The organism is Halomonas daqiaonensis, from assembly GCF_900109725.1.
In the GTDB taxonomy this organism is placed as follows: domain Bacteria; phylum Pseudomonadota; class Gammaproteobacteria; order Pseudomonadales; family Halomonadaceae; genus Halomonas; species Halomonas daqiaonensis.
This window is the reverse complement of sequence record NZ_FOBC01000019.1, coordinates 1-55,975: the sequence shown is the minus strand read 5'-3', so window position 1 is coordinate 55,975 and position 55,975 is coordinate 1. Positions and strand designations below refer to the sequence as shown.

The following is a 55,975-nucleotide window of genomic DNA, read 5'->3' as shown; positions in this document are numbered from 1 at the left end:
AAGCACTGATCACGGAACACCGTGAAGCCCTCCTTCAGGGAGAGCTGGAACCAGTCACGACAGGTGACCCGGTTGCCCGACCAGTTGTGGAAGTACTCGTGGGCGACAATGCCCTCGACGCTCTGGAAGGCCGCATCGGTGGCGGTGTGGGGATGCGTCAGCACTGCCGCCGAGTTGAAGATGTTGAGGCCCTTGTTCTCCATGGCGCCCATGTTGAAGTCGTTGACCGCCACGATCATGAACAGGTCGAGGTCGTATTCCCGGCCGTAGGCCTCCTCGTCCCACTGCATGGCACGCTTCAGGGACGCCATGGCATGGTCGGTCTTGTCGAGGTTCTCCTCCTCGACCCAGATCTGCAGGATGACATCACGCCCGCTGGCGGTAGTGAAGTGATCCTCGACCTTGCTGAGGTCACCGGCCACGAGGGCGAACAGGTAGCTGGGTTTGGGGTACGGGTCTTCCCAAGTGACGAAGTGGCGACCGCCGGGCAACTCGCCACGTTCCACCGGGTTGCCATTGGAGAGCAGCACTGGCTCCTGCTCCGCGCGGCCAATCACAGTGGTGGAGAAGGTGGCCATGACATCGGGACGATCCGGATAGAAGGTAATGCGGCGGAAGCCCTCGGCCTCGCACTGGGTGCAGAACATGCCGCTCGAGCGGTAGAGCCCCGACAGGGCCGTGTTAGCGTCGGGCGAGATCTCGACCTCGGTGTCGAGCAGGAAAGCTTCCGGCACCCGATGCACGACCAGTCTGGCCTCGTCGACCTCGTACTCGTCCGGCTGCAGCGGCTGACCGTCGATGGCGATGGCCTTGAGTGCCAGCTGCTCGCCGTCGAGTTCCAAGGGAACACCGGGCTGATGCTCCGGGTGGCGCTCGACGTGCAGACGCGCCTTGACCCGGGTGGCATTCGGGTCGAGGTCGAAGGTCAGTTCGGTACGGGTCACACGGTAGGCGGGCGGACGGTAGTCACTCAGATAGGTCGGCTGCGGTTCTGACATCGAGGATGGCTCCTGTCGGTGATAGCCAACCATTGTACGGGGCCCCGCGCCCGGAGCTCAAAGCAATGCGAAGAACGCCCTCGATTACTGGGTGACAACGGGTTCGGGACGCGACAGGATCCAGACCCCCACCAGGAAGAGACCAGCGATGAGCGACAGCTTGAGCCACCAAAGGCTCACGGTGAATGCCAATATCAGCATCGAGGCAATCAGCATGGCGGAGGCGAGCCACTTGGCATGACGGGGAATCGCCCGCTCACACTCCCAAGCCACCACGGCGGGGCCAAAGCGTGGATGCTCACGGATCCACAGGGCGAAGCGCGGTGACCCCTTCGAGGCCGCCCACACCGCCAGCAGCATGAAGCAGGTGGTCGGCAGCAGCGGCAGAAAGGCACCCACCACGCCCAGCCCGAAACTGACCCAGGCCAGGGCGAGGAAGGCGATACGACGAACGACGGGCATCAATCGCTCACTCCCGAAAGACCGATATTCCCTTCATTGAAGAGCATTTTGCCACCCCGTGCCAATCGCCAACGCCTATGAATCCCATCGTGCTGTCCTGGATCAAGGCCTCGACGGCGGCCCTCAGTCACGGAAGTTATCGAACTGCAGCGGCAGGTCGGGGCCGCTCTCCCCGCGCAGCAGGGCCATGACGGCCTGGAGGTCATCGCGCTTCTTGCCGGTAACCCGAACCTTCTCCCCCTGAATCTGGGCCTGCACCTTCAGCTTGCTCTCCTTGATGCGCTTGACGACGTCCTTGGCCTCCTTCTGATCGAGTCCCTGCTTGAGGGTCACCTCCTGGCGCGCCCGGACCCCCGAGAGCTCCGGTTCCTGGACATCCATGCAGCGGGCGTCGATGCCGCGTGCAATCAGCTTGTTGCGTAGCACGTCGAGCATCTGCTTGAGCTGGAAGTCGACCTCGGCTTCGAGGGAGACAGTCTCGCCATTGAGCTCGAAACTCGCCGTGACGCCCTTGAAATCGAAACGGGTCTGGATCTCCCGGTTGGCCTGATCCACGGCATTGCTGGCTTCGTGCTTGTCGAACTCGGAAACAATATCGAAGGAGGGCATAGGCAGTCCCAGTAGATGGATGATAGAGGATTGGTCGATGGTGCAGGGAGACGAATAACGTGATTCTATCAGCCCTCATCCGCCTGCGCGGCCTCCTTCTCGGGCAGCAACGCCTTGGCCATCTGCCAGCCAGCACAGCCGTCCTCGTAGTAGTCGCTCAGCCAGCGCTCCGGACGAAAGCCCATCCGGCGGTAGAGTTCCAGCGCCACGCTATTGTCGACGCGCACCTCGAGGCCCAGCACCTCGGCGTCATGCTCTCGTGCCTCGGCCTCAAGGGCTTCCAGCAGCCGCCGGCCCAAGCCAGTACCCCGAGCCTCGGGATGCACGCAGAAGGAATAGAGTCGGGCACGACGGGTGCCGCGTCGAAACAGCAGGGTGCCATAGCCCAGCAGCCGCATTGGCGAGAGATCCTCGGCATCGCGCTCCGCGACCAGGGTCAGGGCATTTGCGCGGTTGAGCAGATGCCAGAGCTGGCGACGACTGAAACGGTCGCCACTGAAGGCTACCTGCTCCAGGCGATACAGTGCATCCAGGTCATGACCGAGGGCTTGGCGCAGGGTAACGGTCATCTCGAATCTCCCGACATCTCGGCACGATTGTGATCATGGTCATTATCGCTGTCAGCGGCGTTGACCATGAAATCTTTTCACACGAATCCTGACTTGTCCGAGAGCGAGCTCAGGAGCATGCTGGCCGCATTCCGGCGGCACCCCGCCGCCCAGCACGGAAGCCCAACCATGTGTCCGCTGCGCATCGTCGTCGACCGACTGGAAGACTGGCGGCCCTACTATCCTTCCGAGGACCTGATCACCGCCGATGACTTCCTTGCCCAGGACCGACAACACCGCATCACCGACGACCAGGATCGCACCACCCATGTGATCAACCTGTGCAGCGAATTCGACTACCTGGGCACGGGCTACTATGTCTCGCTGCTGGCCCAGGCGCGAGGGCAACGTGTCCTGCCTGCAGTCGAGACCCTCAATGCGCTGGGCCGCAAGGCCCTGGTCGACCTTCAGCTCGACGACATGGCGCCGCTGCTCGGCGACCTGGCCCGCCAGGGTTCGCTGCCCGGCGATCAGTTGACCCTGCGTGTGCTGTTCGGAGAGTGTCGAGAGCCGGGGCTCGCGAGGCTGGCACGCCGGCTCTTCGAGCGACTGCCCTGCCCATTGCTCGAGGCCCGCCTGGTGCGTCGCCACGGTATCTGGCAACTATCGCGACTGAGGCCATTGCACCTGCGCGACCTGGCGCCGGGAGAGCAGGACCTGTTCGCCACTGCCCTCAACCGTCACTCCCGCAAGGTATGGCGCTCACCCAAGGCGCGGCGCCGCTACCGCTTCGACCTGGCAATCCTGGTCGATCCGCAGGAGGCCCTGCCTCCCAGCAATCGCGGTGCACTGAAGGCCTTCATCCGCGCCGGACGCAAGCTCGGCATCGATGTTTCGCTCATCACCCGCAAGGATGCCGGCCGGCTCGCCGAGTTCGACGGCCTCTTCATCCGCGAGACCACCGCCCTCGATCATCATACCTACCGCATGGCCCGGCTGGCAGAACATGAAGGACTGGTGGTGATCGACGCTCCCCGGGACATCCTGCGCTGTACCAACAAGGTCTTCCTGCACGCCCTGCTGCGGGCCCGCGGCGTTCCGGCGCCGTCGGGGATCCTGCTCAAGCGCGGCGACCGCCGCCCACTGGCCGAGCGGATCGCGGGCCTCGGCTTCCCGCTGGTGCTGAAGATTCCCGACGGCGCCTTCTCGCGGGGCATCGTCAAGGTCGAATCGACGGAGCAGCTCGAACGGGAGGCCAGCCGGCTGTTCGCCACCTCGGCCCTGCTGCTGCTCCAGGAATGGCTACCCACGGAGTATGACTGGCGTATCGGCGTGCTCGACGGCCAGGTGCTGTTCGCCAGCCGCTACTACATGGCCCGCGGCCACTGGCAGATCTACGACCACTCAGGCGGCCGGGTGAAGAGCGGCGGCTTCACCACCCACAACCCCGCCGAGGTCCCTGCGGCCGTCATCAAGGCGGCGCTCAAGGCCACACGGCTGATCGGCGACGGTCTCTACGGCGTGGATCTCAAGCAGTCCGGTGACCGGGTGGTGGTGATCGAGGTCAACGACAACCCCAACGTGGATGCCGGCGTCGAGGACGCCGTGCTCGGTCGTGCGCTCTATGAGCGCATCATGGCGGTCTTCCTCACCCGCATGGAGGAACGGGTTAGACAGGCTAGCTGACGCGACAGGCCTGCTCGCGTATGCTGTCGCCTTTCTAGACAAGCCTTGTACAAGAGTTGGAGCCCCGATGAGCGATCGCGATACCCGCCACCAGCAGGCCATGCAGAAACTCAAGTCCCGCGTCGACCAGAAGGTCGCCGAGGCCACCGAGCAGCGAGGGTTGCTGCTGGTCTTCACCGGCAACGGCAAGGGCAAGACCACCGCCGCCTGGGGCACCGTGACGCGCGCCCTGGGCTATGGCTACAAGGCTGGCGTGGTGCAGTTCATCAAGGGGCTGTGGGAGTGCGGCGAGCGCGAGCGGCTGGGCGAGGACCCCAACCTCGAGGTCGCCATCATGGCCACCGGCTTCACCTGGGATACCCAGAACCGCGAAGCGGATACCGCCGCCTGCCGCGAGGTATGGGCCGACGCCGAGAGAATGCTCGCCGACCCTGACGTCTACCTGGTGGTGCTCGACGAGATCACCTACATGCTCAAGTTCGGCTATCTGGACATCGAGACGGTGAAGCACGCCATCGACACCCGTCCGCCGGAGCAGACGGTGATCGTCACCGGGCGCAACGCCCACCGCGACCTGCTGGCCATGGCGGACACCGTCACCGAGATGCAGGAGGTACGCCACGCCTTCAACTCAGGCCTCCAGGCCCGCCGCGGCATCGATTATTGATCCGCCGCCGCCCAGTACCCGAAAGGCCCCTCTTAGGAGGGGCCTTTCATCTCACACTTCCATCCTCGACTATCCGCGCTGCCCGTCAGCCATCGAAGGGATTGCGCAGCACGATGGTCTCGTTACGGTCCGGCCCGGTGGAGATGATGTCGATGGAGGTACCGACCTTCTCCTCCAGGAAGCTGATATAGGAACGCGCATTGGCGGGCAGGTCCTCGACGCGACGAACACCTAGGGTGGACTCGCTCCAGCCCGGCAGGTCCTGATAGAGCGGCTCGATGGCTTCATAGCCCTCGGAGTCCACCGGGGTGTCGAGCACCTCGCCATCCTTGCTGCGGTAGCCCACGCAGACGCGGATGTTCTCCAGACCGTCGAGCACGTCGAGCTTGGTCAGGCAGATGCCCGACACGGAGTTGATCTGAACGGCGTGACGTAGCGCCACGGCATCGAACCAGCCACAGCGGCGCGGGCGGCCGGTGGTGGCACCGAATTCATGCCCCTTCTCGGCCAGGTGACGACCATGATCGTCGAACAGCTCGGTCGGGAAGGGACCGGAGCCAACCCGCGTGGTGTAGGCCTTGGTGATGCCCAGCACATAGTCCAGATAGAGCGGCCCCACCCCCGAGCCGGTGGCGGTGCCACCGGCGGTGGTGTTGGAGCTGGTCACGAAAGGATAGGTGCCATGATCGATATCCAGCAGCGAGCCCTGGGCCCCCTCGAAGAGGATGTTCTCGCCGGCCCGGCGCATCTCGTGAACCAGGCTCACGGTATCGCAGACCATGGGGCGAAGCTCCAAGGCCATGGCCATCGCCTGGTCCAGTACCTGCTGGAAATCCACCGGCTTCTCGCCGTGGTACTGGGTCAGCACGAAGTTGTGGTAATCCAGCACCTCGCCGAGCTTGGAGGCAAAACGTTCGCGGTGGAGGATATCGCCGAGACGCAGGCCGCGCCGCGCCACCTTGTCCTCGTAGGCCGGGCCGATGCCGCGGCCGGTGGTACCGATCTTGGCGATACCCCGGGCCTTCTCGCGGGCCTGGTCCAGGCGCACATGGTAGGGCAGGATCAGCGGGCAGGCCGGCGACAGGCGCAGGCGCTCGCGCACCGGCACGCCCTTGCTCTCCAGTTCACGGATCTCTTCCATCAGCGCCTCGGGCGACAGCACAACGCCGTTGCCGATCACGCAGATCTTGTCATTGCGCAGGATGCCGGACGGAATCAGGTGCAGGACGGTCTTCTCGCCGTCGATGACCAGGGTATGCCCGGCGTTGTGCCCCCCCTGGAAGCGCACCACCGCAGACGCGGATTCGGTGAGCAGGTCGACCACCTTGCCCTTGCCTTCGTCACCCCACTGGGTGCCCAGTACGACTACATTCTTGCCCATTGTGCTCTCGTCTCTCGTTGCGGCGCCGCGCCCGTGTCCAGGCCCAGGGCCGAAGTCATTGACCGCAAGCCCTCAGGCCCGGTCCTGTAGCGTCCCCAGGAGGCGCGGCTCCCAGCGACCGTCGATACGTTCCAGCCGGCGATCGCAGTGATGTTCCACCGGACCGGTGCGCTGCCCGGGCAGCGCCTGGACGACCCGTTCGCCCTGCTGGCGGAGCGCCTGGAGGACCTCCGTCAGACCCTCTCCTTCGGCCGGGGCCCAGATACCGTCCGGCTCGGGCTCCTCGGGGGCCAGGGTGGCCAGCAGCTTGAGGTCCATGGAGAAGCCGGTCGCCGGACGGGCGCGGCCGAAGGCGCGGCCGGTGTCGTCGTAGCGCCCGCCCTTGGCCAGTGCCTGCCCGTAATGCGGCACGTAGGCGGCGAACATCATGCCGGTGTGGTACTGGTAGCCCCTCAGCTCGGCCAGGTCGAAGTAAGGTGCGATCCCGGGATACTCGGCGAGCACGCCGTCAACCAGGGCATGCAGCTGATCCAGCGCTGCGCCCACGGGCTGGGGAGCCTCCTCGAAGGCCTCGCGAGCCGCCTCCAGCACCTCGAGCCCCCCGTGCAGGTCACCCAGTGCACGGAACATCGCCGCCAGTCCCGGATCGCGTACGCTCTCCTCCACGCGCGCCGCCAGTTCGCCCGGTGACTTGAGTGCCAGGGCGTCGAACAGCGCGCGCTCCTGATCGGCGTCGAGCCCTGCAGTCTGCACCAGGCTGCGGTAGATGCCGATATGGCCCAACGCCAGGTGGATCTCCTGGGCACCGGCGGTTTCCAGACTGGCCAGTGCCAGGCGCAGGATCTCCAGGTCGGCCTCCAGGCCGGCATGGCCGAAGAGCTCCACGCCGACCTGCACCGGGCTGCGACCACCCTGATGCTGGTCGGCCTTGGCACGTAGCACATTAGTGCAGTAGCAGAGCCGCACCGGCCCCTGACGGCGCAGGGAATGGGCATCCATGCGCGCCACCTGAGGGGTGACGTCGGCACTCACGCCCATCATGCGGCCGGTCATCTGATCGGTCAGCTTGAAGGTCTGCAGATCGAGGTCGGTACCGGTCCCGGTGAGCAGGGAGTCCAGGAACTCCACCGGTGGTGGCATCACCTGATCGTAGCCCCAGCGGTGATAGAGGTCGAGCAGCGCACGGCGCAACTCCTCCATTCGGCTGGCCTGGGGCGGCAGCACCTCGTCCATGCCGTCGGGGAGCAGCCAGCGGTCAGCGATGGTCATGTCGTTCATCCTGCAAGACGATGATTGGCCTGGGCAATGCCCGAGTCGCGCGAGGGTGCTGGCGAACGGGGGCGCCGGGGTGGAGTGGCCACAAAAAAACCGGGCCACGCCCGGTTTCAGGATTCTACCATGTTTACGGGCCGGTTGAACCCCGGCCAGTGGGCGGTGCGCCGCCCATCGACGTCACTCCTCGCTAGTGCCCTGTGGACTCTTGAGGTACTGGAAGAAGTCACTGGAGGGATCCAGCACCAGCATGTTGCCGTCACCCGCGAAGCTTTCGCGATAGGCGTTGAGGCTGCGCCAGAAGCTGAAGAACTCCTCATCCTTGCCGTAGGCATCGGAGAAGATCGCGGCGGCCTCGGCATCGCCCTCACCGCGCAGGGTCTCCGAACGGGCGCGGGCCTGGGCCAGCAGCACCTGGCGGCGGCGATCGGCGTTGGCGCGGATCCGCTCGGCCTCCTCCTGGCCCTGGGCACGCCATTCGCGCGCCTGGCGCTCACGCTCGGAACGCATGCGCTCATACACGGCGGATGACACGTCCTCCGGCAGGTCGATGCGTTTGACACGAATGTCGCGCACCGCCACACCCAGTTCGTCGCGCAGCAGCTTGTCGAGTTCCTCGGTGGGGCCGGTCATCAGGTCGTCGCGACGCTCGGCGATGATCTGCTGCAGGTTCAGGCGGCCGAACTCGTTACGCAGGCTCTCGTCGACCCGCGGCTGGATCAATCGGCTGGCCATCAGCTCGTCGCCGGCCGTGGCCTCGTAGTACTGGGTCGGATTGACCACCTGCCACTGGACGTAGGAGTCTACGATTACCGCCTTCTGCTCCAGGGTCAGGTAACGACTGGGATCGGTATCCAGCGTCAGCAGCCGGGTATCGAAGGTGCGTACCGTCTGGGTGATCGGCACCTTGAAGTGCAGCCCCGGCTGAATATTCTCCTCGATGATCTCGCCGAAGCGCAGCTTGACCGCGCGTTCTGTCTCGTCGACCACATAGAGGCTGTTGCTGGCCAGCCAGGCCACGGCGGCCAGGCCACCGACGATGAGCAGGGAACGATTATTGATCATTTAGCGGCCCTCCCTGCGGATTCCACTGTTGCTGCTGTTATTGCTGTTGCTGCTCGACGACTGGCTTGAACGCATGCGCTCGAGCACGCGCGGATCCAGCCCCTCGTCGTTACCCGACTGGGCACTCGCTCCCGAGGTTCCGGCACCACTCAGGCGCTCGAGCGGCAGGACCATCAGCGGGCTGTTCTCGGATACATCGACCATCACCTTGGCGGTCTCGCCGTACACTTCACTGAGGGCATCGAGGTAGAGGCGCTCACGCATGATCGACGGGTTATCCTCATACTGGCCGAGCAGCGCATTGAAGCGGCTGGCCTGGCCCTCAGCCTCGGCGACCACGGATTCACGATAGCCCTGGCCCTGCTCGACGAGGCGCTGGGCCTGGCCCTGTGCCTCGGGGATGATGGCGTTGGCGTACGCGATACCCTGGTTGATGGTGCGCTGGCGATCCTCGCGGGCCCGGATGACGTCATCGAAGGCATCCTGAACGGCGTCGGGCGGTGCCGTGGACTCGACGTTGAGCGTCTGCAGCAGGATGCCGGTGCCGTAGTTGTCCAGGTAGGACTGAAGGCGACTGGCCACCGAGCTGCCGAGGATTTCACGCCCGGAGGTGAGGATGTCGATCATGTCGGTACCGCCGACCACGTGGCGCAAGGCACTGTCCAGCGCGTTCTCGAGGCTGAGCTCGGGGTTGCGCACGTTGAGCACGTAGTCGCGCGGGTCGGAGACCTGATACTGAGCCGAGATCTCGACCGAGACGATGTTCTCATCCTGGGTCAGCATCGACTGGGTCTGGGTGACCGAGCGCACGCGGGTCACGTTGACCATGCGCACGTCGTCGATCAGCGGGGGGTTCCACTGCAGGCCCGGTGTGACCACCTCCTGGAACTCGCCGAAGCGCAGCACCACCCCGCGCTCGGACTGGTCGACCAGGTAGAAGCCCAAGGCTGCCCAGATGGCCAGGGCGACCACGATCAGCAGGCCCGGCAGGGTGAAGGCATTGCGAGGCTTGCCACCGCCGCCCTTGCCGCCGGAGCCACCTTTCTTGCCCCCGCGTCCACCCAGCATGTTGTTGAGCTTGTCCTGAAACTTCTTCAGGGCCTCGTCGAGGTCGGGCGGTCCCTGATTGCCACCGCCCTTGCCCCCGCCGCCACTACCACCGCGGCCACCCCCACTCCAGGGGTCGTGCTGGTTGCCACCACCAGGCTCATTCCAGGCCATACGTCGTCTCCACTATGCATTGCATCCCGCCGCCAGGCGTGCCGGCGACGGACATCGGTTGCGATCCTGCGGGTTCACCCGGCACAGCCCGGCGTCCCTGTTGTCTCGTGGTTGCTGGCCTGTCCGTCAATGGACTGGCTCCTCTAGCGTCATGCTTCCCACACCGGCGGCGCCTGCAGCGCCGCCGGCAGATAGTCATCGGCACGCTCACCCAGCCGCGCCATCAGCTGCAGGAAGTCGCGCCGAGGCAGGCGCACCTCCAGCAGGGTATGCCCCTGGTCATCGAAACGCTCTCCACGCACGGCGCCGAGGTCGTGCAGCCCGGCCCGCAGCCTGCCTTGCTCCGGGGCCAGGCAGAGTTCGAAGTCGATGATGTCATTGGCCAGGCACTCCGAGAGCGCTTGTTCCAGCAGCTCGAGCCCCTTGCCCTCGCGAGACGAGAGCCAGACCACCTCGGGCCGGCCCTCCCCGTCACGCTCGATGCGCGGTGCGCTGTCGAGCAGGTCAATCTTGTTCATCACCTTGAGGGTCGGCACCTCGAGGGCACCGATCTCGTCGAGCACTGCCTCGACCTGAGCGACGTTGAGCTCGCGGTCAGGATCGGCGGCATCGATCACGTGCACCAGCAGTGAGGCCTCGGCGGCCTCCTGCAGAGTGGCGCGGAAGGCTTCCACCAGCTTGTGGGGCAGGTGACGGATAAAGCCCACGGTGTCGGCCAGCACCACCGGTCCCACGTCCTCGATCTCGAGGCGACGCAGCGTCGGGTCGAGGGTAGCGAAGAGCTGGTCGGCCGCATAGACCCTGGCGGACGTCAGGGCGTTGAAGAGCGTGGACTTGCCGGCGTTGGTGTAGCCCACCAGGGAGACACTGGGAATCTCTGCCCGGGAACGGGCCCGGCGATTCTGGCTGCGCTGGCTGCGCACCTTGTCGAGCCGCTTGTGGATCGCCTTGATGCGCGCCCGCAGCAGACGGCGGTCGGTCTCGAGCTGGGTCTCGCCCGGCCCCCGCAGGCCGATGCCGCCCTTCTGACGCTCCAGGTGGGTCCAACCGCGCACCAGGCGAGTCGACATGTACTCGAGCTGGGCGAGTTCCACCTGTAGCTTGCCCTCGTGGGTTCGGGCGCGCTGGGCGAAGATGTCGAGAATCAGGCCGGTACGATCGATCACCCGACACTTGAGCTCGCGCTCCAGATTGCGCTCCTGGGAGGGGCTCAGGCCATGGTTGAAGATCACCAGCTCGGCTTCATGCGCGTTCTTCGCCTCGCGCAGCTCCTCGAGCTTGCCCGACCCCACGAAGGTACGGGAATCGGGACGCTTGCGACTGCCGGTGATCAGGGTAGCCGGCTGCGCACCGGCCGAACGCACGAGTTCCAGGAATTCCCCTGCATCCTCGCGCTCCTGCTCGTCCTGAAAATCCACATGGACGAGGATCGCCGTCTCGCCGGCGTCGGGACGTTCAAAAAACAATCAGTACCTCACGCATCATTTTCCGGCTGCGCATCCGGGGCCGGGAGACGCACATTGCGCGACGGCACCACGGTGGAGATGGCGTGCTTGTAGACCATCTGACTCACGGTATTGCGCAGCAGGATGACGAACTGGTCGAAGGACTCGATCTGGCCCTGCAGCTTGATGCCGTTGACCAAAAAAATCGATACCGGAATGCGCTCCTTGCGCAGGATATTCAGGTACGGGTCTTGAAGGGACTGCCCTTTGGACATGTTGCTCTCCCTGGAGTGTCTCTGGGGGTTGATATTATGTCGATCTAGGTTGCTCCTGTCAGGGAGCAACGCTGAATACTGAGAGGACCTGTTTGCCCGGCCGTCGAAAGGTCCATCTTACGCTAAGTGCCGAATTCTCGCACGAGTTTCAAAACGTCGCTCAGAGGATCGAGGCCCAGGCTGTCGACCCAGTGCAACCCCGGCCAGCGGCGCATCCAGGTCAGCTGGCGCTTGGCTAGCTGGCGGGTCGCGATGATGCCGCGTCGCTCGAGTTCGTCGCGCCCGAATTCGCCATCGAGATAGGCCCATGCCTGACGATAGCCCACACTCTTCATGGACGGCAGTGAGGCATCGAGATCGCCGCGCGCCTTGAGGGTCGCCACTTCGTCGATGAAGCCGGCATCGAGCATCGCCGTAAAACGCTGTGCGATGCGCGCATGGAGCACGCTGCGGTCGGCGTCTGCCGGCGCGAGGCCTATCGACAGCGTGCGCCAGGGAAAGGTTTCACGGTGCTGCTCGCCCCATAGCTCGCTGAGGGGGCGACCCGCCAGCCAATAGACCTCCAGCGCCCGCATGATCCGTTGGGGATCATTGGGATGTATCCGCGCCGCCGAAACCGGGTCGACCCGACTCAGTTCTTCGTGCAGCGCCACAAGGCCATGATGCACCACCTTGTGCTCCAGCTCGGCGCGAACCTCCGGATCCGCCGCCGGCAGGTTAGCCACCCCCTCGAGCAGGTGCTTGAAGTACATCATCGTACCGCCAACCAGCAACGGCAGCTTGCCAGCGTCGCTGATGCGGCGCATCTCGCGCAGGGCGTCCTCGCGAAAGTCAGCGGCGGAATAGGGCTCGGCCGGGTCACGGATGTCGATCAGCCGATGCGGCGCCCGGGCCAGCTCCTTGGGGGAGGGCTTGGCGCTGCCGATGTCCATGCCGCGGTAGACCATGGCCGAGTCGACACTGACCAGTTCGCTGCCAAGCCGCTCGTGGAGCGCGATGGCCAGGTCGGTCTTACCGGCCGCGGTAGGCCCCATCAACAGGATGGCGGGAGGGCGCTTATCGATCATGGGGCTACTGCCCGCGCATAAAGAGCCGGTCCAGCTCCTTCATGCTCATCTCGGTCCAGGTGGGACGACCGTGATTGCACTGGCCGCTGCGCTCGGTGCGCTCCATATCGCGCAGCAGGGCATTCATCTCCTCGAGCCCCAGCTGACGATTGGCCCTCACGCTGCCATGACAGGCCATGGTCGAAAGCAGCTCGTTGATGCGCGCCTCGAGACGGTCGGAGCGGCCATAGCGCTCCAAGTCAGCGAGCATGTCGCGTATCAGTGGCTCCACGTCGGCATCGGCGAGCAGCACCGGCACCTGGCGCACCAGCAGGGTCTCGGGGCCAGCCACGTCGAGCTCCACCCCGAGGCGCGAGAAGGCATCATGTTCAGCCTCGGCCGTGGCCACCTCGGCGGAGCTCGCCGCCAGCGACACCGGCACCAGCAGCGGCTGGGCCTGGAGCGCCCCGCCATGGACCTGGGTCTTCATGCGCTCATAGACAATGCGCTCGTGGGCGGCATGCATGTCCACCACCACCAGGCCACGCTCGGTCTGGGAGAGGATGTAGACCCCGTGCAGCTGGGCCACGGCATAACCCAGCGGCGGCGCACGGGTCGCGTCCTTCTCGGGCATCGCCGGGCGCGGGGCCCGGGTCGCCGGCGAGACGCGACGTTCCTCAAGGGCCACCCCCGCGGCACTGCCGCCGGGAGCAAGGGCAGCTGGCTGCGGGGTCAGCAGGCTCTCCTCGTGCTCGGGATGCAAGGCCCGATAGCCCTCCATAAAGGCCCGCACTCGATCGGGCGTCACTCTATCGCGGTCTCCATCACCGGCCCTCTCGCCCTGCCCCGGCAGTGCCATCGGTTGCTGCTGCCAGGTGGGCGCCGCCTCGCGCACGCTTTCCGCCACCTCGGGCGTTTCGGGCACGTCCTCGTGTTCCCCCCGCTCGCCGGCCCGTGCCTCGCCCAGCGCACGGTGCAGGCTCGAAAACAGGAAGTCGTGGACCATGCGCCCGTCGCGGAATCGCACCTCATGCTTGGTGGGGTGGACGTTGACATCCACCACCCTGGGGTCGACCTCGAGGTAGAGCACGAACACCGGGTGGCGGCCATGGAAGAGCACGTCGCGATAGGCCTGGCGGATGGCGTGCGCGACCAGGCGGTCGCGTACCACGCGGCCGTTGACGAAGAAGTACTGCTGGTCGGCCTGGGCCCGGGAGTGGGTCGGCAACCCGACCCAACCCGACAGCCGCAGGCCACCCGCCTCCACGTCCAGGTGCAGGGCATTCTCCAGGAAGGCCTTGCCGAGCAGGGACTGGAGGCGGCGTTCCTGGGCCACCGGATCATCGCCGGGGGGCAGCTGATGGAGGGTCCTGTGGTTGTGGCGCAGCACCCAGCCGATATCGAAGCGCGACAGCGCCTGGCGCCGAAAGGCCTCCTCGACGTGGCCGAACTCGGTCTTCTCGGTGCGCAGGAACTTGCGCCGTGCCGGGGTATTGAAGAAGAGGTCGCGGACCGTCACCGAGGTGCCGCGCGGATGCGGCGCCGGGGTCACGCGGGGTTCCATGCGCCGACCCTCGGCCACCACGCGCCAGCCGCTGCGTGGGTCCTCGTCGGTATTGGAGACCAGCTCGAGGCGCGCCACCGAACTGATCGAGGCGAGGGCCTCGCCACGAAAGCCCAAGCTGGCGACACCTTCGAGCTCCTCCAGGGAGACGATCTTGCTGGTGGCATGACGCGACAGCGCCAGCGGCAGGTCGGCCTCGCCGATGCCGCTGCCGTCGTCCCTTACGCGGATCGTCCGTGCACCGCCATTCTCCAGCTCGACCTCGATGCGCCGGCTGCCGGCATCGATGGCGTTCTCCACCAACTCCTTGACCACCGAGGCAGGACGTTCGACCACCTCGCCGGCCGAAATCTGGTTGGCCAGGCGAGGATCGAGGATCTGGATGTGTCGCTTCTCTGACATGTCACTCCATCAAAGCTGGAAGCTCAAGAGCGGGGGATACGCAGCACCTGCCCGACCCGAATCACGTCGCCGCTGATCTCGTTGGCCTGCTTGATCTGGGCCACCGGCACACCGTGCCGGGCGGCGATCTCCGAGAGGGTATCGCCGGGCTGGATGCGATACTCGTTGCCCCCGGGGCTCCGGTTGCCGTCGCGCTGCCAGGCCAGCAGGCTGGCCGGCGGCGGGTTGCGCTGGAAGTGGCCGCGAATGCCGCCGAAGAGAGCCTGAACCACCCTCTGCTGATAGGCACCGTCGCGCAGCCGGCGCTCCTCATCGGGATTGGAGATGAAGCCTGTCTCGACCAGCAGCGAGGGGATGTCCGGTGACTTGAGCACCATGAAGCCGGCCTGCTCGACCCGTGACTTGTGCAGGCGATTGACTCGCCCGAGCTGGTCGAGCACCTGACCGCCGATGGTCAGGGAGTCGTTGAGGGTCGCCGTCATGGTCAGGTCGAGCAGCACGCCACGCAGTACCTCATCCTTGTCGTCCAGCGACAGGCTGCCATCGACACCGCCGATCAGGTCGGCCTCATTCTCGCTGGCGGCAAGCCACTGGGCCGTCTCAGAGGTGGCCCCCCGCTGGGACAGGGCATAGACCGAGCTACCGTTGGGCCGCGGGCTATTGAAGGCATCGGCATGGATCGACACGAAGAAGTCGGCCTTCTGCTCCCGGGCGATGCGGGTCCGCTGGCGCAGACCGATGTAGTAGTCGCCGTCGCGGATCATCACCGCCCGGAAACCCTCCGCGGCGTTGACCAGACGCGCCATACGCCGCGCCATTTCCAGCACGACATCCTTCTCGCGAGTGCCCGAGGGGCCGATCGCCCCCGGGTCCTCGCCGCCATGACCGGCATCGATGGCGATGATGATGTCGCGCTTGGGATGGGGCTTGGCCGGCTCGCGCACCCGGGTGGCGTCGACATCGGCCGGGCTGCGGCCCTGTGCCACCGCCTCGCTGCGAGCGCGATCGGCGGCGATCTCCTGTTCGCGGATCATCGCCTCGATAGGATCGATGGGGTCCTGCACGGCGCTCTCGCCGGGATACTCCAGGTCCACCACCAGGCGATGGCCATACTGGGCGTTGGGCGCCAGCGAGAAGTGCCGCGGCTCAACCTCGCGCTCGAGCTCCAGCACCACCCGCAGACCATTGCCGTCGCGCACGCCGGTGCGCAAGGTGCTGATGGCGCTACCCTCGAGGTCCAGCCGGTCGACGTCGGCATTGAGCTGGCTGTCGTCCAGGTCGATCACCAGGCGTCGCGGGTTGTCGAGGCTGAAGACATTGGCCTGCGCCGGGGAGGAGAGGTCGAAGACCAGGCGTGCATGGTCGGGTGCCGCCCAGAGACGGAGATTATCGACGCTAGCGGCACCGGCCAGGCCGCTGGCCAACCACAGCAGCAGCCCTCCCAGCCCGACCAGCAGGCGCCTTGGCGGCATCATGCGTCTCATCGCGCCACTTCACCTTGCGTTTCCAGGCTCCACCCAGCCAGCGCCGGCATCGCCGCCAGGCGCTCGAGCACCGCCTGGCCATGTTCGCTGCGGGCCTCGAGCAATGCCTCGCGTCCGTTACCGGCCAGCCGCAGGACCACTTCAAGATCCGGAGCGGGAAGCCAGCCCTCGCCCCGCTCCGGCCACTCGATCACGCAGAGCGCATCCTCGGCCAGCAGGTCGCGGCCGCCGATGAACTCGAGCTCCTCGGGGTCGCCCAGGCGGTAGAGGTCGAAATGATGCACACGGACGCCATCCAACTCGTAGGGCTCCACCAGGGTGTAGGTGGGACTCTTGACCGCGCCCTGGTGACCACAGGCACGCAGGATGCCACGGGTCAGGGTGGTCTTGCCGGCCCCCAGCTCGCCGGTCAGGTGTACGCGACCCTGACCTTCCAGGGCTCGCCCCAGGCACTCGCCGAAGGCGACCTGGCGATCTTCATCATCGAGTCGCAGCTGCATCGTCCACACCCATCGTCGGGTTGACCAGAGTTCGTGCACAGAATGCCAGATCGCCGGCCAGCAGGCCACGCTCGCCCCCTTGCTCGGCCGCAATATCGGCCGCCAGGGCATGCACCAGCACCCCCAGCCGGACCGCTGTCTCGAGGAGTAGTCCCTGCGCCAGCAACGCTCCCAGGATGCCGGAGAGCGCATCGCCCATGCCGCCGCTGGCCATACCGGGGTTGCCGTAAGGGCAGACGGCGAGACCCTCGGGGCCGGCCACCAGGCTACCGGCGCCCTTGAGCACCACCACGCCACCGTAGCGCTGCTGCAGGGCCAGGGCCGCCGCGGGCCGGTCGGACTCGATCTCGCCGGCGGAAAGGTCCAGCAAGCGAGCGGCCTCGCCGGGGTGAGGCGTCAGCACCCAGTTCTCACGTCGCTGGCCGGTGAAGCGTGTCGCCAGCAGGTTGAGGGCGTCGGCATCCACCACCAATGGCTTGTCGGTCGCCAGGGCCGCCTGCAGCATGCCCTGCCCCCAACTGCCCTGGCCGAGCCCTGGCCCCACCACTAGCACATCGGCTTGCTCCGGCAGTTCGCCGAGGTCTCCGGCACCGCGCATGCCGTGGACCATCACCTCGGGACGACGCACCAAGCTTGCCGTCACATGCTCAGGGGCCGTGGCCAGGCTCACCTTGCCGGCGCCCAGCCGCGCGCAGGCCTCGGCGGCGAGCAGCGCCGCCCCGCCGAAGCCCGGCGCCCCGCCCAGCACCAGCGCATGGCCGAAATCTCCCTTGTGGGCGCTGCGCGCCCGTGGCGGCAGCCAGGCCGCGATCATGCCCGCATCGAGCAGGCGGGCCGCGGGCACCAGGTCTGTCTCGGCGTCGGCGTCCACGCCCAGGGCACGGAAGTCGACCTCCCCCACCCTGGCCGGCGCCGCCCCGGTATGCAGGCCCAGCTTGTCGCCGATAAAGGTCACCGTCCGCGTTGCCTTCACCGCGACACCCAGCACCGCGCCGGTATCGGCGTGCAGCCCGGAGGGAATGTCAATGGAAAGTATCGGCAGACCGCTGGCATTGATGGCCTCGATCGCTTCGCGGGCCTCGCCGCGCACTTCGCCGCCGAGCCCGGTGCCCAGCAGGGCATCGACCACCAGTGCACCCACGAGGCGAATGTCCGACCGCCAGGGCTCGGCTCCCACTCCAGCCGCCGTGGCCATGTCGGCGGCGTGTCTGGCATCGCCGGACAGCTCCTCGAGCGGCTTGAGCAGGATGCGCTGCACGGCGAGCCCCTCGGCGGCGGCCAGTGCCGCCAGCACATGGCCATCGCCGCCGTTGTTGCCTCCGCCGCAGAGCACGCTGAGCGAGCGGATCTCGGGCCAGCGGGCCTTCAGGCTCTGCCAGGCGGCCGCGGCCGCGCGCTGCATCAGGGCAAAGCCTTCGATGCCGGCGGCGATGGTGCGCTTGTCGAGCTCGCGCACCTGGTCGGCACGATAGAGCGGCCGACAATATGTCTCTGGGAGATTGGCTTCGCGGCTCATCCGATGCCTCCTCGTTCAGGATGCTTTACCATACCGAGTGTAAATTCTCTGTGCCCCACGCCAAGTCGCGGGGCCGACCTACATGGTGTTTTCTCGATCTTGACCCCACTGTCCCCTCCGAGTGACGAACCCGACATGTCCGGCCTCGCCGAGCGGATTAAGACCTGGGGCCGCGAGCTCGGTTTCCAGCAAGTCGGCATTACCGACGTCGACCTGGCTGAGGACGAGCGCTATCTCCAACGCTGGCTGGCCGCCGGTCACCACGGCGAGATGGGCTTCATGGCCAAGCACGGCACCAAGCGCACCCGGCCGGAAGAGCTGGTCCCCGGCACGGTGCGGGTAATCAGCGTGCGCCTGGACTACCTGCCCGCCGAGGTGGAGACGACGAAGGTGCTCGGCCAGCCTGAGACCGCCTATGTCTCCCGCTATGCCACCGGACGCGACTACCACAAGCTGATGCGCAAGCGACTGGCCACCCTGGCGAAATGGATGGAGGCCGAGGTGGGCTCTTTCGGCTACCGCGCCTTCGTCGACTCGGCCCCGGTGATGGAGCGGGCCTTGGCCCGCAAGGCGGGGCTGGGCTGGTTCGGCAAGAACGCCATGCTGCTCAATCCCAAGGCCGGCTCGCTGTTCTTCCTGGGGGAACTCTACACCGATCTGCCGCTGCCGGTGGATGCGCCCTTCGAGGGAGACCACTGCGGCAGCTGCAATGCCTGCCGCACCGCCTGCCCCACCGGCGCCATCGTCGAGGATCGGGTGGTGGATGCCCGGGCCTGCATCTCCTACCTGACCATCGAGCTGTTCGGGTCCATTCCCGAACGCTACCGGGAGGCCATGGGTAACCGGGTGTTCGGCTGCGACGACTGCCAGCTGGTCTGTCCCTTCACCCGCTTTACCCGGGCCTCCCGCGAGGCCGACTTCGCCCCCCGCCATGACCTGGACCGTGCCAGCCTTGTCTCGCTGTTCGCCTGGGGCGAGGAAGAGTTCCTGGAGAAGACCGCCGGCAGCCCGATCCGCCGCATCGGCTACGAGCGCTGGCTGCGCAACCTCGCGGTGGGGCTCGGCAACGCCCCCTGGAGCGAAGCCGTGGAGTCTACCTTGATGGCGCGCCTGCCCTACCCCTCCGACCTGGTACGCGAGCACGTGCGCTGGGCGCTGGCCCGCCAGCGTGAGAAACGCCAGCGACTGATCGCCAGCGGCTAGCGCCGAGCGCCGAGCGCCGAGCGCCGAGCGCCGAGCGCCGAGCGCCGCAGGATGCTGTCACCACCATTCCTGGCGTCAAAAAGAAACTCGACGAAAGCTGCATCAGCGGTTTTCTTGTTGTCAGCCCAGAAACCTGCCGCCCGTCATTGAACGGCTCGGCGCTTGCGGCTCGGCGCTGTCACCCCTCCTCGTCACTCTCGTCGTCGGCCAGGCGCAGGAAAGTGCCGCGGTAGTGCGCCAGCTCGGCGATGGACTCCTTGATATCGTCCATGGCCAGGTGGACATTGCGCTTTTCGAAACCCACCAGCGCCCCCGGGTTCCAGCGCTTGGCCAGCTCCTTGACGGTAGAGACATCCAGGTTGCGGTAGTGGAAGAAGGCCAGCAGCTCGGGCATCTCCCGCTCCAGGAAGCGACGATCCTGGTGGATGCTGTTGCCGCACATGGGCGAGGTACCGGGCTCGACATGCGCCTTGAGGAAGGCCAGCGTCTGCCGCTCGGCCTCGGCGGTGTCGACCAGGCTATCCTTGACCCGTTTCACCAGGCCGGAGGCGCCATGGGTCTTGGTGTTCCAGTCGTCCATCGCCTCGAGGAGGGTCTCGGGCTGCTGCACCGCGATCACCGGCCCCTCAGCGACGACATTGAGCTCGCTGTCGGTGACCAAGGTCGCCACCTCGATGATCCGCTCACGGTTCGGATCGAGTCCGGTCATCTCCAGGTCAATCCAGACCAGGCGATTTCGGCGCGGGTCTTGAGTGTCAGGGGTCGCGGATGAAGAGTGCTCTGCCATGGGGTTCCTCGCATGATGTCCGCTGACGACAGCGGCCACCTTGGATGAGTACAATGAAGCCATTGTAACGAGCTTCAGGCCCCCATGAGCAAACGCAATTTGAGCCGCCAGCAACGCTGGCGTGTAGAGAAGGTCCAGGCTGAGCGCGCCCAACGTGCTGACCGGCGCGATTCCCGGGATGGCGAGAAGCTGGCCGCCGGCGAATATGGGCCCGAACAGGGCGGCCGAGTGATCGCTCACTTCGGCCGTACCCTGGATGTGCGCCCCGACGAGGACGCCAAGGCCGTGCGTTGTCACCTGCGCGCCAATCTCGAGGGCCTGGTGACCGGCGATAGGGTCATCTGGCGCGCCGCCCACGATGCCAGCGACGGGGTGGTCGTAGCCCGGGGCGAGCGCGACAGCGTCCTGGAGCGCCCCGACGCACGCGGCCAGCTCAAGCCGGTAGCCGCCAATATCGACCAGATCCTGATCGTCTTCGCGGTGGAGCCGGCACCCCACGCCAACTTGATCGATCGCTACCTGGTGGCCGCCGAGGCCACCGGCATCGCCCCGGTACTGGTGCTCAACAAGATCGACCTACTGCCGGCGCACGGTGGCGAACTGCGCGACCTTCTGGCTCGTTACGAGGCCCTGGGCTACCCGGTGGTCACCACCACCACCGAGCGCGAGGATGGCCTTACGGCGCTGCACCTCAGGCTGGCCGGACGCACCTCCGTGTTTGTGGGCCAGAGCGGCGTGGGCAAGTCCTCGCTGATCGACTGCCTGCTGCCGGACGAGGAGCTCCGCATCGGGGCACTGTCGAAGGACTCGCGCAAGGGCACGCATACCACCACCACCGCGCGCCTCTACACGCTGCCGAGCCCCGATCCGGGTGACGCCGCCGAGGCCGGTAGCGGCAAGCTCATCGACTCGCCGGGGATCCGCGAGTTCGGCCTGGGCCATCTGGACGAGCAACAGGTCACCGAGGGCTTCGTCGAGTTCCGCGATCTCCTGGGCCACTGCCGCTTTCGCGACTGCCGCCACCGCCATGAGCCGGGTTGTGCCCTGCTCGCCGCCGTGGAACGCGGCGACATCCACCCCGAACGCTTTGCCAGCTATCGGCGCATCCTCGAGAGCCTCGAGGAGGCCTGACGACATGAACCCGCATCAAGGAACCTGAGTCAAGGAGCTGAATTTAAGGAGAGTGCATCATGAGTTCCGAAGACAACCTGCTCCCGCTGATCATCGAGCCCGAACAGCTCGCCGACCACTTGGATGAGCCGTCGCTGCTGATCATCGACGTGCCGCTCAGGGCCGAGAGCTATGGCGAGGGACACGTCCCTGGCGCCGTCTTCCTGGATCATCGCTTGCTGATGCGCGGCGAAGACCCGGCCGGTAGCAGCGTGCCCAACGATGTGCCCACGGTCGCGGCGCTCTCGAGGCTGTTCTCGTCACTCGGCCTGACCCGCGACACCCATGTGGTCGCCTACGACGACGAGGGCGGCGGCTGGGCTGGTCGCCTGCTGTGGACCCTGGAGCTGATCGGCCACACCCGCTCCTCCTATCTCAATGGCGGCATCCATGCCTGGCGGGAGGCCGGCCAGCCGGTCTCCACCGAGACCCAGGCTCCCACGCCCAGCGACTACGAGGCGGAGATCCTGCATCCCGAGGTCGCCATCGATCGCCCCGAACTCCTGGAGCGCCTGGACGAGAAAGGGTTCGCGATCTGGGATGCCCGCTCCCCCGAGGAGTACCGTGGCGAGAAGGGCAACAACGCGCGTCTCGGGCACATTCCCGGAGCGGTGAACATGGAGTGGACCGAGGCCATGGACCGTGAGAACGGCCTGCGGCTCCGCGACTACGCAGAGCTCATCACCAAGCTCGAGGCCTTGGGCCTGACCCCGGATATGGAGGTGGTTACCTACTGCCAGAGCCACCACCGCAGCGGCTTCACCTGGCTGGTGGGCAAGGCACTGGGCTTCGAGACGATGCGCGGCTATGCCGGCTCCTGGAAGGAGTGGGGCAACCGCGACGATACGCCGATAGAGAAGCCATAAGCAGGAAGACGCAGCTACTCTTTTAAAACACCACTCCTTCGAGGATCGATTCCTTCGTGTCCCTAGCCAAGCTGTTTTCCCTGATCCAGTACCCCATCCCCCACCACCTGCTCTCACGGCTGGTGGGCGGGCTTGCCGACTGCCGACTGCCCTGGCTGAAGAACGCCCTGATCAAGGCCTTCATCCGGCAGTTCAAGGTCGATATGAACGAGGCCATCGAGTCCGATCCCACGGCCTATGCCACCTTCAACGACTTCTTTACTCGCGCCCTGGAGGAAGACGCCCGCCCTATCGGCGAAGGTCTGGCCTCTCCCGCCGACGGGACCCTATCGCAGTTCGGCGCCATCGATGCCGGCCAGCTGCTCCAGGCCAAGGGACACCGCTTTTCGCTGATGGAGCTGCTCGGCGGTTACGGCGAAGCGGCCCGCCGCTACCTCGGTGGCAGCTTTGCGACCATCTATCTCTCGCCAAGCGACTACCACCGCGTCCACATGCCAATGGGTGGCACCCTGAGGGAGATGGTCTATGTTCCGGGCCGGCTCTTCTCGGTAAACGCCGCCACCACCAAGCATGTTCCCAACCTCTTCGCCCGCAACGAGCGGCTGGTGTGCCACTTCGATACCGAGCAGGGCCCCATGGTAGTGGTGCTGGTGGGGGCGATGATTGTCGCCGCCATCGAGACGGTATGGGCCGGTCAGATCACGCCCCTGCCCCGAGACGGCGTGCAGCGAATCCGCTTCGATACGCCGGTACGGCTGGAGAAGGGCGAGGAGATGGGGCGCTTCAAGCTAGGCTCCACGGTAGTGATGGCCTTCGCCGAGCCGGTCACTTTCGCCGATTCCCTTGAGCCCGGCGCCAAGGTACAGATGGGGCAGTCGCTGGGAAGCTTCTAACAGCGCGATGTGGCGAAGGCCATCACCTCCGCCACGCTCTGCTTGCCCAGCGCCAGCTGGATCAGCCGGTCGAGACCCAGCGCAACGCCGCTGCCTTCGGGCATGCCACTGACCAGGGCCGCCAGCAGACGGTGGTCCACATCTACCTCGGGCAGGCCCGCGGCACGACGTGCGGCGTTGTCCGCGGCGAAGCGCGCCGCCTGTTCCTCGGCGTCGGTGAGCTCGTCATAACCGTTGGCCAGCTCCAGCCCCTCCAGATAGAGCTCGAAGCGCGAAGCCACCCAGGCGCCATCCTCGGGGTCGCGATGATGGCGCGCCAGGGCGGCCTGACTGGCCGGATAGTCCACGACCACATCCAGACTAGCTCGCCCGAGGTAGGGCTCGATTTCGAGGCTCATCAGCAGGTCCAGGCAACCCTCGCGATCACTGTTGGCCATGTCCAGACCACCCCGCTGCCCGGCCAGGCGCCTCAGCATTTCGAGGGGCACAGTGAAGGGGTCGATGGCCAGGGACTCGCGGAACAGCTCGCGGTAGCGACGCCGCCGCGACTGTCCGAGGTCACGGCCCAGCACGGTGCTCACCAGCGTAGCGGTCTCCTCGATCAGCTGGTCGAGATCCAGCCCGGGGCGATACCACTCCAGCATGGTGAACTCGAGGTTGTGGCGCCGGCCCACCTCACCGTCACGAAAGCTCCTGGCCAGCTGGAAGATCGGCCCGCTGCCGGCTGCCAGAAGCCGCTTCATGTGGAATTCCGGTGAGGTCTGCAGCCAGAGCCGCTGGCGTCCGACCGGGGTGGTGGCCTCGGCAGAGAGAGAGGCCAGATGGACATCGGTACTACCGCCGTGACCCAGCACCGGTGTCTCGACTTCCAGCACCCCACGATCGGCGAAGAAGGCGCGCACCCTCGCCAGCAGCCGAGCACGCTCGCGCAGGGTCTCGAGGGCTGCCGTAGGACGCCAGTCGTCGACCATCAGGCGCGGGAGACGTACTCACCGGTGCGCGTATCCACCTTGAGAACCTCGCCCTCCTCGATGAAAAGGGGGACCTTGACCACCGCGCCTGATGAAAGGACTGCTGGCTTGGAGCCGCCCTGGGCGGTATCACCCTTGAGGCCCGGATCGGTCTCGGTCACTTGCAGCTCGATGAAATTCGGCGGACTGACGTTGATCACGTTATCGTTCCACAGCGTCACAGTGTAGGGAACCTGCTCCTTGAGCCACTTCTCGGTATCCCCCAGGGCCTTCTTCTCCACGGCATACTGCTCGAAGGAGCCATCGGTCTTCATGAAATACCACATGTCACCGTCGTTGTAGAGGTACTCCATTTCCAGCTCGAGGACATCGGCGGCCTCCAGAGAGTCGCCGGACTTGAAGGTGCGCTCCCAGACGCGGCCGGTCATCAGGTTGCGCAGCTTGACGCGATTGAAGGCCTGCCCCTTGCCGGGCTTGACCAGCTCGTTCTCGACGATGCTGCACGGATCACCGTCCAGCATCACCTTCAGCCCGCCCTTGAATTCGTTGGTAGAATAGTTGGCCATGATGTCTTACCCATATTCGAGCGCGCCACCGGCAATGGCCGGGGGCGCGCGTAAGCAGATGAAGTTCGACGGGGCGCTTGCTCCCGTTCGCATTGACTGGTGTGCCGCATGATAACCCGAAGCAGCGCCCTTTTGCAGCGTCCCGACCGGCATGAGCCCAGCCCCCTGGCCATCCAGGCACGCTGGCAGACCCAACTGGCCAGGGCGATCCGCGACCCTCGTGAGTTGTGCCGCCGCCTAGGGCTCGACGAGGCCTGGTTGCCGGGTGCCGAGGTGGGCCATGCGCTGTTCGAGGTGCGCGTGCCCGAGGCCTACCTGGCGCGCATGCGCCTCGGCGATCCGTCCGACCCCCTGCTGAAGCAGGTGCTGCCACTGGCTGAGGAAGCAGTGCCGATGGCCGGCTATGTGGCCGATCCCCTGGCCGAGGCCGAGCATGCGCCCGCGCCGGGGCTGATCCACAAGTATGCCGGCCGGGTACTGCTCATCACGAGCCCCGCCTGCGCGGTGAACTGCCGCTACTGCTTCCGCCGCCACTTTCCCTACGAGGAGAACGCCCCCTCGCGGGCCCAGTGGGACACCACCCTGGACTACCTGCGAGCCGACGCATCGCTCCACGAGGCCATCCTCTCCGGCGGCGATCCCCTGGCCGCCAGCGATCGACAGCTGGCCTGGCTGGTCGAGCGGCTGGAGGCCGTCCCCCACCTGAAGCGGCTGCGGATCCACACCCGACTGCCAGTGGTCATCCCCGATCGCATCGACGACGCCCTGCTCGGTTGGCTCGCCACCACCCGCCTGCAGACGGTCATGGTGCTGCACATCAACCATGCCAACGAGATCGACGAGGCGGTCATCGCGGCATGCCAACGTCTGAGCGCCGCCGGCGTGACGCTGCTCAACCAGAGCGTGCTGCTGCAGGGCGTCAACGACTCGGTAGAGTCCCTGGCAGCACTGTCCGAGCGGCTGTTCGAGGCCGGCATCCTGCCCTACTACCTACACGTGCTCGACCCGGTGGCCGGGGCGGCCCATTTCGACGTCTCCGACGACCAGGCCCGCGAACTGGTCGCGGGCCTTCGGGAGGTACTGCCAGGTTTCCTGATGCCGCGGCTGGTAAGGGAGATACCCGGTGAGACGAGCAAGACACCCCTTTGAACGGGAAGCTATAAGCTGTAAGCCAGAAGAAACCCCCAAGGCTCAAGGCATTGGGGGTTATAACTCACGGTGTCGTGGGCCGAATCAGCCGTCTCTCGACTACTTCGCCCCGGCCAGGCTATCTTCGGTGACGTTGGGCGCCGGGGCCCGGGTGGAGAGGTGGCGATTGAGGGCGCTCATCACCGCCTTCATGGAGGCGCTGGTAATGCTCTCGTCGGTTCCTACACCGAAGACCGCCTCGTTGCCAGCACGCACCTCCACATAGGCGATCGCTTCGGCATCGGCCCCCTGACCCCGGGAGTGCTCGTGGTAGTCGATGATTTCCACGTCATGACCGGCGGCGGCCAGCGCCTTGATGAAGGCGGCCAACGGACCATTGCCCTCTCCCTGAATGGTACGACGCTCGCCGTCCTCATCGATGGTCGCCTCCAGATGCACCTTCGGGCTATCAGGCTCGGAGGAGAGGCGATGGCCAGCCAGCGCAAAGGGCGAAACCTTGGCCAGGTACTCGTCGACGAAGGCCTGGTAGATCATCTGCGAGGTAATCTCGCGCCCCAGGCGGTCGGCCACCTCCTGCACCACCTGACTGAACTCCATGGAGAGCCGGCGCGGCAGCTCGATACCGTGCTCCTGCTCGAGCAGGTAGGATACCCCACCCTTGCCGGACTGGCTGTTGACGCGGATCACCGCCTCGTAACTACGGCCGACATCCAGCGGGTCGATGGGCAGGTAGGGAACTCCCCAGACAGCATCCGGGTGTTCACGACGCTCGGCCATGCCCTTCTTGATGGCATCCTGGTGAGAGCCGGAGAACGCCGTGAACACCAGGTCGCCGACATAGGGATGTCGCGGGTGCACCGGCAACTGGTTGCAGTGCTCCACCTCGCGCATGATCGGCGTGATATTGGAGAAATCAAGCCCCGGGTGAACGCCCTGGGTGTAGAGGTTCATGGCCAGCGTCACGATGTCGACATTGCCGGTGCGCTCGCCGTTGCCGAACAGGGTACCCTCGACCCGGTCACCACCGGCCATGATGCCCAGTTCGGCGGCGGCCACGCCGGTACCGCGATCGTTGTGGGGGTGCAGGCTGACGATCAGGCTCTCGCGGTTGGCGACGTGACGACAGAACCACTCGATCTGGTCGGCATAGTTGTTAGGCGTGGCGACCTCCACCGTGGCAGGCAGGTTGACGATCATCCGCTTGTCGACGGTCGGCCGGTAGACACCCGCCACCGCCTCGACGATCTCAACGGCGAAATCCATCTCGGTGGTGGTGAACAGCTCCGGCGAGTACTGGAAGGTCCAGTGGGTCTCGGGGGCCTCCTCCATGCGGCGACGAATCTGGGTAGTCGCTTCGACGGCGATCTCGATGCACTCCTCCTTGCTGACGTGGAAGACCACGCGGCGGAAGACCGGGTCGGTGGCGTTATAGACGTGGACGATGGCATTCTTCGCCCCCTTCAGCGCCTCGAAGGTGCGATCGATCAGGTGAGGCCGAGCCTGGGTCAGCACCTGGATGGCAACGTCATCGGGCACCTTGTCCTGCTCGATCAGGGTGCGCACGAAATCGAAATCGGTCTGCGAGGCCGATGGGAAGCCGACCTCGATCTGCTTGAAGCCGATCTTGACCAGCAGGTCGAAGAGGCGCTGCTTGCGCTCCTGATCCATGGGGTCGATCAGCGCCTGGTTGCCGTCGCGCAGGTCGACGCTGCACCACTGCGGCGGCGTCTCGATGCGGCGATTGGGCCACTGGCGGTCGGGCAGGTCGACGGCCACGAAGGGACGGTACTTGGTGGCGGGGTTGTCGAGCATCATGGTGGCGTTCTCCCTGGTGTGCGGCGGCATTCAGAAACGACGACGCCCCGCAGGCCGTGAGGCGCGCGGGGCGTCGTGAAAGTCGGAATCGTCTGACGCTTCCCAGCGGCATGCCTGAGAGCATGCACGGGGGACGGCGACAGCGACAGTATTCATGGGGCCAGTACTGCTTGTGGTGGACATCTTGAACCTCGTTTCGACCAGGACGTTTTCTCTAGCGGCTAGCGAACCAGTGGCGATGCGGCGGCACCGCCCGTCGCACTCAGCGGCAGGCTAGTAGTAGTCGTAGGTCGAGAACGAGGTGGCAAGATGTCGTCTTCATACCAACTAGAAAATCAGTCTCCACCGTGCTTGTCAACTCTGGCATCGCCACGGCCGGCCCCCAGGGTCGCCTCCATGCGGTCGAGCTGTTCACGCAGTTGGCTGACATCTTGGCGCAGGCCATGTAGTACGGCGGCCTCGCCCTCCCCGTTTTCCAGCTCAATGGCCAGGCTCTCCTTCTGCATCACGTCGAGCACGATACCAATCATCATGTTGAGGAAGATGAAGGCGTTGAGAAAGATGAAGGTGAGGAAGTAGATCCAGGCGTAGGGGTAGTCCTCCATGACTGGATAAAGCACTGCTGTAGCCCAGCTCTCGAAGGTGGCCACCTGGAACAACGTCAACATGGACACCGAGATGTTGCCCCACAGCTGCTCGTCAACGCTGGCGAACAGGAAGCTGCCGATGGCACCGTAGATGTAGAAAATGATGAACATCAGCAGTGCCACATAGCCCATGCGCGGGATCGACTTGAACAGTGCAGCGATCAGCATGCGTAGCTCGGGGATCATCGACACCAGGCGCAGTACGCGGAAAATACGCAACAATCGAGCCAGCAGAACCATCTCCGAATCGTCCAGGGGTACCAGACTGGCGGTGACGATCAGGAAGTCGAACACGTTCCAGCCACGCCTGAAAAAATCGCGCAGGCGACGCTCAGCGGCCATGCGGATCAGGATCTCCACCAGGAAGAACACCGTGACCGCAGTGTCCAGCGCCAGGATCAACTCCTGGAAGCGGTTGGTCTCCTCCTCGTAGGTCCGGGCGCCGATCAGCAGTGCCGAGACGACGATGATGGTGATCACCGTCAGCTCGAAGGCCTTGTGGGCGCGCAGCCGCTCGAAGCGATCGCGCCAGGTCTCGAAACTTGCACTCACGATTCCTGCTCCTCCAGGTCTCCCTGGCGATAGCCGATAAGGTAGAGCACGGCATCGAGCCCCAGGGTGGAGATCGACTGGCGCGCCTGGGCCTGCACCAGGGGCTTGGCCCTGAAGGCGATGCCGAGGCCGGCGGCGGCGAGCATCTTGAGGTCATTGGCCCCGTCGCCCACAGCGATGGTCTGTTCCATGGCCAGGCCCTCCCGCTCAGCGATCTCGTGGAGCAGCTCGGCCTTGCGGTCGGCATCGAGGATCGGCTCGCGGACCTCACCGGTGACCTTGCCATCCTCGATCAGCAACTCGTTGGCATGGATCTCGTCGAAGCCGAGCCGCTCCTGCAGGTGGCGAGCGAAGTAGGTGAAGCCGCCGGAAAGGATCGCCGTGCGATAGCCCAGCCGCTTGAGGTGACGCATCAGCCTCTCGAGGCCATCCATCAGCGGCAGTGACTCGGCGATCTCGGCCAGCACCGACTCGTCCAGACCCTTGAGCTTCGCCATGCGCTCGCGGAAGCTCTGCTGGAAGTCGAGCTCGCCGCGCATGGCCCGCTCGGTGACCTCGGCGACTTCCTCACCAACACCGTGGCGGCGGGCCAGCTCGTCGATCACCTCGGTCTGGATCAGGGTGGAGTCCATGTCGAAGCAGACCAGGCGACGATGCCGGCGCCAGATGGAATCCTCCTGGAGGGCGATGTCCACGCCATGCATGGCGCCCAGCGCCAGCGCCTTCTTGCGCAGGGCGTCGAGGTCAACCTCGTCGCCGCGCAACCAACATTCCACGCAGGACCCGTGGTCGGGCATACCGCCGTCGAGCGGCTCGCGACCGGAGAGGCGGTGGATCAGCTCCACGGTTAAGCCATGTTCGGCGGTCAGCGCCCCCACCTCGGCGAGGATCCCCGCCGGCAGGTGCGGCGCCAACAGGGTCAGGATCAGCCGCGGCTGGCTCGCCTGCACGCTCCAGCGCTGGTAGTCCTCGGCACTCACCTGGATCGCCTGGATATCCAGGCCCAGGCTGTCTCCCGTCGCGGCCAATGCACCCTCCAGGTCGCTCTCCCTCGGAAGCCCCACCAGGGCCTCCAGGGAGACGATGCCGAAGGTCACGCTCTGGTTGATGTCCAGCAACCGGGCACCGCTGGTTGCCAGCGCCTTGCCCAGGCCTGCCAGCTGGCCGGGACGCGCCACACCGGTGGCGCGGATCAGTACTCGTCGTGTCATGTTAACCCCAGTTTCGAGCCGTAAGCCGTAGGAGTAGGAGCCCGATTTATCGGGAGAATTGCGAACAGTTACCGATGTGTCGAGCCATGAATAAACCCGGTTCCTACACCATGCTCCTGCCGCCCGTCCCTTAGGAGCCGAATTTATCCAGCGATTGGAGACGTTGGCCATCGCGCGATAAATCGCGCTCTTACAGCGAGTTCATTCGGCGAATTCCAGCCGGTCCACCTTCTGCAGGCCGCGGGGCAGCTTGCTGCCGCGACGGCCGCGCTCGCCACGGTAGTAATCCAGGTCGCTGGCCTTGAGGGTCAGGTGACGCTTGCCGGCATGCACCACCAGTGCCGCCCCGGCGGGCAATACCACCAGGTCGCGCACGAACTCCTCGCGGCGAGTGGCCCGAGCACCGGGAATGTCGAGCATCTTGATGCCCTTGCCCTTGGCCATCTCGGGCAGCTGTTCGAGCGGGAAGACCAGCAGCCGTCCCTCATTGGAGATCGCGGCCACACTGGCGCCCTCCTCGGCCGGGACCTCCAGCGGCGGCAGCACGTTGCAGCCCTTGGGAACGCTCAACACCGATTTGCCGGACTTGTTCTTGCCCACCAGTTCCTCGAGCCGGGCCACGAAGCCGTAGCCGCCGTCGGAGGCCAGCAGGAAGCGCCTGTCCGGCGGGGCCAGCATCAGGCCGGCCATGTGCGCCCCGGCCGACACGTTGACCCGTCCCGTGACCGGTTCGCCCTGACCCCGTGCACTGGGCAGGTTATGGGCCGACAGCGTATAGGCCCGCCCGGTGTCGTCGAGCAGTACCAGCGGCTGGTTGGTCTTGCCCCGGGCGGCGAGGTGGAAGCGATCGCCGGCCTTGTAGGAGAGCCCGGCGGGGTCGATCTCGTGGCCCTTGGCGCTGCGGATCCAGCCCTTCTCGGAAAGCACCACGGTGACCGGGTCGGCGCCGACCAGCTCGACCTCGGAGAGCGCCCGGGCCTCCTCCCGCTCGACCAGGGGGGAGCGGCGAGCATCGCCGTGCGCCTCGGCGGCGGCGCGCAGCTCCTCCTCGATCAGGTCGGTGAGCGCGGCTTCGCTGCCGAGCAGCTCCTGCAGGTGCTGGCGTTCGGCCTCGAGCTCGTCCTGCTCGCCGCGGATCTTCATCTCCTCGAGCTTGGCCAGGTGGCGCAAGCGCAGTTCGAGGATCGCCTCGGCCTGGCGATCGGAGAGCCCGAAGGCCTCCATCAGCGCGGCCTTGGGTTCGTCTTCCTCGCGGATGATGCGGATCACCTCGTCGATATTGAGGTAGGCGGCCAGCAGACCCTCGAGGATATGCAGGCGATCCTCGACTTTGCCCAGGCGATGCTCGAGCCGCCGACGCACCGTGGCACGGCGGAAGCGCAGCCACTCGCCCAGAAGATCAGGCAGCGCCATGACCCGCGGGCGACCGTCCAGCCCGATCACGTTCATGTTGACGCGGATGTTCTTCTCGAGGTCGGTAGTGGCGAAGAGATGCGCCATCAGCGCCTCGATATCGACGCGGTTGGAGCGCGGCTCGATCACCAGCCGCGTCGGCTCCTCGTGGGTCGACTCGTCGCGCAGGTCGGCGACCATGGGCAGCTTCTTGGCCTGCATCTGGGCGGCGATCTGCTCGAGCACCTTGGCCCCGCTCACCTGGTAGGGCAGCGCAGTGACCACCACGTTGCCCTCCTCGCGCACGTAGCGGCCACGCAGCTTCACCGAGCCGCGACCGCTCTCGTAGAGCTTTCGCAGGTCGCGGCGCGAGGTGATGATCTCCGCTTCGGTGGGAAAGTCCGGCGCCGGCATGTGCGCGACCAGGTCCGTGGTAGTGGCATGGGGATCGCGCAGCAGATGACAGGTCGCCTCGACCACTTCGCCCACGTTGTGGGGCGGGATATCGGTGGCCATGCCCACGGCAATGCCGGTGCCGCCGTTGAGGAGCACGTGGGGTAGGCGCGCCGGGAGTACCACCGGCTCGTTCATGGTGCCGTCGAAGTTGGGGGTCCAGTCCACGGTGCCCTGGCCGAGCTCGGCGAGCAGCACCTCGGCGAATTTCGACAGACGCGCCTCGGTGTAGCGCATGGCGGCGAAGGACTTGGGATCGTCCGGGCTGCCCCAGTTGCCCTGGCCGTCCACCAGCGGGTAACGGTAGCTGAACGGCTGGGCCATCAGCACCATCGCTTCGTAGCAAGCGCTGTCGCCGTGGGGATGGAACTTGCCCAGCACGTCGCCGACGGTACGTGCTGACTTCTTGTACTTGGCGTTGGCGCCCAGCGCGAGCTCGCGCATGGCGTAAACGATGCGCCGCTGCACCGGCTTCATACCGTCGCCGATGTGGGGCAGAGCCCGGTCGAGGATGACGTACATCGAGTAATCGAGGTACGCCTTCTCGGTGTACTCGCGCAGCGAGAGGCGCTCGACGTCGCCCTCCGCCACCTGGATATCCATGGTCATATGGGGATCAGACCTCTATGTCTGCGAGGTTGCCGTAGTCTTCGAGCCAGCTCTTGCGGTCACCGGCACGCTTCTTGGCCAGCAGCATGTCCATCATCTCCATGGTGCCGTCGCCGACCTCGCGGGTGAGCTGCACCAGTCGGCGGGTCTCCGGCGCCATGGTGGTCTCGCGCAACTGCAGCGGACTCATCTCACCCAGGCCCTTGAAGCGCTGCACGTTCACGGTGCCACGCTTGCCCTCGAGCTTGCGCAGGATGGCCGCCTTCTCGCTCTCGTCCAGGGCATAGTGCACCTCCTTGCCCAGGTCGATGCGGTAGAGCGGCGGCATGGCCACGAAGACGTGGCCGGCATCCACCAGCGCCGGAAAGTGGCGCACGAAGAGTGCGCACAGCAGGGTCGCGATATGCAGGCCGTCGGAGTCGGCATCGGCAAGGATGCAGATCTTGTGGTAGCGCAGCTTGGAGAGGTTATCGCTGCCGGGATCCATGCCCACGGCCACGGCGATGTCGTGAACTTCCTGGGAGCCATAGATGTCGTGGGACTCCACCTCCCAGGTATTGAGGATCTTGCCGCGCAGCGGCAGGATCGCCTGGGTCTCGCGGTTGCGTGCCTGCTTGGCACTGCCGCCGGCGCTGTCGCCCTCCACCAGGAAGAGCTCGCTGCCGGCCGGGTCCTGGCCCGAGCAGTCGGCCAGCTTGCCGGGCAGGGCCGGGCCCGAAGTGACCTTCTTGCGCGCCACCTTCTTGGAGCTCTTCTGGCGGCGCTGGGCGGCATTGATCACCATCTCGGCCAGGGCCTCGGCCTGGTCGACGTGGTGGTTGAGCCACAGCGAGAAGGCATCCTTGACCACCCCGGAAACGAAACCTGCCACGGTGCGCGAGGAGAGTCGCTCCTTGGTTTGGCCGGCAAACTGCGGCTCGAGCATCTTCACCGAGAGCACATAGGCGACCCGCTCCCAGAGGTCCTCGGCGGTGAGCTTGACGCCCCGGGGCAGCAGGCTTCGGTACTCACAGAACTCGCGCAGGGCATCGAGCAGGCCGGCGCGCAGACCGTTGACGTGGGTGCCGCCCTGGGGGGTGGGAATCAGGTTGACATAGCTCTCGAGCAGCGGCTCACCGCCCTCGGGCAGCCACTGGATGGCCCAGTCCACGCCGTGTTCGTCATCGGAGAAATGGCCGATGAAGGGCGAGGCCGGCAATACCTCATAGCCGTCGGTGGCCTGGGCCAGGTAGTCGCGCAGGCCATCCGCGTACTGCCAGACGCTTTCGTTGCCGTCGGGCTCGACCAGGGTGACCTTGAGGCCCGGGCAGAGCACCGCCTTGGCGCGCATCAGGTGCTTGAGCCGCGTGAGCGAGAGCCGCGGGCTGTCGAAATAGCTTTCCTCGGGCCAGAAGCGCACCACCGTACCGCGGGCCCGCTTGGGAGCACTGCCGATCACCTGAAGTGGAGAGGCCTTGTCACCGTGCTCGAAGGCCATGCCGTGGCGGTTGCCGTCACGCAGCACCTCGATCTCCAGGCGCTTGGACAGGGCATTGACCACCGAAACCCCGACCCCGTGCAGGCCGCCGGAGAAGCGGTAGCTCGACTGGGAAAACTTACCCCCGGCATGCAGCCGGGTCATGATCAGTTCGACGCCGGAGACACCATGCTCGGGATGGATGTCGATGGGCATCCCGCGGCCATCGTCGGAGACCTCGACGCCACCGTCCTCGAACAGCCGCACGGTGATCTCACCGGCATGGCCGGCCAGCGCCTCATCGACGCTGTTGTCGATGACCTCCTGGACCATATGGTTGGGCCGCGAGGTGTCGGTATACATGCCGGGGCGCTTGCGCACCGGCTCGAGACCGGAGAGGACCTCGATAGAGCTGGCACTGTATTGCGTCATGCATCACCCAAAGTGGTTGCGATCGTTCGTGTCGCCCGGGATGCCGGCGCCCTTTGCCTCTGGACTCTGACTAGCGGACAAGCCTGGCACCAGGCGGTGACCACCGTGAGCGAGGACCGCCGGCAGGTAGTCGGCCAGCGCCGCGAAACCGTGATCTCCCTGCGGGTGCAAGAGGGTCCTGGCACCACGATACAGGGCAAAGGCCTCGGCCGGATCCAAGGTCTCGTCGGCGGTGCCCAGCAGCAACAGATAACGCTCAGCCGTGACCCGCTCGGGCGTCAATGCCTCGAGCTCGTCGAGGTGCGCGGCTTCGATGGCGAAGCGTTCGCCGGTATAGGCGTTGTCGAAACGCTCGCCGAGCCAGTCCGCCACCAGCCGGGCCGGGTGCACCGCGGGGTTGATCAGCACCCCCGCCAGGTCGTGGCGCTCGGCGATCAGGGTCGCCAGGAAGCCGCCCATGGAACTGCCCATCACCAGAGGGCGCTCACCCAGCTCATCAAGCCGGGATTCCGCCAGCGTGAGTGCCGCCGCCGGCCGGTGCGGCAGCTGCGGCGTCGTGCAAGGCAGGCCGAGCGACGCACAAGCATCACGCACCAGCACCGCCTTGGGCGAGCCGCTGCCGCTATTGAACCCATGGAGGTAGAGGACCCCACTGGCGGTCTGCAGATAGCGAGTGGCACTCAGCATACCGCAACCCCTGTACATGCAGCCAGTATCATCACGCGTTGCGCTCCGCCGCCCAGACGGCCTCGATCAAGCCGCGAGTAGAATCGTCCATGTCGGCGATGTCCGCCTGGTGCTCGAGGATGCGCTGGGTCTCACCGGCAATCTTCTTGCCGAGCTCCACGCCCCACTGATCGAAGGGGTTGATATCCCAGATCCTCGCCTGGACGAACACCTTGTGCTCGTAGAGCGCGATCAGCGAGCCGAGGGTCGCCGGGGTCAGCCGGTCGAGCAGCAGGGTGCTGGAGGGCTGGTTGCCGCGATAGCGCTTGTGCGCCGGGCGTGGGCCATCGTCCTCGATGGCCTCGTCGCCGAGCATCAGCACCCGCGACTGGGCGAAGCAGTTGGCCAGCGCCAGACGATGCTGGCTCTTGAGATGCGCCCGTGTGGCGCTGTCCTCCACCTCATCGTAACGAAGTAGAGGCGCGATGAAATCACACTCCACGGCCTGGGTGCCCTGGTGGAGCAACTGGTAGAAGGCATGCTGGGCATTGGGCCCAAGCTGGCCCCAGAGCACCGGACAGGTGGAATAGCCGACCCCGCGCCCGTCGTGGGTCACCGACTTGCCGTTGGACTCCATCTCAAGCTGCTCGAGGTAGGCGGCGAAGAACTCCAGCCGACCGTCGTACGGCAGGATCGAATGGGCCCGGATATCGAGGAAGTTGACGTTCCAGATCCCCGCCAGGGCCAGCAGCACCGGCAGGTTGTCGACAAGCGGCGCCTCGCTGAAGTGGCGATCCATGGCATGCGCCCCAGCGAGCAGCTCGCGGAAGTGCGGCATGCCCACCATCAGGGCGATGGGCAGGCCGATAGCCCCCCACAGCGAATAGCGCCCCCCTACCCACTCCCAGAACGCCAGCTGATGGTCCTCGGCAATACCCCACTCATTCATCTTCTCGGGACTCGCCGAGACGCCGATGAAGTGCTGGCGCATCACCAACTCGGCATCGACGCCTTCCTCACGGTTGTCGCCCATCAGCCGACCCATCAGCCAATCCTGAGCAGTGCGCGCATTGGAAAGGGTATCGATGGTGGTGAAGGACTTCGACGAGAGCACGAAGAGGGTCGTTTCGGGATTGAGTCGTGCCAGGTAGTCGGCCAGTTGGGAGCCGTCCATGGTCGAGGCGAAGTGCACCTCGATGGTGTGCACGCCCTGCGGCCGGTAGTCGGCCAGGGCATGAGTGACCATCAGCGGGCCCAGGTCCGAGCCGCCGACCCCCAGGTTGACCACGTCACGGATCGCCCGGCCGGTGGCGCCTCGCCACTGCCCGGCGTGGAAGCGCTCGACCATGGTGGCCATGCGCTCGAGGGTCTTGTGCACCGAGGGCACAAGGTCCTCGCCCTCCACCACCAGGCTGGCCTCCGGCGGCAGCCTCAATGCGGTATGCAGGGCCGGCCGGTCCTCGCTGCGGTTGACCCGCTCCCCGGCGAGCAGGCCGCGAATCGCCTCGGGCACCTCGGCCTCCCGGGCCAGGTCGAGCAGCCGCTCCAGGGTCTCGTCGCGCCAGCGCTGCTTGGAAAGATCCAGGGTCAGGCCCGCCGCCTGTCGAGTGAAGGCCGCGTGGCGATGCAGCGCGCCCGCAAACAACTCACTCAGATGGGTAGAGCGCATCTCGCGGGCGTGCGCTGCCAGAGCCTGCCAGGCCTCGCGCTGGTCAATCGTGGGGTGCGGCATGGCCTCCTCCTGGACGTCCTGTCGTGCAGCCGGCGCGAGCACAGCGTAGAATAACGCCCCTTTCCACGATATCCGGCCGGTTCCATGAGTGACGCATCTTACCGTGACGCGATCTTTTCGACACCCCTGGACCGGGTGGCGCGCTTTTCGTTCGACGAGAAGGTCGTCGCCTGCTTTCCCGACATGATCCGCCGCTCTGTGCCTGGCTATGGCCAGATACTGGGCATGCTGGGCTTGATCGCCGCCCGCCACCTGCGCCACGGCGCCCATGTCTACGACCTGGGCTGCTCGCTGGGTGCCGCCGGCCTGGCGCTGGCCGGGACGCTGCCGCCGAGCGCCTTTCGCTATACGGGGGTGGACCTCTCGCCCGCCATGGTGACGCGGGCTCAGAAAACCCTGGCCGCGGAGTGCCCCGACCACGCCATGGAGGTACACGAGGGCGATATCCGCACTCTGGCCTACGACCCTGCGGGCATGATCGTGCTCAACTTCACCCTCCAGTTCCTGGCCCCGGAGGAGCGCGACGCGGTGATCGACCAGCTGTTCCAGGCCCTGGAGCCGGGGGGCGTGCTGGTGCTCTCGGAGAAGATCAAGGCCGCCGACGAACAGGAGAACGCCTGGCTGGTGGAGCGCTACCACGACTTCAAGCGTGCCAACGGCTACAGCGACATGGAGATCAGCCAGAAGCGCACGGCCCTGGAGAACGTCCTGGTACCCGACACCCTGGCGGGCCACCACGAACGTCTGACCAGGGCCGGTTTCTCTCGCGCCCACACCTGGTACCAGTTCCTCAACTTCGCCTCGCTGATCGCCTTCAAGGACGCTGACGCCCTGGCGCCCCAGGAGGCGTGAGGTGCCGATCGCGCCCGAACACCGCGACCTCTTCCGGGCCTTTATCGACCAGGGGCTGGATACCTGGCTGGCCCGCCTCCCCGAGCAACTGGCTCGTGGCCTGGACCGCCAGCGTTATGGCGACTTGCCGGCCTGGGAGAAGGCCGTGGCCAAGTTGCCGAGGCTGCCCGATGAACGCGAGGTGCGTCTGGACGCCGATACCGTCGCGGTGGATGTCGAACTCGATGACAGCCGACGCCGCCAGTGCGAGAACCTGCTGAGAAAGCTCGCGCCCTGGCGAAAGGGCCCCTATCGGCTCGGCGGCATCCCGATCGATACCGAGTGGCGCTCGAACTGGAAATGGCAACGGGTGGCGCCGCACCTGGCGCCGTTAGCCGGGCGCCGCGTGCTGGACGTGGGAGGTGGCAACGGCTATCACGCCTGGCGTATGGCCAGCGAAGGCGCGGCCTTCGTGCTGGTGATCGACCCCTCGCCGCGTTTCTTCTGGCAGTTCCGGGCGGTGCGCCACTTCATCGGCGACGCCGACGGCGGCCGCACTCACTTCCTGCCGGTGGGCATCGAGGACGTCCCCGAGAAGCTCGCCTTCTTCGATACGGTGTTTTCCATGGGCGTGCTCTACCATCGTCCCTCGCCGCTCGAGCACCTACTCCAGCTCAGAGACGCCCTACGGCCCGGCGGCGAGCTGGTGCTGGAGACCCTGGTAGTGGAAGGCGACGAGACGACCGTGCTGCTCCCGGGAGAGCGTTACGCCGCCATGCCCAATGTCTACTTTCTGCCCTCGTCACGAGCGCTCTGCCAGTGGCTCGAGCGCTGCGGCTTCACCAACGTGCGAGTGGTGGACGAGGCGGTAACCACCACGGACGAGCAGCGTACCACCGAATGGATGACCTTCCAGTCGCTGGCCGACTTCCTCGACCCGGACGACCCGACCCGGACCCGCGAAGGCTACCCCGCCCCGCGACGGGCAGTGGTCATGGCCAGGAAACCAGCATGATGCCCGCACTACCGAGCGAAGGGGACAGACCGCCACTCAGCGGCTCGCGACACTCCTGTCACGGAATGACATTGTGACCGGCCAGTAGGGCTGTACACTGGTGGCAGGAACATTGCCAACGTTGTCCCGTGCATCGCTGGGCTGGCACCCTTCATTCACAGCTTCGAGTAGGGAGGCATGCATGCAAGATCCCCTGAAGGTGATCAAGAAGGAGCAGCGCAAGAGCCTGTTGATACTGATGATCATGGCGCTCTACAGCATACTGTTCGGTATCGTGATCGTCATCGGCTTGAGCCGGGGCGACCCTCAGATGGCGTCCAACGCCGGCTGGATCATGATCGGCATCGGCATCCTGTGTATCGTGCTCTATGTTTCGGCACGCCGCCGACCCACCAAGCACAACGAGCCCCCTTCCTGAATTGAATTCATGACAAGAAGGGAAGGCATCACAGTATCACCAGCCGCCCCCGCGCCGAGCAGTGTGGAATCACCAACCATCTCGGCTGTACGGCCGTCTCATAGCCCGAACGGATAGGTCTCGGGTACCTCCTTGCGGTTCCAGGGCTCGTCCTTGTCCAGCGGCTCCACCGATGAGGTTTCGTCGAGGTGGAAGATGGCGTCGAACTGGCTGGCCACTCGAGCCCTGAAGTAATGGCTGGCGCGCTCGGTCTCGGGACGATAGATCACCCCGATGGCACGCTCCAGCAGGGGCGCTGCCAGCAGCTCGGCGGCGTCGCTCTCTAGCGGCAGGTAGAAGTCCCCCAGGCCGCTGTCGTGGAACAACCGCTCGACGCTGCCCTCAAGTGAGGGACGCACCCAGCGCTGCTGAACGTTGCCGTCCCAGTCGTGGGCGGCGGCGACATGACCACTGTGGGTGGTGAAGCCAACCAGCAGGGAATCGTCCTGGCCGAAGCGCTGTCGCACCAGCTGGCCGATGTTGTGCTGACCGCGCTGCTGGCCCATCTCGGTGGCACGGGCATCGCCCAGATGTGAATTGTGCGCCCATACCACCACCTTGCCCTGCCCGCCCTGACGGCGTAGGTGTGCGCGCAACTCGACGAGAGTGTCGGTCATGTGCTCATCGCGCAGGTTCCAGGTGTCGAGGCGCGAGCCGAACATGGCCCGATAGTAGGCCTCGGCATTGATCACCACCCGGGCATTTTGCTCGGCATAGAATTGCTCGTCGACGGCCAGCAGGCCATCGCGGCGCAAGTCATCATCACCGAGTTCGAGCAGATCGGCCAGCAGCGATACCGCCTCATCCTGGCAGGACTGACTAAGCCCGAGGGCCGCCTCCTGGCCATAACGAATGGGGTCGCCGCCGTGATCAAGACAGGCATAGTGCACCCGGGCCCGCGCGGCCTGGTCGGGGTCGACCTCATCGAGATAGGCGATAACCGCCTCGGCGGAGCGATAGAGGCTGTAGAGGTCGAGCCCGTGAAACCCCACTCGCTGCTCGAGCGGTCGCGAAGCGTTGTGCTCGCACAGCCAGGCGATGAACTCACGGACCTCGTGGTTGCGCCACATCCAGCGCGGGAAGCGCTCGAAATCGCCGAAGGCGGCATCGAGGCTATCGCCGCTCTCGCCCTTGACGTAACGCGTCAGGCGCAGCGCATCGGGCCAGTCGGCCTCGACTGCCACCGCCTCGAAGCCCTTCTCTTCGATCAGCCGCTGGGTGATCTCGGCGCGCCGGCGGTAGAAGTCGTGGGTGCCGTGGCTAGCCTCGCCGAGCAGGACCAGGGAACGGTCGCCGACCTGGTCGAGAAGGGCGTCGTAGTCGCTCGGACGCCCCTCGAGGCGCCTTGCGAGATGCCGAATGCCCTCCAGTGCTGTTGCCATGATAATGCCTCCTGTCGGATAGAGTGTGATCCGTCAGTGTAGGTCGCGATCGTGCCTGACATCACCTTCAGCGCCGCAGGATCACCAGCCAGCGCCCCAGGTTGAGGATGCTGGAAAGTGACGCCGCCACATAGGTGAAGGCGCAGGCGGTAAGCACATGGCGGGCGCCGGCCATGTCATGGGCAGGGATATACTCCTTGAGCAGTGGCAGGGCGCGCTGGAAGCTGGCATCGAACTCCACCGGCAGGGTCACCAGATGCACCAGGGCCGCGGTGCCGAAGCTGATCAGCGCGGCGGCCACCACGATGGCCAGGCCTCCCGGCAGACGGGTCAACACGAACAGGAAGGGGGCGGCCATCATCAGCAGCGCCCCTATCTTCTCGGCCTTCTGCGCCACCGTCACCAGCCGCGAGCGGGCCAGCAACGGCGCATAGCCCTGCTGGTGCTGGATGGCATGGCCCACCTCGTGGGCCGCCACCGTCACCGCGGTGAGCGAGCGGCCCCGGTAGTGGTCCGGGGAGAGCCGCACCCGGCGTGCCTCGGGGTCGTAATGGTCGCCCTGCTCGGTCATCTCCACCCTGACGCCCTCGAGCCCTAGGCGCCGGACCAGGTGGTCCGCCAACTCGCCGCCGGTCCCGGGATACTCCTCTCGCCCGCGGGCGTGGCGCGCCAGCACCCACTTCGCCCAGAGGTTGGGCAGCAGGAAGAGAGCCAGCAGCAGGGCGATCAGCAGTACCACCATGAAAGGTCTCCAGAGGCGTGACCACGGGGTGGATCAGGGCGTCTCCCCGTCAGACTCCTTCACGTCCCGTCGAATGGCATTCAGACCGTGGATGGAAATATTACCCTGAGCATACGCATGTTCCGCCATCAGGAGACTGTCGGCCGCCAGGATGAGTTCACAGCGAGTGTGACGTATCTGGTCGCGAAGTGCCTGGATGGCGCGCTCCCGATCCGGCTTGTCATCCACCCGCCGAATGTAGATCGCAGAGATGCGGCCGGGATGCTCCTCGACGATCCGCGTATAGACCTCGGGATCGTGCTGGCCGCTGTCGCCTATCAGGATACAGGGGATGTCGTCGAACAGGGCCAGCATGCGGGTTATCACCGCCTGCTTGTGGTCCTCCGCCCGGCGCGGCCAGGGATGGCGAAGCGACAGGCCCCACTCGCGCAGGAAGAGGATGGGACCCACGGGAATGCGATTGAGCTGGAAGAAGGCCTCCAACATCTCGTAGATCGCCCAGGGCCCCCGCGAGACATAGAGGATAGGCCGCGCGCCCTGATCATCCGCTCCGCGGTGCAAGGCCTGATACAGAGACGACACGCCGGGAAAAGCCATGCGCTGGTGGGGCTTCTCGATGAACAACCGGTACAGCATGCCTAACTTGTGGGCGACACCGGTATACATCACCGTGTCGTCGATGTCGCTGATCACTAGCAGATCCGTCTCCGACACCGGGATGAAGACTTCGGTCGTGGTGCGAACCGGCATTTCGCCCTTCGCCCTCACGTGTAGCTCGGCATGGTGCCAGCCCCCCGCCTCAGGCAGCTCCGTGGTAAGAGGCAGGTTGGCATGGAAGTAGCCGTCGCGATCCGTGGTGACGGTGGTGCTGTCTTCCCCCAGCCGCACCTCGACAGTGGCCTCGGCCTGACCGCGACGCGCAATGCGACGCACCACATCGGCCAGGTCGCGAAGCATGCCTCGTCGAGGGATCGCCCGGCTGAGCCCCACCTGGCGGAAGACTCGCCCCATGAGGAAGACCCTGTCCCGGGAACCGTATCCCCGGTAGGGATTCACCACTATCCCGCCATGGCCGTAGTCGCGCTTCATCGGCTTGGCCAGGATATGGACCAATCGCCGGATGAAGCTCGTGGCATGGCGTATCGCCACCTTCAGGCGTCTCATGGGTGGCCTCGCCCTCCTCCATGCAGACCGGTTCCCGCTGAGGAGAGCGACCTAAGCGTCACTTCACTCGGCCCATGAGCTCGCGCAGGTCCCTGGCCTCCCAATGCGGGAAGTACTTGCGCACCAGGGCGTTGAGCTCCAGCTCGAAGCCAACCCAGTCCACCTCGCCAGCCGGTCGGTCACCCGAGCGAGCGACCCCGCGGATCATTCCTGCCCCCACCGTGACGTTGGTGAGCCGGTCGATGACGATGAAGCTGCCCGTGCCAGGGCTCGTGCCGTAATCGTCCAGCGGCACCTCGGCGGTCAGCTCGACCCGGCAGCGGGCGATGGCGTTGAGCTCGAGGCGCTCAGCCGGGTGGCGCTCCAGGCTGTTGACATCCACCTGATGGAGGATCGCGCCGACCTGCCCCGACACGGAGCGTCCGGCCAGACGAATATCGACCTGGCGTCCGGGCGAAAGCGGCTCGTCATGCATCCAGACGATGTCGGCCTCGAAGGCATCGGCCATGGCCACCTCGTCATCCGCAGCAACGATCCAGTCGCCCCGGGAGATATCGATCTCGTCCGCCAGGGTCACGGTGATCGCCTGGCCCGGCCAGGCGGCCTCCAGGTCACCGTCGAAGGTGACGATGCGCTCCACCGTCGAGGTCCGCCCGGAGGGCAGCACCTTGATCGCCTGGCCCGGTCGCAGGATGCCGGCCTCGAGGGTGCCGGCATAGCCCCGGAAGTCCAGGTCGGGACGGTTGACGTACTGCACCGGCAGGCGCAGGTCGGTCAGGTTGCGATCGCGGCTGACCTCAATGCCCTCCAGCAGTTCGAGCAACGGCGGGCCTGGTTGTCCATCGACAAAGTACCAGGGCGTGTGCTCGCTGCGGTTCACCACGTTGTCGCCTTCGAGCGCCGAGAGCGGCACGAAGTGGATGTCCGGTGCGGAAAGCTGCTCGGCAAACGTCCGATAGTCGGCGACGATCTCGTCGAAGCGCGCCTGGTCGAAGCCCATCAGGTCCATCTTGTTGACCGCGATCACCAGATGCTGGATGCCCAGCAGGTCGGCGATGAAGCTATGCCGGCGGGTCTGGGTCTGCACGCCGTAGCGGGCATCGATCAGGATGATCGCCAGGCTCGCCGTGGAGGCCCCGGTCGCCATGTTGCGGGTGTACTGCTCGTGGCCCGGGGTATCGGCGATGATGAACTTGCGCTTGTCGGTGGAGAAGAAGCGATAGGCCACGTCGATGGTGATGCCCTGCTCCCGCTCGGACTGCAGGCCGTCGACCAGCAGCGCCAGATCCACCGCCTCGCCGGTGGTGCCGCTTTTCTTCGAGGCCTGGGTGATCGCCGCCAGCTGGTCGTCGAAGATCATCTTGGAGTCGTGCAGCAGCCGGCCGATCAGGGTCGACTTGCCGTCATCGACGCTGCCGCAGGTAATGAAGCGCAGCAGGTCCTTGTTCTCGTGCTCGTGGAGATACTGCTCGATGTTGTCGGCGATCAGGGTCGATTGGTGTGACATCAGAAATAGCCCTCGCGCTTCTTCTTCTCCATGGAGCCGGCCTGATCGTGGTCGATGGCGCGGCCGCTGCGCTCGCTGGTGCGGGTCAGCAGCATCTCCTGGATGATCTCCGGCAGGGTGTCTGCCTGCGACTCCACGGCGCCGGTCAGCGGGTAGCAGCCCAAGGTGCGGAAACGCACCCACTTCTCCTCGGGTACCTCGCCCTCGGCCAGCGGCATGCGCTCGTCGTCGACCATGATCAGCATGCCGTCACGCTCGACCACCGGCCGCGGGGCGGCGTAGTAGAGGGGCACGATGGGGATACTCTCGAGATAGATATACTGCCAGATGTCCAACTCGGTCCAGTTGGAGAGCGGAAAGGCGCGAATCGACTCGCCCTTGTTGATCCGGGCGTTGTAGAGGTTCCACAGCTCCGGGCGCTGGTTCTTGGGGTCCCAGCGGTGATGCTTGTCGCGGAAGGAGAACACCCGCTCCTTGGCGCGGCTGGCTTCCTCGTCGCGGCGCGCCCCACCGAAGGCGGCATCGAAGCCATACTTGTCCAGCGCCTGCTTCAGGGCGGCGGTCTTCATCACATCGGTATAGCCACTCGAGCCATGCTCGAAGGGGTTGATGCCGGCGGCACGCCCCTCCTCGTTGATGTGCTCGATCAGCTCCATGCCGGAGTCCGCGGCCATGCGATCGCGAAACTCGATCATCTCGCGGAACTTCCAGGTGGTGTTGATGTGCATCAGCGGAAAGGGCGGCGGTCCGGGATAGAAGGCCTTGCGCGCCAGGTGCAGCATCACCGAGGAGTCCTTGCCGATGGAATAGAGCATCACCGGATTGTCGAACTCCGCGGCCACCTCGCGAATGATGTGGATCGACTCGGCCTCGAGCTGCTGGAGATGGGTCTGCCGCTCGGGCGACGGGGCCAGGGCGGCCTCGACGGCGCTTTCGCGTGACGGTGAGTGAAGACTGCTCATGGCCCGGCTACCTCGCATGACGTTGGGCGGGTGAGATCATGCGGAACAGGGTAACGTCGGACCAATAATAACCCAAAAGAATTAATAACTATCTTTTTATACCCATATAGACAACCCGCCCCTCATGGGTCGACGCGCACCACCCAGGTCTCCAGTTCGCCATCGCTGAGCTCGATGAGTCGATAGCCGGGACGCGAGGCCGCGTCGAGGGCGAAGGTCGACGAGCCGGGCAGGAACTGGTCAGTGGTGGAGGGACAGCCGTAGGCCGACACCTCACGATCAGCCAGGACCTGGACGCCATGAAAAGCTTGGTGGATATGGCCGAACAACACCGCCCTGACCTGGCGATGGGGGGCGACAACACGCCAGAAGGCCTCGCCGTCGGCCAGGCCGATCTCGTCGAGCCAGGCCGAACCGACGGGTAGCGGCGGATGATGCATTACCAGCAGGGTCGGCCGGCTATCGGCCGCGAGACGCTCGGCCAATCTGTTCAAGGCCTCCTCGCCAAGCTCGCCGTGGGGCTGGCCGCTGACGTGGGTATCCAGCAGCAACGCCCGCCAGGTGCCCAGATCCAGCTCATCATGCAACTCGCGACACTCGGCCATCAGTGCCGGCTGGTCGTGATTACCGGGCAGCCAGTACCAGGGCGACTCGAGCCGTGTCAGGGCCTGCTCCGCCAGCCGGTAGGAGGCCGCCGTCTCGTCCTGGCTGATATCGCCGGTAATCAGCACCAGCGTCGGCCGCTCTCGATTCACCGCCGCCACCACGGCCTCCAACTGACGCAGCGGAAAGCCCGCCCGGGCGCGCGCCTCGGGGTCGGCCTGCAGGTGGCAGTCGGTGATCTGGGCCAGTCGCATGGGTACGGCTTTGTTCATCCGGGCAGCTTTCTTCGGCAAGGCAATTTTTCTGATCAGGGTAGCTGGGGCAGGTCCAGGGAGTGGCCATGAGCCAGGCCATGGTCCAGCCATTCGCCGAGGAAACGGTTGAGCTGCAGCTTCTCGTCCGGCTGGTGCATGTTTGAGTTGGGATAGCGGTAGCGGCCATCGAAGTGCCGCTGGCGCTGGAAATCGGTGACCTCGGCCATGCGCACGTCGTGGTAAAGGTGCACGCGCATGCGCGGCGTCTCGATCAGCGAATCGAGGATGCCGCGTTGGGAGACCCGCACGATACTGGTATAAGGGGCCCGTTCCTGGAGCTTGAGGCACAACTCGCCCACGCGCCGGCCATGGGTGACCAGCTCGACCTCGCGGGTCTCGCCAACCTCCAGATCGCCCAGCAGCCGGGTCAGCCGGATGAAGTTGGCGGTACACTCCCCCTGCAGCGTCTTCAGGTCGGTGACATAGGCGTTTCTCGGCACGCTACCTCCTTGCTCGCAACGATGCGCGTTCACCCGCCAACCAGTAGAAGGCGATCAGGCACATGGCATTGTCGAGTCGCCCGCCCTGCAGGAGTTCCCAGGCCCGGGTAAACGGCAGCACGTGCACGCGGATATCCTCGTGCTCCTCGTCGAGCCCATGCACCCCCCCAAGGCCACGGCTGTCGACCAGGCCACAGAACAGGGTGACTCGCTCGTCGCAGGCCCCGGGGCTGGGATAATAGGTGTGCAGCTCGATCAGCTCACCCACCTCGCAGCCGGCCTCCTCCAGGGTCTCGCGGCGCGCCACCTCGGCGACGCTCTCGCCGGACTTGACCAGCCCGGCCACTATCTCCACTTTCCAGGGAGAGTCGGGGTCGTCCAGGGCGCCGGGGCGAAACTGCTCTATCAGCACCACGGCGTCGCGCTCCACGTCGTAGAGCAGCACCCCCACGGCATCGTGACGATGATGCACCTCGCGCACCACCTGTCCGCTCCAGCCACCCTCGAAGAGACGGTGGCGCAGATGGAGCTCCTCCAGCCGGAAGAAACCCTGATGCAGGCAGCGACGCTCGGTCAGGTCCACGTCGGCGGCCGTGAAGGGTGCCGAGAGGAACAGGTCCTCGTCGACTGCGGGCGGGCGAGTCTCGCTCATGCCGGTCTCCGGGTCGCGCAAAAATTTTATTATCGTGCCCCCGGCCGGCGAATGCCAATCATGGGCAAGCTTACGCAAACCTGCCCAGCCGCACATCGGCTTGGCCACACCGCCCACTTGGCGTATGTTCGCCGCCAGACACGAAACTGCGAGGAACGCCATGAAAGGCCGCAACATGACGCGCTGGCGCGACCCCGCCAAGGACCCGCGCCAGGAGCCCAAGAGCAACCTGATCACCGCCGAGGGTGCCGAGCGGCTGCGCGGCATCCTCGACCACCTGTCGCGGGTCAAGCGCCCCGCCCTCTCGACCAAGGTAGGCGAGGCAGCGGCGCTGGGCGACCGCAGCGAGAACGCCGACTACACCTACAACAAGAAGGAGCTCAACCGGGTCATCGCCCGCATCCGCTACCTGACCAAGCGCCTCGACGAGCTTCAGGTGGTAGACCGCCTCCCCGCGGACACCGGCAAGGTCTTCTTTGGCGCCTTCGTCACCCTGGAGGACGAAGAGGGCGAGGAAATGCGCATCCGGCTCGTCGGCCACGACGAGACCGACACCACGAAGCGCTGGATCAGCGTCGACGCCCCGCTGGCCAAGGCGCTGCTCGGCAGGGCGCTGGACGACGAGGTGACGGTGGCCGCTCCCGGTGGCGAGAGCACCTACGTGATCACAGAGATCGACTATCGTGACCCACAGGCGTAGGAGCCCTACCATGCCGGTCGTCTTCCGCTATAAGGGAATCAGATTTTTCTTCTTCTCCAACGAGGGAAACCCGCTGGAGCCTATCCATATCCACGCCGAGTGTGGTGATGGGGAGGCCAAGATATGGCTCGAGCCGCAGGTCGCTATCGCCAGCAGCGCTGGCTACAATAGAAAGCAACTCTCACAGCTCATGCAGCTGGTTGAAGAGCATCGGGGTGAAATCTAGAGGGCCTGGAATGAGCATTTCCGCCAAGATTGCCAGCTTTGACGACTACACCATGTGGGTCGAGCTAAACGATGGTAGAACCCTGGGCGTCCCTCTGGCCTGGTTTCCACGGCTACTGCACGCTACCCCCGCCGAAAGAGCCAAGTGCCGTATCAGCTATTCCGGCAAGGGCCTGCACTGGAATGATCTTGACGAAGACATCTCCGTCGAGGGACTGCTCGCCGGCCGCGGAGACATGACGCTGCACCACGAGCGCGTTGCCTGATCAGCCCTTCACCGCCCGATAGACCCGAAAGCGCCGGTCGTCGGCCAGCACCTCGAAACCGCCGAAGGCCCGGGTGAGCATATCCGGATAGGGCAGGAAGGCGTTGGCCACCAGGATCAGCTGGCCGCCGGAGCGCAGATGCTCGGGCGCCTCGAGGATCAGCCGCCCCGCCGGGCCATAGTCGACCGCCCGCTCCTGGTGGAAGGGCGGGTTGCTGACGATGGCATCGAAGCGATGCGCCCCCAGCGCTGAATAGACATCGCTCGCCAGGACCTCGCCCTCGAGGCCGTTGGCCGCCAGGGTGCGCCGAGTCGCCTCCACCGCAAAGTGGCTCACATCCACCGCCGTGACCCGCGCCCCGCGCCGGGCCAGCCAGGCCACCAGGATGCCGTCGCCACAGCCCGCATCGAGAACATCGCCGGGAGCCTCGCCCCCCTCCGCCAGGCTCGCCGAAAGCTGTTCCAGCAACAGCCGGGTGCCGTCATCCAGCTTGCCATGGCCGAACACGCCGGGATGGCTGACCAGGCGCAGCGTCTCGTCTCCCAGATCGACCTCGAAGGTGGTCCAGGCGGCATCCGGGTCGATGCCCACTCGGGCCAGGCGGGTCGCGTAGAGGCCGCAGCGCCGAGCGCTGTCCACCTTGCGACAGCCCAGCCCCAGGGCCGCCAGCACCTTGAGGACCCGCTTGATGCCTCCCTGATTCTCGCCCACCAGTTGCAGCGGGGTGCCCGATGGCAGGTGGGCACAGAGCCACAGCAGCCACCATTCACCCAGGGCGTGGCTCTTCGGCCAGAACAGCACCACGCCCGAGGGGGCCGGCTCGACGCCCTCGAAGGGCGAGTGCGCTACCCTCCCCCGAGCTCGCCAGGCCGCGAGGACGCCCTGGTCGGCGGAGAGCAACCGCCCCTCCCCCGCCTCCAGCCAGGCGTCCCGGGGCGGTGCGACCCATAGCCAGCCGCCATAGTCGGCGTCCTGTCGCTCCAGCAACTGACAGACGGGGGTCTCGGCACTCATGTGCTGGTCTCCTCGTGGGAAGGTGTGGGGCGCTCCAGGGTATAGAGCAGGTAGCGGCCCAGCCGCCAGTGGGGATCGAGGCGGCAGTAGCAGTGCTCCAGCGCCAGCAGGCGCTCCCGATCGACATCGCTCTCCGGCGGTCGGCGCAGATAGTCGGCGAAGACCCGGATGCCCGCCACCTCGCGGATCACCAGGCCATTCTCGGCGCTCCAGGTCTCGATCTGGCCATGAGTCAGCGGCGAGATCGGCGTCAACCGCTTGCGCAGCCCCTTGCCCTCGAGCCGATCGGCCAGGGCCTTCTTCAGGTTACCCTTGACCACGTTGGAGAGCCTCAGGGCGTCTCGATTGAACACCATCAAGGAGAGTTGCCCCCCCGGCGCCAGCAGGCTAGCCAAGGTAGCCATGGCCCCGCGCGGATCCGCCAGCCACTCCAGCACGGCGTGACAGGCGATCAGCGGCCAGGGGCCAGGCGCGAGCTGGGGCAACGCCTGCAGCGACGCCTGCAGCAGGCTCACTTCCCGCCCCGCCAACTGCTCCCGTGCCCGAGCCAGCATCTCGCCGGAGGGCTCGGCCAGAGTGACCGCATGGCCGCGTGCGGAAAACCAACTGGTCAGCTGGCCCAGGCCCCCGCCCACGTCGAGCAGCGGCTGCCCCTCAAGGTCCAGCATCTCGGGAAGCAACCGGTCGAGCAGTGCCAGGCGCAGCTCGCCACGGGCCCCGACGTAGAGGCTCGAGGCGAACTTGTCGGCCAGGCCATCGAAGTGACGATCGCCAGCTGGCGAGAGGAGGGAAACGAATTCTGACATGCAGCCACCGATCGCGGGTTTGCCACGCATTCTACCCGGGAATCACGCCAGACTCATGGCCCACGCCATGCCCCTGGGCCGCTGCGGGTTTATCTCGGCGGTTCAGGCGCTTATACTGCGCCTCGTTACGCCCCCATAGCTCAGCTGGATAGAGCGTCCCCCTCCTAAGGGGAAGGTCTCAGGTTCAAATCCTGATGGGGGCGCCAATTAAATCAATAACTTATCTTAAACTCTTACCTCGAAACACTCCTCAAAATCACTTCCGACCCCAACAGCGACCCCAACAAGATTTCTTGGTAGGCCTAAGTAAAGTGCCGTGCTAAGGCCCAAGACGGCTACTACCGCCAGGCCTAGCCCCCTCCAGCACGACCGTGTGTGGCATAGAGCATGCTTATAGCGACTAACCGCTACAGATTTGTCGGCACCGACCTCCTACCCGCTGACCAGCACATTTAGAGACTATTGACATCCATGCGCGCCTGCGGTTAACGTTCATATAAGCGCCGATTTGAGTCTCAGCTTGCGGGCGCTCTACAAATGCAGCTAAAGCGACGCCAAGAGGCCCGCTTTAGCACATGCTGAGCGGGTTTTTTGTTGTCTGGCCTTCGGGCCACCGCCGATTTAAGCACCAACTTGCGGGCGGGATAGAAATGCAGCTAAAGCGGCGTACGACTCCACTCCCCTGGGTCGGCGCTTGCCGAACCACGCTTTCCAGAGCACCACAGGGGAAAAGGAGACGATCATGACCCATCGCACCACCGAATCTCACGACCAAGCCGCGCCTACCAGCGCCGGTGCCTCCCCCGCGTCAATTCGCCAAAGACTGGCCGCCTTGCTCGCCCAGGACGACATCGTACGTCCGGAGCTGTGCAATGCCGCCATCCTCGGAGCGCGACCTGCTTCACGGGTGACGCACCGCGTTGATCGCCATCACCCCACGCTGGCGAGGAGGTCGTGATCATGAACCTGGTTCAGGAACTGCTACTCAGGACCCAGCACCTGTCGGACACCGAAGTGCTCCGTGGCATGGGCTACACAACGGCCGACGAGGCGGCACTGGCCCACCTGCAGGACGTACGCGTGAGCCCGTATCTCGGCCTGGAGAAGACGTACCGAGACAAACACTTCGGTGAGAGAGGGTTCCTCGAGGCACTGTGCCGATGCGCGGCACTCGACGAGGCCGACGCCCTGGCCGCTATCGAACGTCTGACCGAGCGTTTGGCCGAGGACCGGGCTGCCTTTCGTCACTGGCTGTTCGCCGATACCGACTATGTGCGAGGCCCTGGAACGCCGATCTTCGCCATGGCTTTCACCGAGCACTTCCGTCGGCTCAAATTCCCGCTCGGTTTCTGGCGCCTGCCCTGGGAGGAGAGACTGGCGGCCGCCTGCCAGAAGTCCCGCGACCACATGCAGGAGAGCGGCGGCAAACTGGTCACCTGGGGTGAGATAAAGCGCTACCACTACTGCTTTGCCGAGAAGCGCAGCATTGTCATCTCGACAACGGGCGAGGTGATCGGTGAACGGGAGCACTTCGACCCGCCACTCGCCACCTTCGGGCTGAAAGGCAGCAACGAAAACCTCCCTGACCTGTTCGTGAAGGATGATGAATAGCCAGTGCCGACTGGCTGGATTCGGATGCCGCCAGCCAGGAAAACGGAACCACGCGGCGAAAGAGCGGGAATGCTTAGCGGTTTTTTATTGCCTGATCAACAGACCACCGCCGATTTAAGCACCAACTTGCGGGCGGGATAGAAATGCAGCTAAAGCGGCGCCGTGACTCCCTTCCCCCGAGTCGGCGCTTGCCGACCGTTCCAGGGGGAGAAGGAGTTCACATGCCTGCCATCGATTTCCATCCTGCCAGCCTCGCGCTGGATGTCTGGTTCAAGCGGCCCGAGAGCCGGGTCAGCGTGCCGGACGACGCCGAGTTCGCCTGCCTTCAGGAGATCAACCTGGGCGCGGTGGATGTCATTCCCGAGGCGCTGTTCTTTCGCCGCCATGGCGGGCGGGACGAGCTGTGGTCTGCCGGCCTGACCCACGATGCCCCCGGCAAGTCGCGTGAGGCGCAACTGGCCACCGCCTACCGTCAGGGCCGCGTGGCCTGGTCGGAGAGCCAGGGCACGCCCGCGGAGAGCGCCGAGGTGCTGTTCCGTGCCCTCACCGCCGCGCGTCACGGCCACGTATGGCCCGACGGCTATCGCGAGGGGCCATTGATCACGGCGGCTGCCCATCGGCGCATCGTGGGCGAGCTCGAAGCCGAGATCGACCGCAATACCCGGGAGGCCGAGGCCCAGGCTGAAGCGCCGATCATCGTGCTGGCCCGCCAGCTGGGCCTGAGGCCCGAACCCGCCGGTCGATCGCCGTCCGCCTGGTACGCCGACTGCCCGGGCAAATCCCACCGGCTGATGGTCAGCAGCAGCGCCAACGAGTTCGGTTGCGGCTACTGCCGCGTGAAGGGCGGCACCGCCGACCTGGAGACACTGGCCAGGCAGCGCAAGGAGGCCCGCTCATGAGCCGTCATTATCTTTTCACCTCGGAGTCGGTCTCCGATGGGCATCCCGACAAGCTGGCCGACCGGATGTCGGATGCCGTGCTGGATCGTTGCCTCACCCTGGACTCATCGGCCCGGGTGGCCTGCGAGACCTTGCTGACCCGGGAGCTGGTGGTGGTCGCCGGCGAACTTGGCCTCTCCTCCCCCGCTCTGCACCGCCAGGTACTCGATGAGGTGTAAGGCATCGTGCGCGAGATACTGCGCGAGACCGGCTACCGCAGTGACGTTCCCGGCATCGATCCGGACACCTGAGACATCCAGGTACGGCTGCACCACCACCACCAGTCCACCCAGATCGCCGAGGGCGTGCGGCGCGGGGAAGATGAATGCGGCGCTGGCGATCAGGGGTTGATGTTCGGCTACGCCAGCGACGAGACCCCGGAATTGCTACCTCTTCCGATCAAGCTGGCTCACCGATTGATGCGGCGTCACAGGGAACTGCGCGACAGCGGCGCCCTGCCCTGGCTGCGACCGGATGCCAAGGCCCAGGTCAGCGTGCGCTACCGCGGCGAGGAGCCGGTGGCCGTGGAGACGGTGGTGCTCTCGACCCAGCACGACTCATCGAACAGCGGGTCACCGTCAGTCGAATAGCGGAGCACACCGGTGATCCAAGTGCCGGGGGCGATGTTGTAGCGCGGCGGCCAGTTCTCCGAAGGTGGAGGCAGCCGCAGCGCTCGGGCGATGGAGGTAGGGTCGGAGAAGAGAGCGAAGCGGCCGCACATACGATGACTCCAGGCACTTTCTCTTTCAGGTTCCCAGGCGCCGATCACCGAAGGCACAAGCCATCCGACGGCAGGTGGGCATATCGCATTCTACTAAGCCGGACGGTAACGTGGTCCTATCCGGTCAAAGGGAAGTGACACCATGTCGAGCGAGCGGCCCTACCACGAGAATGCCAGACGCTTTTTCGACCAGTATCAGTCAATCGACTTCGATCGGGTGCACCGTGAATGGATTGCGCACTTGCCGTCTCAGCCCGGTATGGCCCTGGACGTGGGTGCCGGCAGCGGACGTGATGCCAAGGCGCTGGCGGAGCGTGACTGGCAAGTAGTGGCCGTGGAGCCGGCCGATGGCCTTCGCCAGCTAGGTCGCGGCCACACCCTTGGCAGCGATGTCATCTGGCTGGATGACCGCCTTCCTTCCCTGAAACAGGTACGGGCCCTCTCACAGCGGTACTCGCTGATCCTTGTCTCGGCGGTGTGGATGCACCTACGAGCCGATGAGCAGCAGCGCGCTCTGCGTGTGCTCACCACCCTGCTGGCTCCGGGTGGCCTGATGGTCATCACCTGTCGGCAAGGGGATAGCGGCGACGAGCGTGAATTCCATGACGTCAGCCTGGCAGCGCTGGATCGCTGGGCCCAGGACCTCGCGCTCCTCCCGGTGGCCGCCTCTCAGAGTGGCGATCAGTTGGGACGCGAGTCGGTTGCCTGGCAGCTCCGCGCCTATCGGCTACCGGATGATGGCACCGGCGCTCTGCCGGTGCTGCGCCATGTCATCGTCAACGACGACAAGTCCTCGACCTACAAGCTGGCCCTGTTGCGCACCCTGGTCAGACTGGCCGATACCGCCCCGGGCATCGTGCTGTCTCGAGACGACGACTGGGTCACCCTTCCCCTCGGGGCCGTCGGGCTGTATTGGCTGTTGCTCTTCCGCCCGCTGCTGCTGGACCAACGGCTACGTCAGTCACCGGGTTCCCGGGGCTACGGCTTCGCCAAGGAGGATTTTCATCGGCTTGGGCACCTCGCCCCCGGCGACATGCGTATCGGCAGCCCATTGGCTGACCCCGAGATGGCCGCCACTGTCCTGCGTGCCGTTCGTGATGCTTGCCAGTCCATCGTGCGCATGCCAACGCACTACACCACCTGGCCAGGCAGCTCAGATCAGATCTTTGAAGGAGAGCGGAGAGGGGTGCGGATCGGCGACCAACCGGCGCGTCTGGACACGAAGACGTTGGCTGGCTTTGGCGAGTTTCGGGTTCCCACCCTGCTGTGGGACTGCATGAGCCGCTACGCCTGCTGGCTGGAGCCGGCGATCACCCATGAGTGGGTGCAGCTGATGCAAGGGTACAACGCGCAGGCCGACCTCGGGCTGCTACACAAGGCATTACGATGGCCGGAAAGCCGCCGAGAGACGTTGCAGGTCCGGCAGCTGGTAGCAAGCCACCTGCAGGAGGCCAGGCAACTGCACTGCGTATGGTCACATCAAGACCTGCACAGGCGCACCTACGCCATCGATCACTGCTTCCCATGGGCTCGCTGGCAGAACAACGACCTGTGGAACCTCTTACCCGCTTCGGAGAAAGCCAATGCAGCAAAATCTGACCGGCTACCCTCCGCACGGCTGATGGAGACGGCACGCTCAGACATTCTCGCCTGGTGGGAGGTCCTGGAAGCGAAGCCGGGGATCGCCACACAATTTCGAGATGAGGTGCAGGCGTCACTTCCGTTGGTCTACCCGAACACCCCGTTGGAGAGCCTGTTCGACAGCGTGCTGCTCCAGCGTCAGCGGCTCAAGGCCAATCAACAGTTGGCCGAGTGGCATGGCCTAACGGGATAGCGACTTCATTAGGGCATGCGACCCGATGGATTCGTGCAGACGACCAGCCTGATAGCCACCAGAACTGGGCATTCCTTGATATCATGCCCCATCAGATATCCAACACCCCGTAGGTGAAGCAATGCCGCAAGCCCCTGAAATCTTCAAACACAGCCTCGACGACATCACGCTGGACGGGCTGCCGCCGCGGGATGACCCGGGGTTCTAGGATGCGGTGCTGCTCACCCTCACCACCCAGTACGCGGCAAAGGGCTACTCGGCAGCGATCGTCGTCCAGGATGGGCATGTCTTCGGGGTTGCCGTGCCGCAGGAGGGCGTCGAGCCCAAGCAGTACCTCCTGGGCCTGCTGGAGCACCGCTTCCTCGAGGATGCCCTGCCCGCGCTCGAGATCATGGCCGAGATGACCAACGATCCCGAGATCCTCTACAACTACGGCGTCTGCCTGTCCGAGATGAACCGAGTCGAGGAGTCGGTCTCGCCTCTCCAGGCGTGCGTCGAGGAAGCGCCCGACTACGCCCATGCACACGCGGCGCTGGGCTTCTCCTTCATCAAGCTCGGCCAGCTGGACAAGGCCGAAAGCGTGCTGCGTGACGCGGCGAAGCAGCTGCCCGACGACCTGTGGATCAACCGCAATCTGGGTGGCCTGCTCGCCAAGCGCGGCAAGCACGAGGAGGCCAAGCCCTTCTTCGAGCGCGCCCTGGCGGCCAACCCTCAGGATGTCGCCACCCTGTATGGCCTGGCGCTCCCGAGTTCGACACTTCCAGTCCGATTTTGGCCAGAAATCCGCACCTGTGGTCTGAGAATTCAGTAGCTTAGAGAATTCTGGCCGCATTCTTTGTAGTGACACGTTTTTCTAGTGGCACCTTGCCATTCGTAGCGCCTACGGTCTATCGTGATGACATGTTTGTCAAAGTCACCAAATCCGGCCCGCGCCGCTACGTCAAACTCGTCGAGTCCTTCCGGGACGAGGCCGGCAAGTCGCGCCAACGCGTGATCGCGACACTGGGTCGCCTCGAGGCCGTCACGGCCGGGGAATCCAGCGCGCTGATCAATGGCTTGCTGCGTGTCTCTGGCCAGCCG

General features: G+C 65.6%; 56 protein-coding genes, 1 tRNA gene and 1 pseudogene (1 of these 58 cut by a window edge). 22 read left to right on the top strand and 36 right to left on the bottom strand.

Features of this window, described 5'->3' with window-relative positions:
• The 4 genes from pepN to BMY30_RS14250 form a co-directional block, all read right to left on the bottom strand.
• Positions 1–998 carry the start of an aminopeptidase N gene (gene pepN / locus BMY30_RS14265; RefSeq protein WP_089714878.1) on the bottom strand. The gene continues 1,636 nt to the left of window position 1, outside the view, so the window shows 998 of its 2,634 coding nt (coding positions 1–998); the start codon lies at positions 996–998; the stop codon falls past the left edge of the window.
• Positions 999–1,082: 84 nt separating this feature from the next.
• Positions 1,083–1,460, bottom strand: a complete 378-nt coding sequence (locus BMY30_RS14260; RefSeq protein WP_089714876.1) for a YbaN family protein — start codon at positions 1,458–1,460, stop codon at positions 1,083–1,085.
• A 123-nt stretch (positions 1,461–1,583) separates the two neighbouring features.
• Positions 1,584–2,069, bottom strand: a complete 486-nt coding sequence (locus BMY30_RS14255; protein ID WP_089714873.1) for a YajQ family cyclic di-GMP-binding protein — start codon at positions 2,067–2,069, stop codon at positions 1,584–1,586.
• 68 nt (positions 2,070–2,137) lie between these two features.
• Positions 2,138–2,638: a GNAT family N-acetyltransferase gene (locus tag BMY30_RS14250; RefSeq protein ID WP_089714871.1), complete on the bottom strand. Its 501-nt coding sequence runs from the start codon at positions 2,636–2,638 to the stop codon at positions 2,138–2,140.
• A gap of 168 nt (positions 2,639–2,806) precedes the next feature.
• Here BMY30_RS14250 and BMY30_RS14245 point away from each other — a divergent pair, with 168 nt between their 5' ends.
• Positions 2,807–4,303, top strand: a complete 1,497-nt coding sequence (locus BMY30_RS14245) for a RimK family protein (RefSeq protein WP_089714869.1) — start codon at positions 2,807–2,809, stop codon at positions 4,301–4,303.
• A 67-nt stretch (positions 4,304–4,370) separates the two neighbouring features.
• Positions 4,371–4,970, top strand: coding sequence for a cob(I)yrinic acid a,c-diamide adenosyltransferase (cobO, locus tag BMY30_RS14240; protein ID WP_089714867.1), 600 nt, complete (start codon positions 4,371–4,373; stop codon positions 4,968–4,970).
• Between the two features lie 85 nt (positions 4,971–5,055).
• Here cobO and BMY30_RS14235 read toward each other — a convergent pair whose 3' ends face one another.
• The 11 genes from BMY30_RS14235 to BMY30_RS14185 form a co-directional block, all read right to left on the bottom strand.
• Entirely contained in the window at positions 5,056–6,351 is a 1,296-nt protein-coding gene (locus BMY30_RS14235) for an adenylosuccinate synthase (RefSeq protein WP_089714865.1), read from the bottom strand.
• Between the two features lie 72 nt (positions 6,352–6,423).
• Positions 6,424–7,620, bottom strand: coding sequence for an ATP phosphoribosyltransferase regulatory subunit (locus BMY30_RS14230; RefSeq protein ID WP_089714863.1), 1,197 nt, complete (start codon positions 7,618–7,620; stop codon positions 6,424–6,426).
• 183 nt (positions 7,621–7,803) lie between these two features.
• Positions 7,804–8,688 carry a protease modulator HflC gene (gene hflC, locus BMY30_RS14225; protein ID WP_089714861.1) on the bottom strand — a complete coding sequence of 295 codons (885 nt, stop codon included), beginning with the start codon at positions 8,686–8,688 and terminating at the stop codon, positions 7,804–7,806.
• Positions 8,689–9,909, bottom strand: a complete 1,221-nt coding sequence (gene hflK / locus BMY30_RS14220) for an FtsH protease activity modulator HflK (protein WP_089714858.1) — start codon at positions 9,907–9,909, stop codon at positions 8,689–8,691.
• 149 nt (positions 9,910–10,058) lie between these two features.
• Positions 10,059–11,375, bottom strand: coding sequence for a ribosome rescue GTPase HflX (gene hflX / locus BMY30_RS14215; protein ID WP_089714856.1), 1,317 nt, complete (start codon positions 11,373–11,375; stop codon positions 10,059–10,061).
• 8 nt (positions 11,376–11,383) lie between these two features.
• Positions 11,384–11,629: an RNA chaperone Hfq gene (gene hfq, locus BMY30_RS14210; RefSeq protein ID WP_089714854.1), complete on the bottom strand. Its 246-nt coding sequence runs from the start codon at positions 11,627–11,629 to the stop codon at positions 11,384–11,386.
• Positions 11,630–11,751: 122 nt separating this feature from the next.
• Complete coding sequence (gene miaA / locus BMY30_RS14205; RefSeq protein WP_089714851.1) at positions 11,752–12,696, bottom strand: tRNA (adenosine(37)-N6)-dimethylallyltransferase MiaA; 945 nt, start codon at positions 12,694–12,696, stop codon at positions 11,752–11,754.
• 4 nt (positions 12,697–12,700) lie between these two features.
• Positions 12,701–14,641 (bottom strand): DNA mismatch repair endonuclease MutL, encoded by a 1,941-nt coding sequence (mutL, locus tag BMY30_RS14200; RefSeq protein WP_089714850.1) that lies wholly within the window; start codon positions 14,639–14,641, stop codon positions 12,701–12,703.
• A gap of 23 nt (positions 14,642–14,664) precedes the next feature.
• The gene (locus BMY30_RS14195) at positions 14,665–16,125 is read right to left on the bottom strand and encodes an N-acetylmuramoyl-L-alanine amidase (protein ID WP_089714848.1); all 1,461 of its coding nucleotides are present in this window, start codon (positions 16,123–16,125) and stop codon (positions 14,665–14,667) included.
• A complete protein-coding gene (gene tsaE, locus BMY30_RS14190) occupies positions 16,122–16,625 on the bottom strand; it encodes a tRNA (adenosine(37)-N6)-threonylcarbamoyltransferase complex ATPase subunit type 1 TsaE (protein ID WP_089714844.1) in 504 nt (167 codons plus the stop codon). Before tsaE ends, BMY30_RS14195 begins: the two co-directional genes overlap by 4 nt.
• Positions 16,606–18,141: an NAD(P)H-hydrate dehydratase gene (locus BMY30_RS14185; protein ID WP_089714842.1), complete on the bottom strand. Its 1,536-nt coding sequence runs from the start codon at positions 18,139–18,141 to the stop codon at positions 16,606–16,608. Before BMY30_RS14185 ends, tsaE begins: the two co-directional genes overlap by 20 nt.
• Before the next feature lie 135 nt (positions 18,142–18,276).
• Between BMY30_RS14185 and queG the strand changes: the two genes are divergently transcribed.
• A complete protein-coding gene (gene queG / locus BMY30_RS14180) occupies positions 18,277–19,344 on the top strand; it encodes a tRNA epoxyqueuosine(34) reductase QueG (RefSeq protein ID WP_089714840.1) in 1,068 nt (355 codons plus the stop codon).
• 178 nt (positions 19,345–19,522) lie between these two features.
• On the opposite strand, the gene orn is transcribed toward queG, so the two are convergent.
• Positions 19,523–20,131 (bottom strand): oligoribonuclease, encoded by a 609-nt coding sequence (gene orn, locus BMY30_RS14175; RefSeq protein ID WP_089714838.1) that lies wholly within the window; start codon positions 20,129–20,131, stop codon positions 19,523–19,525.
• Positions 20,132–20,215: 84 nt separating this feature from the next.
• Between orn and rsgA the strand changes: the two genes are divergently transcribed.
• Genes rsgA through asd form a run of 3 tightly spaced genes read left to right on the top strand, consistent with a single transcriptional unit; the run spans position 20,216 to position 23,060 of the window.
• Positions 20,216–21,262, top strand: coding sequence for a small ribosomal subunit biogenesis GTPase RsgA (gene rsgA, locus BMY30_RS14170; RefSeq protein WP_089714835.1), 1,047 nt, complete (start codon positions 20,216–20,218; stop codon positions 21,260–21,262).
• 59 nt (positions 21,263–21,321) lie between these two features.
• Positions 21,322–22,167 (top strand): sulfurtransferase, encoded by an 846-nt coding sequence (locus BMY30_RS14165; RefSeq protein ID WP_089714833.1) that lies wholly within the window; start codon positions 21,322–21,324, stop codon positions 22,165–22,167.
• Positions 22,168–22,223: 56 nt separating this feature from the next.
• Positions 22,224–23,060, top strand: coding sequence for an archaetidylserine decarboxylase (asd, locus tag BMY30_RS14160; RefSeq protein ID WP_089714831.1), 837 nt, complete (start codon positions 22,224–22,226; stop codon positions 23,058–23,060).
• On the opposite strand, the gene epmA is transcribed toward asd, so the two are convergent.
• Both epmA and efp read right to left on the bottom strand, forming a co-directional pair.
• On the bottom strand, positions 23,057–24,031 hold the full coding sequence (epmA, locus tag BMY30_RS14155) for an EF-P lysine aminoacylase EpmA (RefSeq protein WP_089714828.1): 975 nt from the start codon (positions 24,029–24,031) through the stop codon (positions 23,057–23,059). The two genes, asd and epmA, sit on opposite strands and share 4 nt — an antisense overlap.
• Complete coding sequence (gene efp / locus BMY30_RS14150) at positions 24,031–24,597, bottom strand: elongation factor P (RefSeq protein WP_089714826.1); 567 nt, start codon at positions 24,595–24,597, stop codon at positions 24,031–24,033. The genes epmA and efp overlap by 1 nt, the downstream gene beginning before the upstream one ends.
• Before the next feature lie 108 nt (positions 24,598–24,705).
• On the opposite strand from efp, the gene epmB reads away from it, so the two are divergent.
• The gene (epmB, locus tag BMY30_RS14145; RefSeq protein WP_089714824.1) at positions 24,706–25,746 is read left to right on the top strand and encodes an EF-P beta-lysylation protein EpmB; all 1,041 of its coding nucleotides are present in this window, start codon (positions 24,706–24,708) and stop codon (positions 25,744–25,746) included.
• 99 nt (positions 25,747–25,845) lie between these two features.
• Here epmB and leuA read toward each other — a convergent pair whose 3' ends face one another.
• From leuA to pgi, 7 genes are all read right to left on the bottom strand, one after another.
• On the bottom strand, positions 25,846–27,561 hold the full coding sequence (leuA, locus tag BMY30_RS14140) for a 2-isopropylmalate synthase (protein WP_089714823.1): 1,716 nt from the start codon (positions 27,559–27,561) through the stop codon (positions 25,846–25,848).
• 335 nt (positions 27,562–27,896) lie between these two features.
• Positions 27,897–28,760 carry an ion transporter gene (locus BMY30_RS14135; RefSeq protein WP_089714820.1) on the bottom strand — a complete coding sequence of 288 codons (864 nt, stop codon included), beginning with the start codon at positions 28,758–28,760 and terminating at the stop codon, positions 27,897–27,899.
• Positions 28,757–29,971, bottom strand: coding sequence for a phosphoserine phosphatase SerB (gene serB / locus BMY30_RS14130; protein ID WP_089714818.1), 1,215 nt, complete (start codon positions 29,969–29,971; stop codon positions 28,757–28,759). The genes BMY30_RS14135 and serB overlap by 4 nt, the downstream gene beginning before the upstream one ends.
• A 201-nt stretch (positions 29,972–30,172) precedes the next feature.
• Positions 30,173–32,425: a DNA topoisomerase IV subunit A gene (gene parC, locus BMY30_RS14125; protein WP_089714816.1), complete on the bottom strand. Its 2,253-nt coding sequence runs from the start codon at positions 32,423–32,425 to the stop codon at positions 30,173–30,175.
• A 7-nt stretch (positions 32,426–32,432) separates the two neighbouring features.
• On the bottom strand, positions 32,433–34,313 hold the full coding sequence (gene parE / locus BMY30_RS14120; protein ID WP_089714814.1) for a DNA topoisomerase IV subunit B: 1,881 nt from the start codon (positions 34,311–34,313) through the stop codon (positions 32,433–32,435).
• 3 nt (positions 34,314–34,316) lie between these two features.
• Complete coding sequence (locus tag BMY30_RS14115) at positions 34,317–35,000, bottom strand: YqiA/YcfP family alpha/beta fold hydrolase (protein ID WP_244516223.1); 684 nt, start codon at positions 34,998–35,000, stop codon at positions 34,317–34,319.
• A gap of 31 nt (positions 35,001–35,031) precedes the next feature.
• Entirely contained in the window at positions 35,032–36,711 is a 1,680-nt protein-coding gene (gene pgi, locus BMY30_RS14110) for a glucose-6-phosphate isomerase (RefSeq protein ID WP_089714810.1), read from the bottom strand.
• 84 nt (positions 36,712–36,795) lie between these two features.
• On the opposite strand from pgi, the gene cmoA reads away from it, so the two are divergent.
• From cmoA to BMY30_RS14095, 3 genes are all read left to right on the top strand, one after another.
• Positions 36,796–37,563, top strand: a complete 768-nt coding sequence (cmoA, locus tag BMY30_RS14105) for a carboxy-S-adenosyl-L-methionine synthase CmoA (protein WP_089714808.1) — start codon at positions 36,796–36,798, stop codon at positions 37,561–37,563.
• Position 37,564: 1 nt separating this feature from the next.
• Complete coding sequence (cmoB, locus tag BMY30_RS14100) at positions 37,565–38,557, top strand: tRNA 5-methoxyuridine(34)/uridine 5-oxyacetic acid(34) synthase CmoB (RefSeq protein ID WP_089714806.1); 993 nt, start codon at positions 37,565–37,567, stop codon at positions 38,555–38,557.
• A gap of 181 nt (positions 38,558–38,738) precedes the next feature.
• Positions 38,739–38,975, top strand: a complete 237-nt coding sequence (locus tag BMY30_RS14095; protein ID WP_089714804.1) for a hypothetical protein — start codon at positions 38,739–38,741, stop codon at positions 38,973–38,975.
• 98 nt (positions 38,976–39,073) lie between these two features.
• On the opposite strand, the gene BMY30_RS14090 is transcribed toward BMY30_RS14095, so the two are convergent.
• From BMY30_RS14090 to BMY30_RS14055, 8 genes are all read right to left on the bottom strand, one after another.
• Positions 39,074–40,396, bottom strand: a complete 1,323-nt coding sequence (locus BMY30_RS14090) for an erythromycin esterase family protein (RefSeq protein WP_089714802.1) — start codon at positions 40,394–40,396, stop codon at positions 39,074–39,076.
• A gap of 67 nt (positions 40,397–40,463) precedes the next feature.
• Positions 40,464–41,138, bottom strand: coding sequence for a zinc metallopeptidase (locus tag BMY30_RS14085; RefSeq protein ID WP_089714800.1), 675 nt, complete (start codon positions 41,136–41,138; stop codon positions 40,464–40,466).
• Between the two features lie 33 nt (positions 41,139–41,171).
• A complete protein-coding gene (locus tag BMY30_RS14080) occupies positions 41,172–42,302 on the bottom strand; it encodes an App1 family protein phosphatidate phosphatase (RefSeq protein ID WP_244516222.1) in 1,131 nt (376 codons plus the stop codon).
• A gap of 58 nt (positions 42,303–42,360) precedes the next feature.
• On the bottom strand, positions 42,361–43,809 hold the full coding sequence (gene cysN / locus BMY30_RS14075) for a sulfate adenylyltransferase subunit CysN (RefSeq protein ID WP_089714798.1): 1,449 nt from the start codon (positions 43,807–43,809) through the stop codon (positions 42,361–42,363).
• Positions 43,809–44,771 carry a sulfate adenylyltransferase subunit CysD gene (cysD, locus tag BMY30_RS14070; RefSeq protein ID WP_089714795.1) on the bottom strand — a complete coding sequence of 321 codons (963 nt, stop codon included), beginning with the start codon at positions 44,769–44,771 and terminating at the stop codon, positions 43,809–43,811. Before cysD ends, cysN begins: the two co-directional genes overlap by 1 nt.
• Before the next feature lie 122 nt (positions 44,772–44,893).
• Complete coding sequence (locus BMY30_RS14065) at positions 44,894–45,646, bottom strand: phosphodiesterase (protein ID WP_244516221.1); 753 nt, start codon at positions 45,644–45,646, stop codon at positions 44,894–44,896.
• A gap of 35 nt (positions 45,647–45,681) precedes the next feature.
• Positions 45,682–46,128, bottom strand: coding sequence for a DUF1249 domain-containing protein (locus BMY30_RS14060; protein ID WP_089714793.1), 447 nt, complete (start codon positions 46,126–46,128; stop codon positions 45,682–45,684).
• A gap of 1 nt (position 46,129) precedes the next feature.
• Entirely contained in the window at positions 46,130–46,780 is a 651-nt protein-coding gene (locus BMY30_RS14055; RefSeq protein ID WP_089714790.1) for an NUDIX domain-containing protein, read from the bottom strand.
• A 160-nt stretch (positions 46,781–46,940) separates the two neighbouring features.
• Here BMY30_RS14055 and greB point away from each other — a divergent pair, with 160 nt between their 5' ends.
• Genes greB through BMY30_RS14040 form a run of 3 tightly spaced genes read left to right on the top strand, consistent with a single transcriptional unit; the run spans position 46,941 to position 47,971 of the window.
• Positions 46,941–47,480, top strand: coding sequence for a transcription elongation factor GreB (gene greB, locus BMY30_RS14050; protein ID WP_089714788.1), 540 nt, complete (start codon positions 46,941–46,943; stop codon positions 47,478–47,480).
• A 10-nt stretch (positions 47,481–47,490) separates the two neighbouring features.
• Positions 47,491–47,706, top strand: coding sequence for a DUF4160 domain-containing protein (locus BMY30_RS14045; RefSeq protein WP_089714786.1), 216 nt, complete (start codon positions 47,491–47,493; stop codon positions 47,704–47,706).
• 10 nt (positions 47,707–47,716) lie between these two features.
• Complete coding sequence (locus tag BMY30_RS14040; RefSeq protein WP_089714783.1) at positions 47,717–47,971, top strand: DUF2442 domain-containing protein; 255 nt, start codon at positions 47,717–47,719, stop codon at positions 47,969–47,971.
• On the opposite strand, the gene BMY30_RS14035 is transcribed toward BMY30_RS14040, so the two are convergent.
• Positions 47,972–48,985, bottom strand: a complete 1,014-nt coding sequence (locus BMY30_RS14035; RefSeq protein WP_089714781.1) for a methyltransferase — start codon at positions 48,983–48,985, stop codon at positions 47,972–47,974.
• Positions 48,982–49,791: a methyltransferase domain-containing protein gene (locus tag BMY30_RS14030; protein WP_089714918.1), complete on the bottom strand. Its 810-nt coding sequence runs from the start codon at positions 49,789–49,791 to the stop codon at positions 48,982–48,984. Before BMY30_RS14030 ends, BMY30_RS14035 begins: the two co-directional genes overlap by 4 nt.
• Positions 49,792–49,920: 129 nt before the next feature.
• On the opposite strand from BMY30_RS14030, the gene BMY30_RS14025 reads away from it, so the two are divergent.
• From BMY30_RS14025 to BMY30_RS18015, 6 genes are all read left to right on the top strand, one after another.
• Positions 49,921–49,997: transfer RNA gene (locus BMY30_RS14025), tRNA-Arg, on the top strand.
• A 536-nt stretch (positions 49,998–50,533) separates the two neighbouring features.
• Positions 50,534–50,749, top strand: a complete 216-nt coding sequence (locus BMY30_RS14020; protein ID WP_089714779.1) for a hypothetical protein — start codon at positions 50,534–50,536, stop codon at positions 50,747–50,749.
• Between the two features lie 2 nt (positions 50,750–50,751).
• Complete coding sequence (locus BMY30_RS14015; RefSeq protein WP_089714776.1) at positions 50,752–51,402, top strand: hypothetical protein; 651 nt, start codon at positions 50,752–50,754, stop codon at positions 51,400–51,402.
• A gap of 221 nt (positions 51,403–51,623) precedes the next feature.
• Positions 51,624–52,301 carry a hypothetical protein gene (locus tag BMY30_RS14010; RefSeq protein WP_089714774.1) on the top strand — a complete coding sequence of 226 codons (678 nt, stop codon included), beginning with the start codon at positions 51,624–51,626 and terminating at the stop codon, positions 52,299–52,301.
• A complete protein-coding gene (locus BMY30_RS18020; RefSeq protein WP_211607350.1) occupies positions 52,298–52,519 on the top strand; it encodes an S-adenosylmethionine synthetase N-terminal domain-containing protein in 222 nt (73 codons plus the stop codon). Before BMY30_RS14010 ends, BMY30_RS18020 begins: the two co-directional genes overlap by 4 nt.
• Positions 52,520–52,645: 126 nt before the next feature.
• Positions 52,646–52,930, top strand: a complete 285-nt coding sequence (locus BMY30_RS18015) for a hypothetical protein (RefSeq protein WP_280140904.1) — start codon at positions 52,646–52,648, stop codon at positions 52,928–52,930.
• Here the strand turns inward: BMY30_RS18015 and BMY30_RS18370 are convergent.
• On the bottom strand, positions 52,840–53,061 hold the full coding sequence (locus BMY30_RS18370; protein ID WP_342027793.1) for an SOS response-associated peptidase family protein: 222 nt from the start codon (positions 53,059–53,061) through the stop codon (positions 52,840–52,842). The two genes, BMY30_RS18015 and BMY30_RS18370, sit on opposite strands and share 91 nt — an antisense overlap.
• A 142-nt stretch (positions 53,062–53,203) precedes the next feature.
• Between BMY30_RS18370 and BMY30_RS14000 the strand changes: the two genes are divergently transcribed.
• From BMY30_RS14000 to BMY30_RS13990, 3 genes and pseudogenes are all read left to right on the top strand, one after another.
• Positions 53,204–54,895 (top strand): class I SAM-dependent methyltransferase, encoded by a 1,692-nt coding sequence (locus BMY30_RS14000; protein WP_089714770.1) that lies wholly within the window; start codon positions 53,204–53,206, stop codon positions 54,893–54,895.
• Between the two features lie 214 nt (positions 54,896–55,109).
• The gene (locus BMY30_RS13995; protein ID WP_089714769.1) at positions 55,110–55,706 is read left to right on the top strand and encodes a tetratricopeptide repeat protein; all 597 of its coding nucleotides are present in this window, start codon (positions 55,110–55,112) and stop codon (positions 55,704–55,706) included.
• An 89-nt stretch (positions 55,707–55,795) separates the two neighbouring features.
• A pseudogene (locus BMY30_RS13990) lies at positions 55,796–55,975 on the top strand (IS1634 family transposase); the annotation flags it as partial.

Coding starts and splice junctions, on each gene's coding strand:
- BMY30_RS14260 (WP_089714876.1), bottom strand. CDS start 1,460: ATGCCCGTCGTTCGTCGTATCGCCTTCCTCGCCCTGGCCTGGGTCAGT.
- BMY30_RS14255 (WP_089714873.1), bottom strand. CDS start 2,069: ATGCCCTCCTTCGATATTGTTTCCGAGTTCGACAAGCACGAAGCCAGC.
- BMY30_RS14250 (WP_089714871.1), bottom strand. CDS start 2,638: ATGACCGTTACCCTGCGCCAAGCCCTCGGTCATGACCTGGATGCACTG.
- BMY30_RS14245 (WP_089714869.1), top strand. CDS start 2,807: ATGTGTCCGCTGCGCATCGTCGTCGACCGACTGGAAGACTGGCGGCCC.
- cobO (WP_089714867.1), top strand. CDS start 4,371: ATGAGCGATCGCGATACCCGCCACCAGCAGGCCATGCAGAAACTCAAG.
- BMY30_RS14235 (WP_089714865.1), bottom strand. CDS start 6,351: ATGGGCAAGAATGTAGTCGTACTGGGCACCCAGTGGGGTGACGAAGGC.
- BMY30_RS14230 (WP_089714863.1), bottom strand. CDS start 7,620: ATGACCATCGCTGACCGCTGGCTGCTCCCCGACGGCATGGACGAGGTG.
- hflC (WP_089714861.1), bottom strand. CDS start 8,688: ATGATCAATAATCGTTCCCTGCTCATCGTCGGTGGCCTGGCCGCCGTG.
- hflK (WP_089714858.1), bottom strand. CDS start 9,909: ATGGCCTGGAATGAGCCTGGTGGTGGCAACCAGCACGACCCCTGGAGT.
- hfq (WP_089714854.1), bottom strand. CDS start 11,629: ATGTCCAAAGGGCAGTCCCTTCAAGACCCGTACCTGAATATCCTGCGC.
- miaA (WP_089714851.1), bottom strand. CDS start 12,696: ATGATCGATAAGCGCCCTCCCGCCATCCTGTTGATGGGGCCTACCGCG.
- mutL (WP_089714850.1), bottom strand. CDS start 14,641: ATGTCAGAGAAGCGACACATCCAGATCCTCGATCCTCGCCTGGCCAAC.
- BMY30_RS14195 (WP_089714848.1), bottom strand. CDS start 16,125: ATGAGACGCATGATGCCGCCAAGGCGCCTGCTGGTCGGGCTGGGAGGG.
- tsaE (WP_089714844.1), bottom strand. CDS start 16,625: ATGCAGCTGCGACTCGATGATGAAGATCGCCAGGTCGCCTTCGGCGAG.
- BMY30_RS14185 (WP_089714842.1), bottom strand. CDS start 18,141: ATGAGCCGCGAAGCCAATCTCCCAGAGACATATTGTCGGCCGCTCTAT.
- queG (WP_089714840.1), top strand. CDS start 18,277: ATGTCCGGCCTCGCCGAGCGGATTAAGACCTGGGGCCGCGAGCTCGGT.
- orn (WP_089714838.1), bottom strand. CDS start 20,131: ATGGCAGAGCACTCTTCATCCGCGACCCCTGACACTCAAGACCCGCGC.
- rsgA (WP_089714835.1), top strand. CDS start 20,216: ATGAGCAAACGCAATTTGAGCCGCCAGCAACGCTGGCGTGTAGAGAAG.
- BMY30_RS14165 (WP_089714833.1), top strand. CDS start 21,322: ATGAGTTCCGAAGACAACCTGCTCCCGCTGATCATCGAGCCCGAACAG.
- epmA (WP_089714828.1), bottom strand. CDS start 24,031: ATGGTCGACGACTGGCGTCCTACGGCAGCCCTCGAGACCCTGCGCGAG.
- efp (WP_089714826.1), bottom strand. CDS start 24,597: ATGGCCAACTATTCTACCAACGAATTCAAGGGCGGGCTGAAGGTGATG.
- epmB (WP_089714824.1), top strand. CDS start 24,706: ATGATAACCCGAAGCAGCGCCCTTTTGCAGCGTCCCGACCGGCATGAG.
- leuA (WP_089714823.1), bottom strand. CDS start 27,561: ATGATGCTCGACAACCCCGCCACCAAGTACCGTCCCTTCGTGGCCGTC.
- serB (WP_089714818.1), bottom strand. CDS start 29,971: ATGACACGACGAGTACTGATCCGCGCCACCGGTGTGGCGCGTCCCGGC.
- parC (WP_089714816.1), bottom strand. CDS start 32,425: ATGACCATGGATATCCAGGTGGCGGAGGGCGACGTCGAGCGCCTCTCG.
- parE (WP_089714814.1), bottom strand. CDS start 34,313: ATGACGCAATACAGTGCCAGCTCTATCGAGGTCCTCTCCGGTCTCGAG.
- BMY30_RS14115 (WP_244516223.1), bottom strand. CDS start 35,000: ATGCTGAGTGCCACTCGCTATCTGCAGACCGCCAGTGGGGTCCTCTAC.
- pgi (WP_089714810.1), bottom strand. CDS start 36,711: ATGCCGCACCCCACGATTGACCAGCGCGAGGCCTGGCAGGCTCTGGCA.
- cmoA (WP_089714808.1), top strand. CDS start 36,796: ATGAGTGACGCATCTTACCGTGACGCGATCTTTTCGACACCCCTGGAC.
- BMY30_RS14095 (WP_089714804.1), top strand. CDS start 38,739: ATGCAAGATCCCCTGAAGGTGATCAAGAAGGAGCAGCGCAAGAGCCTG.
- BMY30_RS14090 (WP_089714802.1), bottom strand. CDS start 40,396: ATGGCAACAGCACTGGAGGGCATTCGGCATCTCGCAAGGCGCCTCGAG.
- BMY30_RS14085 (WP_089714800.1), bottom strand. CDS start 41,138: ATGGTGGTACTGCTGATCGCCCTGCTGCTGGCTCTCTTCCTGCTGCCC.
- BMY30_RS14080 (WP_244516222.1), bottom strand. CDS start 42,302: ATGAGACGCCTGAAGGTGGCGATACGCCATGCCACGAGCTTCATCCGG.
- cysN (WP_089714798.1), bottom strand. CDS start 43,809: ATGTCACACCAATCGACCCTGATCGCCGACAACATCGAGCAGTATCTC.
- cysD (WP_089714795.1), bottom strand. CDS start 44,771: ATGAGCAGTCTTCACTCACCGTCACGCGAAAGCGCCGTCGAGGCCGCC.
- BMY30_RS14065 (WP_244516221.1), bottom strand. CDS start 45,646: ATGAACAAAGCCGTACCCATGCGACTGGCCCAGATCACCGACTGCCAC.
- BMY30_RS14055 (WP_089714790.1), bottom strand. CDS start 46,780: ATGAGCGAGACTCGCCCGCCCGCAGTCGACGAGGACCTGTTCCTCTCG.
- greB (WP_089714788.1), top strand. CDS start 46,941: ATGAAAGGCCGCAACATGACGCGCTGGCGCGACCCCGCCAAGGACCCG.
- BMY30_RS14045 (WP_089714786.1), top strand. CDS start 47,491: ATGCCGGTCGTCTTCCGCTATAAGGGAATCAGATTTTTCTTCTTCTCC.
- BMY30_RS14040 (WP_089714783.1), top strand. CDS start 47,717: ATGAGCATTTCCGCCAAGATTGCCAGCTTTGACGACTACACCATGTGG.
- BMY30_RS14035 (WP_089714781.1), bottom strand. CDS start 48,985: ATGAGTGCCGAGACCCCCGTCTGTCAGTTGCTGGAGCGACAGGACGCC.
- BMY30_RS14030 (WP_089714918.1), bottom strand. CDS start 49,791: ATGTCAGAATTCGTTTCCCTCCTCTCGCCAGCTGGCGATCGTCACTTC.
- BMY30_RS14020 (WP_089714779.1), top strand. CDS start 50,534: ATGACCCATCGCACCACCGAATCTCACGACCAAGCCGCGCCTACCAGC.
- BMY30_RS14015 (WP_089714776.1), top strand. CDS start 50,752: ATGAACCTGGTTCAGGAACTGCTACTCAGGACCCAGCACCTGTCGGAC.
- BMY30_RS14010 (WP_089714774.1), top strand. CDS start 51,624: ATGCCTGCCATCGATTTCCATCCTGCCAGCCTCGCGCTGGATGTCTGG.
- BMY30_RS18020 (WP_211607350.1), top strand. CDS start 52,298: ATGAGCCGTCATTATCTTTTCACCTCGGAGTCGGTCTCCGATGGGCAT.
- BMY30_RS18370 (WP_342027793.1), bottom strand. CDS start 53,061: ATGTGCGGCCGCTTCGCTCTCTTCTCCGACCCTACCTCCATCGCCCGA.
- BMY30_RS14000 (WP_089714770.1), top strand. CDS start 53,204: ATGTCGAGCGAGCGGCCCTACCACGAGAATGCCAGACGCTTTTTCGAC.